This is a genomic window from Candidatus Thiodiazotropha sp. AKIB8 (genome assembly GCF_058244675.1).
Genome location: NZ_JBSYOO010000009.1, coordinates 1 through 44,194, shown reverse-complemented (window position 1 = coordinate 44,194; position 44,194 = coordinate 1). Strand labels below are relative to the sequence as shown.

Annotated in this window: 45 protein-coding genes and 1 tRNA gene; 16 read left to right on the top strand and 30 right to left on the bottom strand. The window is 49.2% G+C overall.

The window, feature by feature from the left end; translation table 11 throughout:
• Positions 1–231 precede the first annotated feature (231 nt).
• Positions 232–1,080 (bottom strand): NmrA family NAD(P)-binding protein, encoded by an 849-nt coding sequence (locus AC4IFB_RS01515; RefSeq protein ID WP_490779161.1) that lies wholly within the window; start codon positions 1,078–1,080, stop codon positions 232–234.
• A 189-nt stretch (positions 1,081–1,269) separates the two neighbouring features.
• Between AC4IFB_RS01515 and AC4IFB_RS01510 the strand changes: the two genes are divergently transcribed.
• Positions 1,270–2,244: an AraC family transcriptional regulator gene (locus tag AC4IFB_RS01510; RefSeq protein WP_490775722.1), complete on the top strand. Its 975-nt coding sequence runs from the start codon at positions 1,270–1,272 to the stop codon at positions 2,242–2,244.
• Between the two features lie 44 nt (positions 2,245–2,288).
• On the opposite strand, the gene AC4IFB_RS01505 is transcribed toward AC4IFB_RS01510, so the two are convergent.
• Positions 2,289–3,215, bottom strand: coding sequence for a histone deacetylase family protein (locus AC4IFB_RS01505; protein WP_490775721.1), 927 nt, complete (start codon positions 3,213–3,215; stop codon positions 2,289–2,291).
• Between the two features lie 288 nt (positions 3,216–3,503).
• Between AC4IFB_RS01505 and AC4IFB_RS01500 the strand changes: the two genes are divergently transcribed.
• Complete coding sequence (locus AC4IFB_RS01500; RefSeq protein ID WP_490775720.1) at positions 3,504–6,185, top strand: bifunctional acetate--CoA ligase family protein/GNAT family N-acetyltransferase; 2,682 nt, start codon at positions 3,504–3,506, stop codon at positions 6,183–6,185.
• Positions 6,186–6,392: 207 nt separating this feature from the next.
• On the opposite strand, the gene rplS is transcribed toward AC4IFB_RS01500, so the two are convergent.
• The 5 genes from rplS to ffh form a co-directional block, all read right to left on the bottom strand.
• Positions 6,393–6,737, bottom strand: coding sequence for a 50S ribosomal protein L19 (gene rplS, locus AC4IFB_RS01495; RefSeq protein WP_068988031.1), 345 nt, complete (start codon positions 6,735–6,737; stop codon positions 6,393–6,395).
• Positions 6,738–6,740: 3 nt separating this feature from the next.
• A complete protein-coding gene (trmD, locus tag AC4IFB_RS01490; protein WP_490775719.1) occupies positions 6,741–7,502 on the bottom strand; it encodes a tRNA (guanosine(37)-N1)-methyltransferase TrmD in 762 nt (253 codons plus the stop codon).
• Positions 7,503–7,506: 4 nt separating this feature from the next.
• Positions 7,507–8,013: a ribosome maturation factor RimM gene (rimM, locus tag AC4IFB_RS01485; RefSeq protein WP_490779160.1), complete on the bottom strand. Its 507-nt coding sequence runs from the start codon at positions 8,011–8,013 to the stop codon at positions 7,507–7,509.
• A gap of 49 nt (positions 8,014–8,062) precedes the next feature.
• On the bottom strand, positions 8,063–8,317 hold the full coding sequence (rpsP, locus tag AC4IFB_RS01480) for a 30S ribosomal protein S16 (RefSeq protein ID WP_490775717.1): 255 nt from the start codon (positions 8,315–8,317) through the stop codon (positions 8,063–8,065).
• Between the two features lie 233 nt (positions 8,318–8,550).
• A complete protein-coding gene (ffh, locus tag AC4IFB_RS01475; protein ID WP_490775716.1) occupies positions 8,551–9,927 on the bottom strand; it encodes a signal recognition particle protein in 1,377 nt (458 codons plus the stop codon).
• 180 nt (positions 9,928–10,107) lie between these two features.
• Here ffh and AC4IFB_RS01470 point away from each other — a divergent pair, with 180 nt between their 5' ends.
• Positions 10,108–10,926: a cytochrome C assembly family protein gene (locus AC4IFB_RS01470; protein WP_490775715.1), complete on the top strand. Its 819-nt coding sequence runs from the start codon at positions 10,108–10,110 to the stop codon at positions 10,924–10,926.
• 119 nt (positions 10,927–11,045) lie between these two features.
• Here AC4IFB_RS01470 and AC4IFB_RS01465 read toward each other — a convergent pair whose 3' ends face one another.
• The 5 genes from AC4IFB_RS01465 to AC4IFB_RS01445 all read right to left on the bottom strand — a co-directional run bounded on the left by AC4IFB_RS01465 (position 11,046) and on the right by AC4IFB_RS01445 (position 14,494).
• The gene (locus tag AC4IFB_RS01465) at positions 11,046–11,366 is read right to left on the bottom strand and encodes a flagellar protein FliT (RefSeq protein ID WP_490775714.1); all 321 of its coding nucleotides are present in this window, start codon (positions 11,364–11,366) and stop codon (positions 11,046–11,048) included.
• 41 nt (positions 11,367–11,407) lie between these two features.
• Positions 11,408–11,833 (bottom strand): flagellar export chaperone FliS, encoded by a 426-nt coding sequence (fliS, locus tag AC4IFB_RS01460; protein WP_490775713.1) that lies wholly within the window; start codon positions 11,831–11,833, stop codon positions 11,408–11,410.
• Between the two features lie 51 nt (positions 11,834–11,884).
• On the bottom strand, positions 11,885–13,240 hold the full coding sequence (gene fliD, locus AC4IFB_RS01455) for a flagellar filament capping protein FliD (protein ID WP_490775712.1): 1,356 nt from the start codon (positions 13,238–13,240) through the stop codon (positions 11,885–11,887).
• Between the two features lie 40 nt (positions 13,241–13,280).
• Positions 13,281–13,652, bottom strand: coding sequence for a flagellar protein FlaG (locus tag AC4IFB_RS01450; protein WP_490775711.1), 372 nt, complete (start codon positions 13,650–13,652; stop codon positions 13,281–13,283).
• Positions 13,653–13,720: 68 nt separating this feature from the next.
• Positions 13,721–14,494, bottom strand: coding sequence for a flagellin N-terminal helical domain-containing protein (locus AC4IFB_RS01445; protein WP_490775710.1), 774 nt, complete (start codon positions 14,492–14,494; stop codon positions 13,721–13,723).
• A gap of 908 nt (positions 14,495–15,402) precedes the next feature.
• On the opposite strand from AC4IFB_RS01445, the gene AC4IFB_RS01440 reads away from it, so the two are divergent.
• Positions 15,403–15,663: a hypothetical protein gene (locus AC4IFB_RS01440; protein WP_490774739.1), complete on the top strand. Its 261-nt coding sequence runs from the start codon at positions 15,403–15,405 to the stop codon at positions 15,661–15,663.
• On the opposite strand, the gene flgL is transcribed toward AC4IFB_RS01440, so the two are convergent.
• The 7 genes from flgL to AC4IFB_RS01405 form a co-directional block, all read right to left on the bottom strand.
• Positions 15,654–16,559, bottom strand: coding sequence for a flagellar hook-associated protein FlgL (gene flgL / locus AC4IFB_RS01435; RefSeq protein WP_490779159.1), 906 nt, complete (start codon positions 16,557–16,559; stop codon positions 15,654–15,656). The genes AC4IFB_RS01440 and flgL overlap by 10 nt on opposite strands.
• A 3-nt stretch (positions 16,560–16,562) precedes the next feature.
• A complete protein-coding gene (flgK, locus tag AC4IFB_RS01430) occupies positions 16,563–18,524 on the bottom strand; it encodes a flagellar hook-associated protein FlgK (protein WP_490779158.1) in 1,962 nt (653 codons plus the stop codon).
• Positions 18,525–18,544: 20 nt separating this feature from the next.
• Positions 18,545–19,474 carry a flagellar assembly peptidoglycan hydrolase FlgJ gene (flgJ, locus tag AC4IFB_RS01425; RefSeq protein WP_490774742.1) on the bottom strand — a complete coding sequence of 310 codons (930 nt, stop codon included), beginning with the start codon at positions 19,472–19,474 and terminating at the stop codon, positions 18,545–18,547.
• Positions 19,474–20,592: a flagellar basal body P-ring protein FlgI gene (locus AC4IFB_RS01420; protein WP_490774743.1), complete on the bottom strand. Its 1,119-nt coding sequence runs from the start codon at positions 20,590–20,592 to the stop codon at positions 19,474–19,476. Before AC4IFB_RS01420 ends, flgJ begins: the two co-directional genes overlap by 1 nt.
• Positions 20,593–20,602: 10 nt before the next feature.
• Positions 20,603–21,313 (bottom strand): flagellar basal body L-ring protein FlgH, encoded by a 711-nt coding sequence (gene flgH / locus AC4IFB_RS01415; protein WP_490774744.1) that lies wholly within the window; start codon positions 21,311–21,313, stop codon positions 20,603–20,605.
• A 15-nt stretch (positions 21,314–21,328) separates the two neighbouring features.
• Complete coding sequence (gene flgG / locus AC4IFB_RS01410; protein WP_490774745.1) at positions 21,329–22,114, bottom strand: flagellar basal-body rod protein FlgG; 786 nt, start codon at positions 22,112–22,114, stop codon at positions 21,329–21,331.
• 64 nt (positions 22,115–22,178) lie between these two features.
• Positions 22,179–22,919, bottom strand: a complete 741-nt coding sequence (locus AC4IFB_RS01405) for a flagellar basal body rod protein FlgF (protein ID WP_490779157.1) — start codon at positions 22,917–22,919, stop codon at positions 22,179–22,181.
• A 108-nt stretch (positions 22,920–23,027) separates the two neighbouring features.
• Here AC4IFB_RS01405 and AC4IFB_RS01400 point away from each other — a divergent pair, with 108 nt between their 5' ends.
• Complete coding sequence (locus tag AC4IFB_RS01400) at positions 23,028–23,375, top strand: DUF2956 domain-containing protein (protein WP_490779156.1); 348 nt, start codon at positions 23,028–23,030, stop codon at positions 23,373–23,375.
• Positions 23,376–23,770: 395 nt separating this feature from the next.
• Here AC4IFB_RS01400 and AC4IFB_RS01395 read toward each other — a convergent pair whose 3' ends face one another.
• From AC4IFB_RS01395 to AC4IFB_RS01365, 7 genes are all read right to left on the bottom strand, one after another.
• Positions 23,771–24,724: an acetoin utilization protein AcuC gene (locus tag AC4IFB_RS01395; protein ID WP_490779162.1), complete on the bottom strand. Its 954-nt coding sequence runs from the start codon at positions 24,722–24,724 to the stop codon at positions 23,771–23,773.
• 689 nt (positions 24,725–25,413) lie between these two features.
• Positions 25,414–26,688, bottom strand: coding sequence for a flagellar hook protein FlgE (gene flgE / locus AC4IFB_RS01390; protein ID WP_490774748.1), 1,275 nt, complete (start codon positions 26,686–26,688; stop codon positions 25,414–25,416).
• A gap of 58 nt (positions 26,689–26,746) precedes the next feature.
• A complete protein-coding gene (locus AC4IFB_RS01385; protein WP_490774749.1) occupies positions 26,747–27,427 on the bottom strand; it encodes a flagellar hook assembly protein FlgD in 681 nt (226 codons plus the stop codon).
• Between the two features lie 10 nt (positions 27,428–27,437).
• Positions 27,438–27,851: a flagellar basal body rod protein FlgC gene (flgC, locus tag AC4IFB_RS01380; RefSeq protein ID WP_490774750.1), complete on the bottom strand. Its 414-nt coding sequence runs from the start codon at positions 27,849–27,851 to the stop codon at positions 27,438–27,440.
• Positions 27,852–27,853: 2 nt separating this feature from the next.
• Positions 27,854–28,243, bottom strand: coding sequence for a flagellar basal body rod protein FlgB (gene flgB / locus AC4IFB_RS01375; protein ID WP_490774751.1), 390 nt, complete (start codon positions 28,241–28,243; stop codon positions 27,854–27,856).
• A 515-nt stretch (positions 28,244–28,758) separates the two neighbouring features.
• Positions 28,759–29,592 carry a CheR family methyltransferase gene (locus tag AC4IFB_RS01370; RefSeq protein ID WP_490774974.1) on the bottom strand — a complete coding sequence of 278 codons (834 nt, stop codon included), beginning with the start codon at positions 29,590–29,592 and terminating at the stop codon, positions 28,759–28,761.
• A gap of 41 nt (positions 29,593–29,633) precedes the next feature.
• Positions 29,634–30,551, bottom strand: coding sequence for a chemotaxis protein CheV (locus tag AC4IFB_RS01365; protein WP_490774975.1), 918 nt, complete (start codon positions 30,549–30,551; stop codon positions 29,634–29,636).
• Between the two features lie 158 nt (positions 30,552–30,709).
• On the opposite strand from AC4IFB_RS01365, the gene flgA reads away from it, so the two are divergent.
• The 4 genes from flgA to AC4IFB_RS01345 all read left to right on the top strand — a co-directional run bounded on the left by flgA (position 30,710) and on the right by AC4IFB_RS01345 (position 33,181).
• The gene (gene flgA, locus AC4IFB_RS01360; protein ID WP_490779155.1) at positions 30,710–31,423 is read left to right on the top strand and encodes a flagellar basal body P-ring formation chaperone FlgA; all 714 of its coding nucleotides are present in this window, start codon (positions 30,710–30,712) and stop codon (positions 31,421–31,423) included.
• A gap of 89 nt (positions 31,424–31,512) precedes the next feature.
• Entirely contained in the window at positions 31,513–31,836 is a 324-nt protein-coding gene (gene flgM / locus AC4IFB_RS01355) for a flagellar biosynthesis anti-sigma factor FlgM (protein WP_490779154.1), read from the top strand.
• A 5-nt stretch (positions 31,837–31,841) separates the two neighbouring features.
• Positions 31,842–32,327, top strand: coding sequence for a flagella synthesis protein FlgN (locus tag AC4IFB_RS01350; protein ID WP_490779153.1), 486 nt, complete (start codon positions 31,842–31,844; stop codon positions 32,325–32,327).
• Positions 32,328–32,638: 311 nt separating this feature from the next.
• On the top strand, positions 32,639–33,181 hold the full coding sequence (locus AC4IFB_RS01345) for a hypothetical protein (protein ID WP_490779152.1): 543 nt from the start codon (positions 32,639–32,641) through the stop codon (positions 33,179–33,181).
• On the opposite strand, the gene AC4IFB_RS01340 is transcribed toward AC4IFB_RS01345, so the two are convergent.
• The 3 genes from AC4IFB_RS01340 to arsS are packed head-to-tail and all read right to left on the bottom strand — an operon-like array spanning position 33,160 to position 35,513.
• Positions 33,160–33,822 (bottom strand): TIGR04282 family arsenosugar biosynthesis glycosyltransferase, encoded by a 663-nt coding sequence (locus AC4IFB_RS01340; RefSeq protein ID WP_490779151.1) that lies wholly within the window; start codon positions 33,820–33,822, stop codon positions 33,160–33,162. The genes AC4IFB_RS01345 and AC4IFB_RS01340 overlap by 22 nt on opposite strands.
• Complete coding sequence (locus AC4IFB_RS01335) at positions 33,812–34,501, bottom strand: TIGR04283 family arsenosugar biosynthesis glycosyltransferase (RefSeq protein WP_490779150.1); 690 nt, start codon at positions 34,499–34,501, stop codon at positions 33,812–33,814. Before AC4IFB_RS01335 ends, AC4IFB_RS01340 begins: the two co-directional genes overlap by 11 nt.
• A 46-nt stretch (positions 34,502–34,547) precedes the next feature.
• A complete protein-coding gene (gene arsS, locus AC4IFB_RS01330; RefSeq protein ID WP_490774982.1) occupies positions 34,548–35,513 on the bottom strand; it encodes an arsenosugar biosynthesis radical SAM (seleno)protein ArsS in 966 nt (321 codons plus the stop codon).
• Positions 35,514–35,829: 316 nt separating this feature from the next.
• Between arsS and AC4IFB_RS01325 the strand changes: the two genes are divergently transcribed.
• The 3 genes from AC4IFB_RS01325 to AC4IFB_RS01315 all read left to right on the top strand — a co-directional run bounded on the left by AC4IFB_RS01325 (position 35,830) and on the right by AC4IFB_RS01315 (position 36,806).
• A tRNA-Arg gene (locus tag AC4IFB_RS01325) sits at positions 35,830–35,906 on the top strand.
• 125 nt (positions 35,907–36,031) lie between these two features.
• Positions 36,032–36,496 carry a thermonuclease family protein gene (locus AC4IFB_RS01320; protein WP_490774983.1) on the top strand — a complete coding sequence of 155 codons (465 nt, stop codon included), beginning with the start codon at positions 36,032–36,034 and terminating at the stop codon, positions 36,494–36,496.
• A gap of 34 nt (positions 36,497–36,530) precedes the next feature.
• Positions 36,531–36,806, top strand: a complete 276-nt coding sequence (locus AC4IFB_RS01315) for a DUF2934 domain-containing protein (RefSeq protein ID WP_490774984.1) — start codon at positions 36,531–36,533, stop codon at positions 36,804–36,806.
• A gap of 60 nt (positions 36,807–36,866) precedes the next feature.
• Here the strand turns inward: AC4IFB_RS01315 and AC4IFB_RS01310 are convergent, their stop codons facing one another.
• Positions 36,867–37,118, bottom strand: coding sequence for a fumarate hydratase (locus tag AC4IFB_RS01310; RefSeq protein WP_490774985.1), 252 nt, complete (start codon positions 37,116–37,118; stop codon positions 36,867–36,869).
• A 229-nt stretch (positions 37,119–37,347) separates the two neighbouring features.
• Here AC4IFB_RS01310 and AC4IFB_RS01305 point away from each other — a divergent pair, with 229 nt between their 5' ends.
• Genes AC4IFB_RS01305 through AC4IFB_RS01290 form a run of 4 tightly spaced genes read left to right on the top strand, consistent with a single transcriptional unit; the run spans position 37,348 to position 43,972 of the window.
• On the top strand, positions 37,348–40,209 hold the full coding sequence (locus AC4IFB_RS01305; protein WP_490774986.1) for a 2-oxoglutarate dehydrogenase E1 component: 2,862 nt from the start codon (positions 37,348–37,350) through the stop codon (positions 40,207–40,209).
• Complete coding sequence (gene odhB, locus AC4IFB_RS01300) at positions 40,206–41,399, top strand: 2-oxoglutarate dehydrogenase complex dihydrolipoyllysine-residue succinyltransferase (protein WP_490774987.1); 1,194 nt, start codon at positions 40,206–40,208, stop codon at positions 41,397–41,399. Before AC4IFB_RS01305 ends, odhB begins: the two co-directional genes overlap by 4 nt.
• Positions 41,400–41,449: 50 nt before the next feature.
• Positions 41,450–42,973, top strand: coding sequence for a fumarate hydratase (locus AC4IFB_RS01295; protein ID WP_490774988.1), 1,524 nt, complete (start codon positions 41,450–41,452; stop codon positions 42,971–42,973).
• 6 nt (positions 42,974–42,979) lie between these two features.
• Complete coding sequence (locus tag AC4IFB_RS01290) at positions 42,980–43,972, top strand: oxidoreductase (RefSeq protein ID WP_490774989.1); 993 nt, start codon at positions 42,980–42,982, stop codon at positions 43,970–43,972.
• Positions 43,973–44,194 lie beyond the last annotated feature (222 nt).

The following is a 44,194-nucleotide window of genomic DNA, read 5'->3' as shown; positions in this document are numbered from 1 at the left end:
CCCACCCTACGCAAACTGTTTTTGATTCACAGGAAAAAATCGTAGGGTGGGGCCATGCCCCACCAAAATGGGTTAAATAACTCGCTACCATATAGATTAATACTCTATATCTTGAACAAGAAAATTGGTTACATTGTACTATTTTCCAGCTTAATATGGTGGGGCATGGTCCCACCCTACGACTTATTCCGCATCCTTTACAGAAAGAGTTGGAGGGGCTTGGATTAATGGTCAGAGGTTGACTAATTTCTGCTCATCCACTCTCCAATAACCTGAATCAACCGTTCTCTTAAGATAGACCTTGAAGTCTGTCGCCTGCCTACCCAGTACCTCTTCTACACCACTCTGCAGCTGACTGTTTCGACCATCAAGAACTTCTGTAAAAAGCTCTCGCAATAACCATTGCATCTGTTTTGAAACGCCCTCTTCCTCGAGTGCGTTGATGTAGGCATCAACAGGAACCTGGGTATATTTCACCTCTCTTTGCAGAACAGTTGAGAGCTCTTTCATGGATTCGGAAAAACTCATCGCACGCGGCCCTGTAAGTTCATAGACCCGATTGCGATATTGCTTTTGAGTCAAAGTGGTAACAACAACTTCTGCAATATCTTCTGCATCAATAAAAGGCTCGAGCGTATCGCCAGCAGGCAGCACAAGCTCTCCTGCTAGAATACCTTCGATCATAAAACTCTCACTGAAGTTTTGAAAAAACCAACTTGCCCGAACAATATTCCACTCCAGACCACTCGACCGCACAATCTCTTCCGCTTTTTCAGCGCCTGTTTCACCTCGTCCGGAAAGCAGCACAATATGCTCCAACCCTGATTGCCTGGCCAATGTTACAAATGCTTCAATATCTGATGCGGCTTGAGGTATAGCCAAATCGGGCTGATAAGTAACATATACAGAACCTACACCTTTAAGCGCAGCAGGCCAGCTCTTACGATCCTCCCAATCAAAAGGCAGATCTGTTGATCTTGAAACTGCTCGCGTATTCAGCCCCATCTTCAATAAGCGCTGATTGACACGATGTCCGGTCTTGCCGCTCTGACCAATAATGAGTATCGGTTTGTTAGCCATAGTAGGGTTTCCTTTAAAGATTGTCGTCTATAAGAAATCAGTGTTTCTGATTTATGCATTAATCCTAGGCAAAAGAAAAAAGACCAACAATCACAGTTTATCTATATTTATATACAGTTCGTCCAGAACAGTGGATATTATCCCGACGACCAAACAGTTTGACTCCAGGGGCTATGGAAAACAGACATCATGACCACGCAACCAAAACCGACCATTGCCGACATTTCAGATCCGATCGGGGAAGCGCTGCATCTTCTCAAGTTGAATGGAACCTACTACTGCCGCTCTGAACTTCAGGCGCCATGGGGTATTGAGTTACCACCATTTGAGGGTCACATGATGTTTCATGTTGTGACCAGAGGTGAATGCTGGCTTGAGGTCTCAGGTGAGGAGCCCCACCTGCTTAAACAGGGTAGTCTGGCATTGGTACCTCACGGTTCAGGCCACACAGTTCGCAGCCAGCTGAATGGTGAGACACAACCACTATTTGATATTCCCGTAGACTCTGTAAGTGAACGCTATGAAATTATGCGTCACGGTGGCGATGGTGAACTCACCCAATTAACCTGCGGCCTGGTTCGTTTTGATCATGTCGCTGGACAACAGATTGTTACCCTGCTTCCTCAGGTACTACAGATTGATACCTGGAAGGAGGAGGAAGGCAGTTGGATACAGAGCACCCTTGAATTGATTACCCGTGAAGCCAGAGAGCTGCGTCCTGGTGGCGAGACGGTAATAACCCGCCTGGCAGATGTTCTCGTTATCCAGGCAATCCGTTCCTGGCTCTCCTCATTGGATGAACCAGACCAGAACTGGCTATCCGCACTTCGCGACAAGCATATTGGTAGAGCACTTGCTGCCATTCATCGTTACCCTGAACAAGAGTGGACCCTTGCTGCCTTGGCTACAGAGGCAAGAATGTCCCGTTCCGGCTTCTCGGCAAGGTTTACAGAGCTTGTTGGCTATACAGCAATGCACTATGTGACGCGTTGGCGCATGCTGATCGCCCGCTCACAGCTCGCCGAGTCATCTGAACCGCTTGTGAGATTCGCTGAACGCTGTGGTTATCGATCAGAAGCCGCTTTTTGCAGAGCCTTCAAACGGGAATTCGGTGTTTCACCCGGCAGTGTTCGACAAAAAAATCACCTGACCAATTACTATTAACCCGGCGACTAAGTATGTCGTCTTCAGGGTTAATAATCATTGAGTCAGTGCAAATCCATTAGCACCCGAATATGCGCTTCCACACTTCGTGCAAGCGCATGAGGTTCATAGCCGCCTTCCAAGACTGAAACAACCCTGCCCTCTGCATACTTATCGGCAATATCCACTATCTGCTCAGTAACCCAACGATAGTCGGCTTCGGTCAGACTTACACCTGACATCTCATCCTCAATATGGGCATCAAAACCGGCAGAGACAAAGATCATTTGCGGTTGGAAGTGATTCAGAGCTGGAAGCCAGTGAGCAGTCACTGCCTCTTTGAAATCCGCACTTTTCGCAGTTGCCTGCAAAGGTGCGCAAATAATATGATCCGGACTCTCCTCAATATCAGTGTAGGGATAAAAGGGATGTTGAAAAGTAGAACAGACAATCACCCGTTTATCGTCGCGAAAAATATCTTCACTGCCATTCCCATGATGTACGTCGAAATCAAGAATCGCCACACGTTCCAGTCCATATTCCGCCATCGCATGTGCAGCACCAACAGAAGCGTTGCCGTAGACACAGAAGCCCATTGTTCTCATACGCTCTGCATGATGGCCGGGGGGACGTACGGCACAAAATGCATTCCGTAATCCCTCCTGCATAATAAGATCCACTGCTTTTATCGCAGCCCCGGCAGCACGCCTGGCAGCTTTTAAACTTTGTGGACTGACCACTGTGTCCGGATCCAGGTGTGCATGACCACTCTCAGGCATCAATTTTTCAACCTGATTCAAATAGGCTTCATCGTGACAACGTAACAGTTGCTCACGGGATACTTCAGGCGCATCGTAGTGGCGCAGAAAATCGTACAGCTGGGCTGCCATTAAACGATCATCAATTGCTTGCAGTCTTGATGCATTTTCAGGATGCCCCACACCAGTATCATGCCCCAGGCAGTCTGGGTGGGTAATATAGGCCGTTCTCACAAAAAAACTCCCAATTTTCAGCTGCATTCATTAAGCAGCATAATACTTATTATGAATCTTCAGAAACGGTTACTTAGGTAAAGAATTTGTAATTTTTTAGATGTAAACTTCCAACCACACATGCCGATAAACTAAGTGCTCATCGACGTCACCATGTAAACGTTTTCATTCAGACTATCACACCGTGCTTCCGTGAGTATAAGCGGATATTCTCTCTCACTATTATCACCAGTGTGGTGTAACGTATGAATAGTACACCACACTAGAAGTTCATACAGGCTGGAACTCATGCAATCACACTATTTAACCCCTCTATTCTCACCTAAAAGCGTCGCTATGTTCGGCGCCAGCGAAAGGGAAAACTCGGTTGGTGAAGTGGTTTTTAGAAACCTCATCTCCTCCGGATACAAAGGCGCAATCTACCCGATCAATCCAAAGCATGAGGAGATTCAGGGAATAAAGGCTTATAAATCGATTCAAGAGATCGATGAATCGGTTGAATTGGTTGTCGTTGCGACACCGGCAAAAACCATCCCAGCCATAGTTGAAGCCTGTGGATTACACGGCGTAAAAACCATGATTATCCTCTCCGCCGGTTTCCGTGAATCGGGCCCAGCCGGACTTCGAATAGAAGAGCGTGTGGTCGAGGTTGCCAAAGAGTTCGGTATTCGCTTCATCGGCCCAAACTGTCTTGGTCTTATTCGGCCTGACCAGGGTATCAACATCACCTTCGGCAACAACAACGCCAAGCCCGGCAACCTGGCGCTGGTCTCACAATCAGGCGCAATCTGTACCGCTATTCTTGACTGGGCAGAGGTTAACGATATCGGTTTCTCGACAGTCATCTCCACCGGTATCTCAGCTGATTTGGATTTTGGTGATTATCTCGATTATCTGGTCTCCGATCCTAAGACTGACAGTATCCTGCTCTATATAGAAGGGATTAAAAATGCCCGTCGCTTTATGAGTGGTCTACGTGCAGCTGCGCGCATCAAGCCTGTAATTGTTCTCAAGGTTGGGCGTCACGCAGCAGGGGCAGAAGCGTCAATGTCCCATACCGGCGCACTGGTCGGTAGTGATGAAACATTTTCTGCCGCCCTCTCCCGTTCGGGTGTTTTAAGAGTCGAGACAATCTCGCAGCTCTTCTCAGCGGCGAAGGCCCTATCCTCCCGCTACCAGGTATATGGTGACAAGCTGGCGATCATTACCAACGGTGGTGGCCCAGGTGTTATGGCTGCTGACCGAGCCTCGGATCTGAATATTGAACTTGCTAAATTCAGTGATGAGACAATTACAGCCCTGAATCAGGCCCTTCCGGATGTCTGGTCACACAGCAATCCAGTGGACATCATTGGTGAAGCCCCACCTGAACGATATCGCGCTGCTGTGGATATCTGCCTCAATGACCCTGGCGTCGACGGCACCATTGTCATTCTCACCCCACAGGCAATGACAAAACCGGATGAGGTTGCCCAGGAGCTTATCGAGCTGGCAGACAAACATAAAAAACCTATCCTCACCAGTTGGATGGGTGGCAAGCAGGTCGAGAATGCACGCAAACTGTTTAATAATGCCAGGCTGCCTTCATTTCGTACCCTTGAAAATGCAGTTGATGCCTTCTATTACCTATCATCCCATCAGAAGAATCAGCGCTTATTGTTACAGACACCAGCCAAGAGTTCCCGTCGTCATGTGCAACCTGATGCAGACGGTGCCCGTCTGATTATTGAGAGCGCATTATCAGAACAGCGTAAAGTGCTATCTGAGCCTGAATCATTCGCAATCCTCGGCGCTTTCCGTATCAATGCTGTACGCAATGGTGTAGCGAGATCTGCCAATGAAGCGCTGATTCTTGCTGAATCCATCGGCTTTCCGATAGCGATGAAAATATTCTCACCAGATATCTCGCACAAATCTGATGCTGGAGGCATCCGCTTGAATATCAATAATGCCCAGGCAGTGCGCACCAACTACCGGGACTTGGTCGAGCAGGTCAAAGAGACCCGCCCTGACGCCACCATTCAAGGTGTGACCGTAGAGCAGATGTATCAAAGCCCGAATGGTCGCGAGTTACTGATCGGCATCGTGCGGGATCCAGTATTTGGCCCCGTAGTCAGCTTTGGCAGTGGTGGTACCACTGTGGAAGTAATGGGAGACTCTGCCATTGCGCTTCCTCCATTGAACCGTCGCCTGGCCAGTGATCTGATCGATCGTACCAAGGCCGCCAAGATGTTGGATCAGTTCAGGCACATGCCCGCTGCCAACCGTGAGGCACTGGTTGATGTGCTGCTTCGTGTTTCGAGTATGGCGTGTGAGTTACCCTGGATTCAGGAGATGGACATCAATCCATTGATTCTCGATGATCAGGGAGCAGTCGCAGTCGATGCCCGTATCCGGGTCGATTATCCCCGCCCATCCACCGACCCCTACCATCACCTGGCTATCCACCCATATCCGGTGAATCTTGTGACTCACGGCCAACTTCCTAACGGCATCAATATTGTTGTACGCCCGATTCGACCTGAAGATGCCGATCTGGAGCAGAACTTCACGAGACAACTCTCAAACGAGGCAAAATATTTCCGCTTCATGAGCTCGATCCAGGAGTTGACCCCGGAGATGCTCACACGTTTCACACAGATCGATTATCACAATGAGATGGCACTTATTGCCGTGACAGAAGATGAGCACCATGAAGTCGAGCTGGGTGTCGCCCGATATGTAATCAATCCGGACAAACGGAGTTGTGAGTTTGCCTTGGTCGTTGCGGATAAGTGGCAAGGCCAGGGCATTGGCCATAAATTGATGAATCACCTAATGGAGATAGCCAGAGACAGAGGACTGGTGAGGATGGAGGGTGAGGTATTGAGCAATAACTTTAAGATGCTTGATCTGATGAGGTCACTCTACTTCCAGGTCTTACCCTATCCAGAAGATAACAGCATAAAACAGGTCATTGTTGAGTTGTAGTGGGAGAAGCTCCCAACAACTCATGAAAGATTGGAAAAAAACCAGCGTATGTCGTGTCTCGACATACGCATCTCTGGAAAAATACCGATCCTATTGACCCACCCCTCCTAAAAAGAAAAACCCCGGCAATATGCCAGGGTTTTTCATATTCATATCCACCCTGCTTGATAACAGGCCGGAAATCTAAATTCGCAATCGTGCGAAGTGTTAGATTTTCTCTTTGATACGAGCCGCTTTACCGGTACGACCGCGCAGGTAGTAGAGTTTGGCACGACGAACATCACCGCGACGAGTCACTTTGACTGAAGCGACAGTCGGGCTGTAGGTTTGAAATACACGTTCCACACCTTCGCCATGAGAAATCTTGCGTACGGTAAAGGCTGAATTAAGGCCGCGATTGCGCTTGGCAATTACGATACCTTCAAATGCCTGTAAACGCTCACGCTCACCCTCTCTGACCCTAACCTGAACAACAACGGTATCACCTGGGCCAAAATCGGGAACTTCACGACTCATCTGCTCGGCGTCGAGTTCTGCGATGATATTGCTCATGGTCTATTGCTCCTCTGTTTGCTTTGCGTCTCCCGACGCTGCGCTAATTTCTGCTAAAAAAGTTTTCTCTTCCGCCGTTAACTGGCGATCTTTCAACAGCTCAGGACGACGTATTTGGGTACGCCCCAAAGCCTGTTGCAATCGCCAACGACGAATGGCTTCATGGTTACCGCTCTGTAGAACAGGCGGAACCGGCATCGAATCAATCTCCTCAGGACGGGTATAGTGGGGACAATCCAATAACCCATCCATGAAAGAGTCTTGTTCAGCGGAATCCGCATCACCCAGGACATTGGGTAAAAGACGTATCACCGCATCTAAAACAACCATAGCGGCCAATTCACCGCCACTCAGTACGTAGTCACCAATGGACCACTCTTCATCGACATAACGCTCGATGATGCGTTCATCTATCCCTTCGTAGCGGCCAGCTATCAAAAGTTGAGGCTTTCGATGCTCAACCAGTCGCTTGGCACACTGCTGATCGAAACGCTTACCCTGTGGGCTCATATAGACCACATTGGCATCGCCCGATTCAGCCAGGGCAGCTTCGATGGCATGCTGTATCGGTTGATACTTCATCACCATGCCTGGCCCACCGCCATAGGGACGATCATCCACAGTCCGATGTACGTCTGTGGTGTAGTCCCGGGGGTTCCAGAGTTCAACCTGAGCAATGCCACGATTGATCGCCCTGGCTACCACACCCTCGCCCTTGAGGGCATCGAACATACCAGGCATCAGGGTTACCACATCAAAGCGCATAGCTTTAAAAATCCGGGTCCCAGTCAACTGTCATCCGTCCGGCTTGCAGATCTATTTCCTGTACCGCCTGTCCAACGGTATAGGGAATCAGCCTTTCGCGATCACCCTTGACCACCAACACATCGTTTGCCCCTGTCTCAAACAGATGGGAGACCCTGCCCAGCTCAACCCCATCCAGGGTAGAGACAAGCAAACCAACGAGGTCGGTCCAGTAATATTCACCTGCAGGCAGTGCAGGCAATTGCGTTCTACGTATCGCGATCTCACTTTCGACCAGCTCAACGGAACGATCCCGATCGTCATAACCTTCGATCTGGGCGACTATCCCTTTACCTTGGGGATGTCCTGCGGCAACCTTGAACTCTTGCCACTCACCCTGGCGTTTAAGGTACCAGACCTTATAGCCGAGTATGCCCTCTTTCGGTGAAGTGAAGGAGTAGATCTTTACCCATCCCCTTACACCAAACAGGCCAGAAACCCGGCCCATTATGATCATATCTTTATCTGACATCGTCTCTGCCCTATGAGCTTATAACTCAGGACGAGAACAGCAGATCCTATCAGGCAGCCTGCTGCTTCGCTGCCTGTTTCAACAGGGTCGCAACTCGATCGCTGGGCTGAGCACCCTTGGAGATCCAGTGTTGTATCCGATCCTGATCAACCCGCAAACCCTCTTCAGAGCCAACGGCGACGGGATTAAAAAAGCCCAGGCGCTCAATATAGCGGCCGTCACGGGCATTTCGGCTGTCTGTGACCACGATGTGGTAGAACGGACGCTTTTTAGCGCCGGTTCGAGATAGGCGTATGGTTACCATGATGTATCCTTGAGAAAATCGTTAACACACCGGAACCTGCCGGCGGGAAACGGCGTATTATAGCTAAGATTTAACCAATGTGAAGAGCTAAATTTGCATTAATTTAGGGTTCTGCATCCTGAAATCGGTTTATTTACTGTTTTTTTGCTGGATGGGGCCTGTCTAACCACTCAGTCAGCCATTAAACGAGCTAGTGTGGTGCGTCATACTAGTGGGTCGCATCTCAAATAAGTTCAGAAGGGGAAACCACCGCCAGGCATACCACCGCCCGGAAATTTACCTCCAAGCCCTCTCATCATCTTCTTCATTCCGCCGCCTTTCATCTTTTTCATCATCTTCTGCATCTGTGTGAACTGTTTCAGCAGTTTATTCACATCCTGAACCTGGGTTCCAGAACCAGTGGCAATACGCCTTTTACGTGAACCTTTGATGACTGCCGGAAACGCACGTTCCTGGGGGGTCATCGAGTTGATGATAGCGATCAGACGACCAACCTGTTTGTCATCCACTTGATTTTTAACATGATCCGGAATTTGGCCCATGCCGGGCATTTTGTCGAGCAAGCCACTCATGCCACCCATTTTCGACATCTGCTGCATCTGCTCTCTGAAATCATCCAGATCGAAGCCTTTACCCTTCTGCAGTTTTTTCGCCAGCTTGGCAGCTTTGTCCTGATCAACTTTGCGGCTGACCTCCTCCACCAGCGTCAGCACATCTCCCATACCGAGTATGCGAGAGGCAATACGATCCGGGTGGAAGGGTTCCAGTGCATCGATCTTTTCACCCACACCGATGAATTTGATCGGCTTGCCGGTGATCTGGCGTATCGAAAGTGCCGCACCGCCTCGGGCATCACCATCCGCTTTGGTCAGGATGACACCGGTCAGTGGCAGAGCTTCATTGAACGCCTTGGCGGTATTCGCTGCATCCTGACCAGTCATGCTATCGACCACGAACAGGGTCTCAACTGGACCAAGCGTTTGATGGAGCTGCTTGATCTCCTCCATCATTTCGCCGTCAACATGCAGACGACCAGCCGTATCCACGATCAAAACATCCGCAAAATCCCGTTTTGCTCGATCCAGTGCGCGCTTGGCGATCGCAACCGGCTTTTCATCACTCTTGCTGGGGATAAACTGGGCATCGACCTCTTTAGATAGGGTCTCCAGCTGATCGATCGCAGCCGGACGATAGACGTCACAACTGACTACACTGATCTTTTTCTTACCCTCCTGTTGCAACCAGCGTGATAATTTCGCAACACTGGTTGTCTTACCAGAGCCCTGCAGACCTGCCATCAGGATCACTGCCGGCGGCTGAGCGCTCAGATCCAGGGACTCATTGGCTTCCCCCATAACCTGAACCAACTCATCATTGACGATTTTGATCAGGGTCTGTCCGGGAGTCAGGCTTTTCATCACCTCTTCACCGGAGGCCTTCTGTTTTACCTGCTCAACGAAGTCACGCACCACAGGCAGAGCAACATCGGCCTCAAGCAGGGCCATGCGAACCTCTCGCATCGTATCCTTGATATTGTCATCAGTCAGGCGAGCCTGACCTCTCAAATTGGTGAGGACTTTTCCCAGTCTCTGGGTAAGATTGTCAAACATGAATCTCTCAATCAGTTACTTAGTTATCAGCTCTAGGACCTGTTCAGACCGGTTAATCATTTCAGGTCTGAGTGAGTCGAATCGGTGATTATATACCAGTAGAGCGTTTGTGCTCTCAGGAAATGGCATTCTCCCTTTCACAGAAGCCGTTAAATGTGCGAATATCCGAGCATAAGCCTATTGTTCTATAAGGATGTTTTGTCTTTGATCGCCACACTTGCCATCATCGCATATCTTGCTGCGGGAGCTGTCATTGCCCTGCGTCTGTTCAACAGCCGGGAAACCTCTGGTTTACCCCGGGCAATCGCACTGGGCCTGGGATTCCTGGGCGTTCTGCTGCATGCGATCCCCCACTATCAAAACTTTGTTGCTGCAGCTGGCTTAAATATGGGCATTTTCAACGCCCTTTCACTGATCGCCTGGACTATCTCACTGTTACTTCTGATCTCAAGCCTGACCAAACCGGTGGAAAATCTTGGAATCGTCATCATGCCGATTGCTGCTTTGGCGATCTATCTGGAAAACCGCTATCAGACCGTGCACTTTATCAGCGGCCAGCTCTCTTCCGGGTTAACCATCCATATTCTGGTATCCATGCTGGCCTACAGTCTGTTTACCCTGGCCAGTGTACAGGCGGTGTTACTGGCGATACAGGATCACCACTTGCGTAGACGCCATCCAGGGGGATTTATTCGCGCACTGCCACCGCTACAGACCATGGAGAGTCTGTTATTCGAAATGATCGCAGTTGGTTTTGTGCTGTTGAGTCTGGCTCTGCTCTCCGGTTTTGCTTTTCTTGAAAACATGTTTCAACAGCACCTGGCACACAAAACAATACTCTCCATCATCGCCTGGCTGGTGTTTGGAACCCTACTGTGGGGTCGCTACCGCTTCGGCTGGCGTGGGCAGAAAGCCCTGATCTGGACCTTAAGCGGCTTTGTTGTGCTGATGCTGGCCTACTTTGGTACTAAAGTGGTTATAGAATTAATTTTGGGATAAGCACTGATTCGATCTATTGCCCGTCAGCTGACATGTATCGGTATCTGATCAATACTCAACAGCTAAGGCAATTGACTCAATCATAAAAACACAGGGGAGTTAATAACCAGGCTACTGGATCATTCATCAAATGAGTTCTTTTGGTAGGCGGAGATTGCATTTTTGCCTAACTTAAGGGTATGGCTTTTTTGTTTTAGCTCTCCCTTGGCATCAGCACAAAGGGTTAAAGCCTGCTCATTGAGTGCAACAATCTTCTGCATCTGCAGTTGATAGTTATCTGGATTGATCTTGAATTCGGCATCTCTGAAGAGAGATTCCAGAACAGGCTTACGCTGACGATCCACCTCTTCCATTTCAGCCCAGGCCGACTCCTGAGCCAGATCAACAATCCGTTGGCTTAACTCAAGTGCCTGGGTAAGGTTCTGCTGGAGCTTAGACACAATATGATCACAATGGTATCGTTTGAGATATAAACAATCGATTACAGCTGCTTGACAGTGTCTTTTATACTGGGTGAGTTCTGAATCACTTCCGGCATGGCATCCCAAGCGGTCTTGACCTCTTTTAAAAGTGAAGTCACTTCATCCAGAGCCTCAACATCCTGCTCTACATTCGCCGTAAAAAGCCTTCTTATCATATAGTCGTAGAGCATATCCAGATTGGTGGCGATCTCTCCACCCTGTTCGAAATCCAAAGCACCGCGCAAGGCATCAATAACTGAAATAACCCAGTTGATCTCATTATTACGAGCTTCGTGCTCCTTCCGAATTATCGACCCCCTGGCATTCGACATTCCGTCGAGTGCGCCGTTCATGAGCATCTGTACAAGCCGGAACGGTGTTGCATACATTGCCTCAGAGGAGGCGGCCTGACGATAACTGTTAATAGCCGAATTTTTTACCATCATTCTACCTTTTGGCAGCTCATTTATGTTCAACAATTACAACTGAGGTCATTGTTAGGATTTATTTAAAGCCGAAAGCTGATTAGTCAGATAATCACTGGTACTGGTTAATACCGCCATAGTCTGATCCAGAGAAGCAAACTGTTGGATCAACATGGCCTCGTAGGTCTCTAAATGTAACTCCTGACGATCAATCTGAGTCTGAAGTGCAGTTTTCTGATTATTCAGGGTCTCATCTTTGATATCAAGGACACCACCGACATCATTCAACTGATCAGCATAAGCAAAGAAACGGCTGGCATAGCCAGTTGTCTCTTCCGAGAGTATTTGGGTCACTCTATTAAAGTCATCGGCCAAGGCGGTAGATAATTCAGCACTATCAACAGAAAGAGTGCCATATCTGTCCCTGGTGATACCGATCTCAAATAGATAGGCATTTGCACCGTTAAGATCCACTACCTGATTGATGACATCGACAAAGCCCTGACGGACCCTTCGCAGGGTGCTGTCGTTCGCCAGTGCCCCCTCTTCCAGATCGTCAATCTGAGACAGCAGCGTATTGTATGCATCCACAAATCCGCCAATCTTCTCCTCTATCTGGGTGTTATCCCTAGCTATATTAATAGAGGAAGATCCTTCCGCTGCGAGATTGAGCGTTACCCCAGAGATGGCACCCGTGACGTTATTTGAAGCACTCTCGATAGTAAATCCATCAATGGTCAGCAACGCATCATCAGCCGTATCCACTTGCTCTGCCAATCCGTCGCCACCTACCCCGATATGAAATAGTCTTGATAACCCATTGGCATCTGTATTATTCCCATCATCGCCATCCGCTACACTAACTGTGATGGCATTGGCCAGACCCGACTCCTCACTGGTGAGGATCAATCGGCTGCCACCCTCCTCATTAAGAATCGACGCCGTCACACCTGGATTGTCATTTGCACTGTTGATGGCATTACGCAAGTCAGTGAGGGTGTTGTTGGTTCCATCCAGGGTGATATCCATGGTGTTGCCATCAACTGTTATAGACAAGGTACCAGTACCGACAGCGGTGAGAGCATCTGTATAAGCGGATGAAGCAAGTTTGTCACGACTCGCCAACCGACTGACCACAATGTCATAGCTCGACGGGACTGCTGCAGTATCTGTCGATACCGTAACCACAGCCTCATCAGTCGAGGTGGAAGTAAAGGCGGCAAAACCACTGGAACTCGTCAACTCTTCCACAGTGGTGCGGAAGGTATCTATAGCACTTTTGACAAGACCGAAATCACTGATCTTCTCATCGAGATCCCGATCTCTAGATTGAAGCGTAGTCAGGGGCTGACTCTCGACAACCAACAATTGATTGATGATCGAATTCCAGTCAGACCCTGTGCTTATGCCAGAAAAACCTATTGTCATGTCGTTCTTGCCCCTCTATGCAGGAGAGCAATACCTCTAGTTAAACACTGTCATCCAATAACACACCTTGAAGCATCCCTTCCTCTACCTTTTGCACCTGAGATATTACATGCAAGATCTGGTCCGGTGGTATCTGTCGAACCACCTCTCCTGTATCGGAGTCGATGACTCGTAGTACCTGTTGCCCGGTTTCATCGTCAACACTGAATTCCAAATTCCGATTTACGAGTTGGTTTAAATTCTCAACCTTGCTGACTAACTCGGTAGTATCAATCGATTGTGGCTCTTTTACAGATTGTTGAGCCTGCTCTGGATTTGGTGCCGATTTTGTATCACTGACCTTGCTCTCAGTACTGGAAACTTCACGTTTATAGGCGTATTGATTGGCCAAATCTGCGATTACGTTTGGCATATTCATTACCCTAAGCTAGTTATTTCAAGTTTAGCACCCAGGGGCGGATCCCGCCCCTGGAAACTACCTTACTGCAGCAGGCTCAATGCAAGCTGTGGAAGCGAGTTAGCCTGTGCCAAGGCGGCAACACCTGCCTGCTGAATGACCTGAGAGCTGGTGAATTTTGCTGTTTCACGAGCAAAGTCAGCGTCCATGATACGTCCAGCGGCAGCATATTGTGCCTCTTCCATACTGGCGGCAACTCGGCCGGCCTGTTCAAGACGACTCTGCAGACCACCGATATTAGCTAAAGCTGTAGCAACTGTGTTCAGGTCAGCGTCCGCTGTAGCAGTATTAGAGATTGTTGCGGTACGTGCGGCCAATGCGGCAACAGAGATGTCGATGGTCTCAGTGGTATTCGCGCCGACAACGATAGTGCCGCCACCGCCGAAGACTGCTGAGCCGTTAAAAGTTGCACGGCCCAGTGATGCAGTGATCTCAGCGGTCAGAGCATCGAATTCAACAGACATCAAAGCCTGCTGTGCAGCGGTATAGAGACCACTGCCGTTTTGCACGGAGAGTTCACGTTGACGCTGAATCATGTCACTCACACTCTGCAGGGTTGCATCGGCTACGTTCAGGAAGGATGTACCGTCAGCGATGTTACGCTGAGCGACGGTTAAGCCACGTGCCTGAGCATTCTGCAACTGTGCGATAGCGAGGCCGGCGGCATCGTCTTTCGCCATATTGATACGAAGACCGGATGAGAGACGTTGAACGGAAGTTTCAAGAGTGGATTGTGTTCTTCCCAGATTCTTTTGAGCGGCAAGGGAGAATACATTAGTGTTGACTGTGATTGCCATGATCTAATTCCTCTATCTAAACCGATAATGGCGTCTGTGGTTAAGCGCTCTATCATCGGTCGTTTGCATTTGGCGGATATACCATTCAATTTTGGTATTTACCGCCTCCGCTATTTGTAACGGCCTTGAGGGTAAAACCTTTAACCTGAGTTCTCTTTTACGAATTAGGCAGCGCTCAGACACACCAACCCTATCTAGTTGTAATTATTATACTTTTTGATAATAGCCAAAACATTAAGCAAGGAAATAACATCCTATGCTTTAGCTTCCTTGGATATCAGCCGGCAAAATCTGCCGGCTACTGGCAAAATCAGGCCTGTAGAGTGGCACCATGTCCCCCCATATAGGTTGAAAATAGTACAAAGTTACCGCCACTTTCATCCTAAATTAGCCCTAATCACCTACTTTGCTCTACCACTCAGCCATTGTGACGGGACCTAACCCCAGCCCACCAACCTCGACAGTATGCCTCTTGCTATGTCGTTTCGACACGAGTGAGAAGCGCAGGCAAATCCGATCAGCTGGCCTGCTTGTTACTCCATGCATCGCGTGAGTGGCCTCGTTCCCACGATGGAGCATGTGAACCAGCAAAGTGACTTGCACATGAGGGCGAAACTGTATGTAGCCTGATGACAATAAAGAGAGGGGGCAAGCTTTAATGACATGATATTTGAATGGATAGCGTCTGAGATGGCATTTTTAATGGTGCGGCTGGGCCAGCACCCTACGCTCCGTTCTGGCTTTTGGTGGGGCATGGCCCCACCCTACCAATCCTTGTACAGTGTGCCTCTTATTCAACGAGGGAATATAAGTCGCCAGGTTAATGGAATTGTGATCTGTAGGGTGCTGGCCCTGCCGCACCACTCTGCCCGTCCACATTCGAAACAGCTTCATCATCACTACAGGATATGGGGCCAGCGACACAGCAATCCCTCTCCAGACTCTTCGAATCGGAGCAGCAGGCTCGAATATCGACTCAGACAGAACCGGATGAACTGGCCAGCTACCTGTTGTCACTACTGTATGATATTGCTGTTCTGGTCAGGCAGGGTAGATCTAAACAGGAGCTGAATGGGACAGTAGAGGTTGTCATCAAGGGCTTGCCTCTGATACAGCCCCCCCCTAGACCAGTGCAATCTCTTTTAAACAATCGAGAGAATCAGAGGTAGTTGAAGAGCGACAGACCCTGCACTTTGTTAAAGGTCTGTTGAGCCGCCTGCAGTGCCAGAAGGTCTTGTTCGAAACGACTGATTGCTTCAGCCAGATCGATATCCTCTATCTCTGACAGAGAGCTCTTCATGGTGAACATAAAATCTTCATTGACTCTTGATTGATCTTCAATACTGTTCAGACGCGCGCCACCGCGTGCACGAACTGAGACAATCTGCTCCTGGGCGGCAGTCAGGTCTTCAACAAATACCCCATTGGGGGCATCCGCTTCCAGACCGGCGATGATGCCATGCACAGTCTCAAACAAGTTCCGTCGAGTACCGGTACTGGTGGTGACATTCATGAAGACATCGTAACCGTTTTCACGATCCTGAATCTGCCGGGTTGCTGAAATCTGTAAGCTACGACTACCCATATCCCCTGAATAGGCAAACACACCATCCGCTGGATTGCTGAACGGAATCGAATCTGCACTATATCCGGCAAATATATATTCACCATCACTGTCCCTGGTATTTGCCAGGGCCATCATCTCATCATTGAGTTGCCTTAACTCCTGTGCAATCGCCTGCCTGGCCGCCAGGTTGTAGGTGTCACTCTGACCTTGTAATGCCAACTCACGTATTCTGGGTAAAATTTCATCCACGCCGCTCAGGGCCGCTTCCTGCAGATCCAGCCTGGCACGAGCCCGGTCAGAATTGGATTGATACTGCTCCACCTGGGTGATGGCGGTGCGGAGATTAAGTGCCTGAGCAGCAGCTGGCGGATCATCACGCGGGGTCAGGATACGTTTGCCAGATGAGATCTGCAGCTGCGCACGACTTAGTGCAGACTGCCGCTCCAGCATACTGGAGACACCCCGATCAAATAGCATTGATGTTGAAACTCTATCCATCCCTTATCTCCTGACTGCGCTAAGCAGCGTATCAAACAGGGTGCTGGCCACTGAAATAACCTGTGCTGATGCCTGATAGGACTGCTGGAACTGAATCAGCTTGGCCGCCTCTTCATCCAGGTTTACCCCGGAGACCTCGGCCATGGCCTCTTTAGTGCGCTCAAGAAGGCTCTCCTGAGCTGATAGGTTCAATTCCGCATGACGGGTTTTCGAGCCCACATTGGAGACCATCTGCACATAGGATTCATCAATAGTCGATGTGCCGCCTAGCAGCACATTCTGGTTTTGTATATTTTCCAGTCTCAGAGCGTTGCGGTTGTCGCTCATACCATTGGTGTTGTTGCCAATAATAAAAGTGTCACCATCATCAGGCACACCGGCAAGAGTGAAACTGATACCACCCAGAGTCGCGAAGGTTGCGCCTGGCACCTGAGTACCAGCTACCGTCGCTGCATTCAGGTTGTCATAGGTAATGAAATCATCAAACGGATCAACACCAGGAACCGAACCAGGATAGTAGACTTCATATCCACTGGTCGCTGCGCCCTGATCATCATAGACCAGCTGGATGGTGCCACCAGCCAGTGGCAATCCGGCCATCGAACTGTTGGTCGGCTGGGTCATACTGGCTGTGCCTGTATTCAGCGGATTACCATTTGCATCAACAGCTGGTGCAACCCGTACAGGTCCAGCTGCCGCAAGACGCTGTACATCATTAAACAGTAGGTTGAAACTCAAAGCGGCGTTGCGGGTTGGCTGAATAATGAAGGTATCACCAGCAAGCGCGCCAGCTGCATTAATGGTGATATCGACACCATCAACGGTATTGAGTCCCGCCGCCAGAACCTGAGTCGCACCACTGTTCATATTAAGCAGCGTGAAGTCTGCGCCATCGTAACTGATTTCATAGGTATCACCGGTGAGATTACCGATGTCGTTGAAACTGGCGGTAATGGAGCTGCCATTTCCCGGTCTGGGATAGACATCAACCGACCCCAGGTTAAACATCGAGCTTCCAACTATGCCTTGCAGGTCTAGACCCAGTTGATTTTGAGCATTGATCTGATCGGCTATGCCTAATGCCACCAGACCTACACGGTCATGGGTGGGATCGAGTATCTCGTCGCGGAATCTGAGCATTCCACCAATTTCACCGCCACTCATCTGGTCAGTCACAACCTGGCTGCCGAAGGTATAGTTGAATGTAATCTCCAGATGGCTTGGATCCATGGTGGAAGGCTGCGTACCTAAGGTGGCTGCATCGGTATCCATGACCAGTGGCTGCCCTTTCCCTATAAAGATGTTGAAGGCGCCGTCGCTCTGCTGCAATACCTGAATATCGACCAACTCAGAAAGCTCGTTGACCAACTGATCGCGCTTATCCATCAGATCGTTGGGAGTACTGCCGTAAGCGATCTTAATATCCTCGTTGATCTCGGCAATACCCTGGGCAATTCGATTGATCTCACCAATATTGAATCCGATCTGGTTATTCATCTGGTTGCGCATACTTTCGAACTGTTGATCGAAATAGTGGAAGCGATCGGCCATTGTCTCCGCCTCGCTCAACACCAGCTGGCGTGCAGAGATAGAGCTAGGATCGTCAGCCATACCCTGCATGGCATCGAAAAAATTCTGGATCACAGGCTGCAGACCTGAATCTGCATTGGCGACGATGTCATCCAGCTGTTTTGCGCCGTTGAAATAGGCCTGCAACTCAGAGGCCACAGAGGCGCTGGCACGCATCTGGCCAGCGATGAAAGAGTCATACTGACGTTGGACTTCAGTGGCCTGGACACCGCTGCCGATATAACCCACAGCGCTCTGAAAAGGTAACCGAGTGGCAAAATCAATCCGCTGACGGCTGTAACCATCAGTATTAACGTTGGCAATATTATGGCCAGTGGTATCCAAGGCAAGCCGAGTGGCGACCAACCCGGAGACACCGATGGATTGTAAGCTCATCTTAGTCGCCTCCTAATTCGCTATATCGGCTGTTGTGCCGAACTCTTGAAATGGTCGAGTGCTGCCTGCATTTCAGGCCCCTGCATCACCCGGAGTATTTTGTTCGCATATTCCGGATCGGTAGCGTAACCGGCATCCTGCAGAGCCCTGAAATAGGATTCGCTGTCCTGAGTATTACTCAAGGCCTCTGAGTATCGGGGATTCTGTTTAAGGAAGGCCACATAGTCCTGAAAGCTCTCATCGAAAGAGCTATAACTGCGGAAGTTCTCACGTCTGCGGACTGCTATATCCTCTTGATACTCCAATGTCTCCTTTCGTACCTGATCACCATCCCAGCGTTGATCCGCCTTGATACCAAAAAGGTTATGGCTGTTGTTGCCATTCGCTGACTGCATCACATGACCACCCCACCCTGTCTCCAGGGCAGCCTGGGCCAGCAGTGCCTCAGGGGGCAGACCCAGCTCTTCTGCTGCCTGTTCGGCGCAAGACCAGAGTCTGGTAACAAAATCTTCCGGGGAGTCGATCTTTTGAGTCGTCTGTTCAACGTCTTCAGATGGTTTGACTGGCGCTACATTTGTACCATGACGACGGGCCAGAGTGGCTGGATTTTGCCAGTAGCTTTCCAAGCCTGAGAGTTCCTGCTGTTGCACCTGAGGCGCCGCACCCAGCTGACTCCGCAACATAGGGAGCATCCCCAGACCCCGCTGCTCAGAGAGGTGAACTGCCAGCTGCTGGTCATACATATCCTGGGCAAATTTAGTCTGCTGACTGTCGAGCAGACCACCACCAAAACTGGCCTGGCGCATCTGCTTGACCATCATCTGAACAAATACGGATTCAAACTGACGTGCAACCTTTTCAGCACTTGCACCCTGATCATCCCTGGCCTGGCGTTTCAGATCCGCCAGACCGGAGAAATCGTGATACATGGAGGGTGCAACACTGTTCATCAGATCACCAGCAACTCAGCACGCAGTGCCCCCGCCTCTTTCAGTGCTTCAAGAATTGCCACCAGATCACTCGGTGCAGCTCCGACCTGATTGACAGCCCGAACCACCTCATCCAGAGAAGCACCGGGATTGAAGAGAAACATGTGGTTTGAGCCCTCTTCGGTAATGGTAACCTGACTTTGAGGAACGACTTCGGTATTGCCGCCACGAGAAAATGGCGCAGGTTGAGAAACTGCGGGATCTTCGCTGATGCTTACCACCAGGTTGCCATGGGAGACGGCAGCAGGATAGACCCGAACCTGATTATTGATGACTACCGTACCGGTGCGGGAGTTGATAATCACCTTCGCGGAGGCAACCCCAGGTTTGACTTCCAACTCTTCGAGCATGGAGATAAAGGTTACTTTCTGACCTGGATCGAGCGGCGCATTTACGCGGATAGAAGTTGAATCGACCGCCTTTGCTGTGCCTGGCCCGATGGTCAGATTGATCGACTCAGCAACACGCATTGCTGTAGTGAAATCACCATCATTAAGATTCAGGGTTAACATCGGCGCCTTATTGAAGGCATTTGGCACTTCCCGCTCGACAGTTGCACCATTCGGAATACGACCGGCACTGGGTATGTTTACGGTTAGTTTTGAACCGTCCTGTCCCTCTGCGCTCAATCCACCCACCACCAGGTTACCCTGAGCCAAGGCATAGTTGTTTCCATCTGCACCTTTCAATGGTGTCATTAACAGAGTGCCACCACGCAGACTCTTCGCATTACCCAGAGAAGAGACGGTAATATCAAGCTTCTGTCCAACCTTACTAAAGGGGGGAAGATCACCATGAACAATTACTGCTGCGACGTTTTTAGGCTTGATATTGACCCCATCAGGTATCTGCACACCCAATTGAGAAAGCAGATTCTTCAGGCTGTTGATGGTATAGGGAGAGTCGGTATCTTTATCACCGGTTCCATTCAGCCCTACCACCAGACCATAACCAATAAGCTGGTTGTTACGCACACCCTGGATAGAGGCCAGATCCTTGATTCGCTCTGCCAACAGCGGCTGAACTGTAATCAGCATGATGGTTATAACCAGCAGGGATTGTTTCAAGAGCGTTTTCATCTCAGATACCTCAGAAGGGAGAGAGCACACTGTTAAAGAAGCGTGATAACCAGCCCATGGAGTTTGCGTCAGCCAGTGCGCCTTCGCCTTTATAGGTGATTGTCGGATCGGCAATACGGGTTGAGTTAACGGTATTGCTTGGGGTTATGTCGCTTGGGCGAACAATGCCGGAGAGCCTGACATACTCTGTACCCTGATTGATACCGATACGCTTTTCACCACGAACATAGAGATTGCGGTTAGGCAACACCTCGATAACCGATACGGTGATACTGCCACTCAAAGCATTACTTTGAGATGCGCTGCCGTCACCAGAGAAATCATTGGCTGCGGAGAGGTCGAATCCCAGATTGACATCCTTATTATTGGCAATAGGCATAAAACCGGGAACATTGAACTGCATCGCCTGACCAAACAGCACAGGATTGGTCATACTGGTGCTGGAACTTTTGGCGGTTGTTGTTGAAGCGGACTTGTTTGCCTGAGTGCTCTCAACCAGTTGTACGGTAAGCAGATCCCCTACCCGGCGAGCACGCCTGTCTTCGAACCAGGCCTGTTCATAGCCTGACTGGTAGATCGCCCCGTTACCGGTGGGTGCCTGTGGCGGTACAACAGGTCGGATCGGTGCATAAGCGGCATCTCTGACCGGGTTGCTGTTCTGGCAACCGACCATAACCAACATCAGTAGAACCAGCCAAGATATTTTATGCAGTCTGCCCATCAGCCTGGTATCCCGTTAAAGTTGCTGATTGACGTAGGAGAGCATTTCGTCAGTGGTGGAGATAGCCTTGGAGTTCATCTCGTAGGCCCGCTGTGTCTCGATCATATTCACCAGCTCTTCCACAACATTCACATTCGAGCTCTCTAACGCCCCCTGAATCAAAGTACCGGTACTGTCACTACCAGGTATCGCAGTGTTAACCCCACCACTGGCATTGGTCTCTCGAAAGAGGTTATCGCCAATAGGCTCAAGTCCCTGGGGATTAACAAAGTAACCCAACTCGATCTGTCCAATCTGGGTCGGTGTGCTGTTACCGGAAACCAGAGCCGAGACCACACCATCTGAACCAACAGTCAAACTGGTGGCATTGCTCGGTACAGTCATTGCGGGCTGAAGCTCATAGCCGTTGGGGGTAACGATATTTCCGTCTGCTGTCAGACTGAATGTACCATCCCGGCTATAGACCACATTCCCGTCCGGATGCAGCACCTGAAAATAGCCTTTACCTTGAATCGCCACATCCAAAGAGTTACCGGTCTGAACGATGTTGCCCTGACTGTGCTCTTTTTGTGATGCGACAACTCGTACCCCGGTACCTACCATCAGACCGGATGGCAACTCAGTATTCTCGGATGATTGAGCACCCACCTGTCTCAGGTTCTGATAAATCAGATCGTTGAAGACAGCCCGGTCACGTTTGAAGCCGGTAGTGTTGACGTTAGCGAGGTTGTTGGAGATAACAGACATATTGGTCTGTTGTGCATCCAATCCGGTTTTAGCGATCCAGAGTGCCGGGTACATAGTCTCTTCCTCGTAGCAATATAATCATCTATTCAATAGTTAAGCTGCAATTTACCTGCCAACATCAACTCATGTTCATCAGACTGGCAGAAGCGTTATCCATCTCTTCCGCCGTCTTCATCATCTTCACCTGCATTTCGAATTTTCGCGAAAGCTCAATCATATTCACCAGGGCATCTGCGACGATCACATTACTGCTCTCAATGTGCCCAGAGACCAGCTGTGTCGCGGCATCAGCGTCTGCCTCACCACCCTCTTGCAGATGCAGCAGACCATCTTCACCCTTATAAAGCGCATCCCCCGGAGGATTGACCATCTTGATACGATCAACTATGGCCAATGCCTCGGGAGTTGAGCCTTCGGGAAGAATGGTGATAGTACCGTCCGGCGCAATCTCCAGACGCTCAAAAGGCGGCAAGGCAAGCGGTCCACTGTTGCCGATCACCGGCAAACCCTGGCCGTTGGTGACCAGGCCGTTGGCATCGACTTTCAGATCACCCCGGCGGCTATAGGCCTCAGAGCCATCCGCTGCCTGAACTGCGAAATAACCCTTGCCATTAACGGCCACATCCAGCGGATTACCCGTTGAGTGCAGACTGCCCTTGTCAAAATTGATGTCCGGACGCTCGTCCAGGGCATAGACCCGAGTGGGATAACCGGCGCCAAACACAGGCATACTGCGGAATTGGTTGAGATCTTCCATAAATCCTGGCGTGTTCACATTGGCCAGGTTATTGGAGTTACTCGCCTGGGCCATCAATGTCTCTTTTGCTCCGCTCATGGCGACGTATAGCATGCGATCCATGGGTTGGCTCCTCTCTTAAAATCGTCACTTACTTGTCTATGACAGTAACAATGCAATAAGCGAACCAATCAGTGATAATGGAGACATTATCGATTAAGCGGCAAAACAATGGCTAAAAGTACAAATAACCAGAAACCCTCTGAAGAGACCAAGAACGAGGCCATGCAGATCGCCCGAGCCACCCAGCGTCCCGGTCAAACCAAGGAGCAGACCAAGCTGATTGCCAGCGGCATACAAAAAGGTATTGATCAGTATAAAAAGCAGCACAAAGCCAAGCTGCGGGAGATGGATAAGCGAAAGAAAAAAGAGCAGAAAAGCAATCAGGCTCCAGAGAATCAATCAGAACAGCCAGTGACACCAATAACAGAGCAGAAACCGGTCAACTGGCTCCCTTGGATATTACTGATACTCTCCTGGATTGGTTTTGGCATCTATCTCACCCTTTTTTCGAAATAACAAAGCTACCCTCATGTTACCAACCAGACCAAAATATCACCCACAGGTAGGGTGGGGCCATGCCCCACCAAAAAAGGTTAATTAATCTGGATCCCGAATGAAACAGAGACAATTTCATACCACTGCTATAAAGATGCAACCTCACCACCGTTAAAAGTATTAACGCCTCCAACTATGGTGAATAGCAGATCAACCTGCGACCGCCCTACAGATTCATTCTGAGTATAGTCAACAGCACTATTGCCTAGCTGCTCATCAACTGGTTTCGATCAAGTTGGGCATGGTGCGGCAGGGCCGCACCCTACATCGCTTGTGTGGTGTAACGTATAAACTGTACCAATCAGAGGATTTCAGCCTGCCGGTTGCTTCAGCTTCCACTCGGCAGACCGTTCCATTTACCCCGCTTGAACCATCGCATTGATCACATCATTCCAGGCCAAAGCAAGATTGGTACGGTTATAGCCACCCCCACCCAATGCAATAAAACGGCCTTCACATAGTTCGTTGGCAACTTCGCATAATCTTTTCGCAGCATAAGCATGAGCCGCTGGTGTAAAAGCCATATGGGTGATGGGATCACCCTCAATACTGTCTGCACCTGCCTGGAGGATGATCAACTCAGGTCTACCCTTACGCACAAAATCCTCAACTGCAGGCCAGACTTTGTAGAACAGGTCGTCATCGGCAAATGGTGGCATCGGGATATTGAGTTTGCTACCTTTTGCCTTGCCCTTCCCCGTCTCTTCAACTGCACCAGTGCCTGGATAAAGAAAGCGACCATCTTCATGGATATCGGCATAGATCAGATCCGGGTCTGATTCAAAGGCATAGAAGACGCCATCACCATGATGGGCGTCGATATCGACATAGGCTATTCGCTTGATTCCCTGGTTCAATCTAAGATTCTCAATCAATACACCGGCATCATTGAAGACGCAGAATCCGGCAGCTTCGTCCCGTCTGGCATGGTGCAGACCTGCAATGGGGACAAATACCTTGGGATGCTCACCGGATAGCATTCCTTGTATACCTTCCAACACTGAACCAACCACTGTACATGCCGCCTCGTAAACCCCTTCGAAGGCAGGTGTATCGCCCTGGTCCAGATAACCGCTGCCAGTGACTGACTGTTTTTTCACCCGGTCTATATAAGACTCGGTATGAAATGCCAGCAGCGGTCTATCACTGCACTGTTGTGGGGTAGCAATGGTTACCTCTTTATCCAGCCCCCGTTTTACTGTCTCTTTCCAAAACGCATGGATACGATCCGGGCCAAAGGGGTGCCCATCACCAAAACCATATCGACCGAGTGAGTCGCCGAAATAGAGGGTTACCGGTTTTTCGACCATGAGTTCCAATTCACACTCTTATCAGGAAAATAGTTAATGATAGTGTGGTGTAGAAACTGAGTATCAGCAAGAGTGATCGACACACAAAAAGGATGTTAGGCTTAGCCTATATCTTGCATCCAATATAAGGCCAGATTCTGAACTAATCATATATGAGTTCATCTGCGGTCCCATTAACTTTCAATCTTCTCAGAACAACTCTGAAAGCCCCTCTCCCTTTACGGGAGAGGGGTTGGGGAGAGGGTGTACGCGAAGCGTTACATGTGGTTGAAAAAAAACCGCACTGATCGTTCATATTTATCTTGCTGATTGTTGGGGAAAATAGGGTATTCATTCTCCCCCGGCCCCTCTCTCCACCTATTTAAGATACTGATGACTTGTAATTTTTTTCTAGCCGTCCCCCTCTGCTTTATGATGCTTTTTCATGTCTCTACTCTCAATCAACAATAGAAACCAACAGCAATGAATCAGTTACAACCGTAATAGTTAAAGTAATAGGACAGCTGTGATACGAGTTATGAATAATTTTGTGGTTATAAATCGCTACTTGAAGCGGATAAAATTGAAAGGGAGATGTTATTGCTGCGTATTCAATAGCCTGATCAAGTCAGTAGAATTTTAATTGGTTCTCTCGAAGGTGCGGCTGGGTCGCACCCTGAGAGTTTTAGGGCCTGTTAACTAATCGAAGACTATCTTATATTGATTACAGTCTGAGTCACTGCATCAGCGGTGGTGATGACCTGAGCATTCGCCTGAAAGTTACGTTGTGCAGTTATCAGATTAACCAGCTGCTTGGCCAGATCTACATTTGAATTTTCCAGCGCACCTGATTGGATTAACCCGAAACTACCAGTACCAGGCTCACCAATCTGAACATCACCCGAGGCAAAGGATTCAGACCAGCTGGTATCACCAATCTGACGAAGACCCTGGTTATTGGTAAACCGCGCCAAAGCAATCTTTCCCAGTGGTTCCGATTGGCCATTGGTAAAACGCGCAAAGACGACGCCGCTATCATCCACCTCCACACCACTCAGACGACCTGAGGTATAACCATCCTGGGATAGTTCATTCACTGAAAACCCCGAACCGAATTGGGATGTAGAGCTGTAGTCAAAGGTCAGGCCACTGATGTCTGCTGCACCGCCACCAGGGTTAAAATCATCGATGGTGATATTACCAGAAGCATCAACATCCCCTGTTGCTGTCGCCAAGGCACCGGTAGTTGTAAACTGAACATCAGCAAACGCATTACCACCAACGGTCACATTGTTACCGTCAACGAATGAGAAGGCGTTCCACTGATTATCTGCCACTTTGACGTAAAACATTGTCGCTGTGTGTGCCGTACCAAGTGAATCATAAATTGTGGTAGCAGTAGAGTGGTTGTAACTCAATGGATCTGGTGGAAAAGTAAAACCTGCAGCAGTAGGATCCAAAACCGCAGTAGGCGGTTGTTCTGATGCGCTTAAATTCAGGGTCGTTTCAATATTAGTGGTAGGTTGCGGTGTACCTGAGACCACAGGCAGATTCAAATCAACTGTTGAGCCAGTATTATACAAGCTACCGGTTGTGCCAATGCGGGGGAAGACCTGCAATCTTGACCCAGTATGATCAACTACATTACCGTCACGATCTACCGTAAATGCACCAGCTCTCGTATAAGCTCGATCACCGGCAGAATCTTCCATTACATAGAAGCCTTCGCCGTTGATCGCCATATCCAGATTATTTGAGGTAAACTCTGTGCTACCCTGAGAAAACTGTTGTGCAACCCGGGTAACCCGAACACCTCGACCAGGTACAGAACTGCTGACATCACTGATTGAGTTAGCATAGATATCTGCAAACTCTGCTCGGGACTGTTTAAAGCCAACAGTACTTGCATTAGCCACATTGTGACCGGTTACTTCCAAGTCGGTGGAAGCTGCATCCAGACCACTTAGTGCAATACGAAATGCCATCTTATTTCTCCTGTCAAATCACTGAATGGCCATAACCCTTCAGTCTGAAACTGATTACCTATTGAATCTGAACAACATCATTCATAGAGACTTGCCCCAACCCATCCAGGTTGAGTTGAATACCGCCCTGTCCACTAAGATTGACACTCTCCACATTCGCTGACACCAATACAGCAGGCGCCATCTCTGCATCATCAACACTGGCTGCTGCACTAACCTGATAGAGTCCATCACCCGCATATTCACCCGAGTCGTCATATCCGTCCCAGCTGAATGCAACCTGTCCCGACTCGTGGGTTCCCAAAGGAAGCTCTCTCACCAACTCACCGGTACTGTTAGTGATCCTTATCCGTACATCACTTGCTGAAGAGGGAAGAACGACACTGCCTTGCAGAGGCTCGCCTTCTGCCAGCACACCAATATCACTTTCAACCAACACATCTCTACCAACCAGTGTGGCTGCTTGCAGTGCCTGATTGGAGGTCAGCGCCCCGCGCAGTTCGTTGAATGAGCTGTTGAGATCACCGATCCCGGATACTGTGGCAAACTGAGAGACCTGGGTTGCCATCTCGGAATTTTCCATCGGCTTGAATGGATCCTGATGAGTCAACTCAGTGACCAGCAGATTCATAAAATCTTCCAGCCCCAGCTCACTCTGATTCTGCTCAGTTGTATCTGTATTGTTAACTAGGCCAATATCTTCATATTGGTTATATGCGGACACGATGCCGGTTGTCATAGTGGTCTCCTTATTGACCCATACGCAGTGTGGCAAGAAGCAACTGCTTCGCTGAATTCGCCACTTCTACATTACTCTGGTATGAACGGGAGGCTGAGAGCATATTGGCCATCTCTTCAACCATGTTGACATTGGAGCGAAAGATATAACCCTCTTCGTTAGCCATCGGATGGTCTGGCGCATGTTCCTGTATCAGTGGTGCCTGACTCTCAACCACACCTGCCATTCGCACACCATGTGAAACTGCATCGGGATTAGTCTGATCAAGCACGGTTTGAAACACAGGCTGCCTGGCCCGATAGGTCTCTTCGATGCTGCTGCTGATCGCATCGGCATTGGCCATATTGCTGGCTACCAGATTCAGACGCAGCGTCTGAGCGCTCATGCCGGAAGAGGCTGTATCAAAGATTTTAAAAATTGACATCGTTATTCACCCGTCAATGCTTTGCGAAGACCGCTGATCTTACTGTTAACAAAACTCAGACTGGTCTGATATTCGATTGCGTTGGCACCAAAGGCAGCATGCTCACGTTCTGTATCCACGGTATTACCATCCAATGAGGGCTGGGCTGGCACTCGATAGAGGAGTTGAGCCGGCGAAACTGCACCTGTCTCGGTCTGGATATGGCGGGTATTGGTGGTTTTCATTCGATCACCACTATCCATCTCCCGACTAAGCATTACTTTGAAATCAAAATCCCGCGCCTTGTAACCCGGTGTATCAGCATTGGCTATATTGGCCGAGAGTACTTCTGCTCTTTGGGAGCGCAGTACCAGGGCTCTTTCATGTACGCCGAAAAGGTTGTCAAAATTCATCAGATGCTCCAAACCTGAGTTCTCACACTGAGCATGATGCAGGGAGTATGCCAAAAGCCATAATCCCTCTGTATCCCGCAACTGAACGCTAGTGTGGCGCGTCATACTAGTCGGCCACTTACAACCTCTGACTGCAAACGGCAACCGGGTGCCGGATAGCGGCAAGCTTTGCCGTGGTGATTGAGGTCAGGATGAGCATTGAGTCTCTCTATTTACGTTCCAACTGAAACAGAGAACAAGCAGTGTTTGTCCTGAAAGGGGAATCAGTCGTTGCTTGGAGAGATTTGGATTACTGGCTGTTAACCACTAGTGTGGTGCGTCATATAAACCCTGTATTTAGAAAGCCGCTCAAGCCGTGAGTGCAAGGCGCAGCCCGCAGGTAATGGTCGTTCCCTTACCAAGGGGAGCAACGCCGCAATCGCGGCTTGAGTGGCTTCCCGCAGGGCGAGGCAGGTGATTAAAACGCAAACTGAGATTGGCCTTGTCTAAATATAGGGTTTATATGACGCACCACACTAGGACTTAAGCCTGTATGAGATGCCCCCATGACCTACCTTCATCTCAAACCGATTGGTTAATTGATTGATAGATTCTGTGGAGCCGAGAAAAAGATATCCCCCAGGATTGAGAATATCAGCCATGCGATTAACGATATCTTTTTTCAGTTCATTGGAAAAATAGATCAGAACATTGCGACAGAAAATCACATCGAAACGCCCCATCACCTGATAGTTGTCAGCCAGATTCATTGGCCTGAAACTGACCCGGCGTTTGATCTCCGGTTTGACCTCAATACAATCACCTTGAGGGGTGAAAAAGCGACTTTTCTGTTCGGCAGTCAAGCCGCGCTCAACAGACAGACCACAGTAGACACCCGCTCTGGCCTCATCTAAAACTTTGCTGGAGATATCAGTGGCCTGAATTTGAACCTGTCGAGCCTGCCCCTTCATTGCCTGATATTCATCTGCAATCATACTGATGTTATAGGGTTCCTGACCACTGGAACAGGCAGCTGACCAGATGCGTATCGCACCACCCCGTTGCTGATTCAGATCGGGAAGGATTGTCTCCTTCATCAGAATATAGTGTCCGATATCCCGAAACCAAAAGGTTTCATTGGTTGTCATGGCATCGATGACTTTAACCTTCAATCGGGAATGAATGGGAGATTTGATCTGCTTCAGCAGTTCACCGAGAGAGGCAACTCCTGCCTCCTTCATAACGCCACCCAAACGGCTCGAAACAAGGTACTCTTTGCCATTTCCCAGCAGGATTCCGCACGCCTGCTGCAGAAAATTCTTAAACGCCTCATAATCTGCCGGCGAAATAGCCGCTGTTCGGTTGTACATAGTAGTATCTTGTTATTCAGCTGTATGAATAAGGCTAGCGTTTAAGAAATATCTTTCAGACGCTTAGTTACTGTTGAAACCAACTCGTCCGGCATAAACTTAGCGAGAAAATGGTTGGCTCCAACCTTTTTAACCATACTCTCATTGAATACACCACTTAATGAAGAGTGAAGAATAACATACAGGTCAGTCAGCTTCGGATTTTCTCGAATTGCGCTCACCAGGGAGTAACCATCCATCTTTGGCATCTCAATATCCGAAATCACCATCGCAAGCCAGTCACTCACCTTACCCTCTTCAGACCAGCTTTCAAGGTGCTTCAAAGCCTCTTTGCCATCCTTTGCAAGGATCGCCTCCAGCCCGATCTCTTCAAGCACCTTCTTGATCTGATTACGAGCTACCATCGAGTCATCCACAACCAAGACTTTAAAGGCTGTAACATCCGCACCTTCTACGTCTATCGGCTTGGTGATCTCTTCATCAATCCCCAAAACTTCACTCAACACCTTTTCAACATCGATTATCTCTATCAAATCACCTTCAATTTCGGTGACTGCAGTCATATAACTGTTCCGACCCACCCCTTGTGGTGGAGGGAGTATATCCTCCCAATGGGTATTGACAATTCGCTCCACGTTACCGACAAGGAAGGCCAGCAACCGCCGGTTGTATTCGGTGATGATAATAAAATAGTCTTTGGCATTGCCCATCTTCGGTCCGCCAATGGCATGACAAAGATCCATGACCGGGATGTTGTTGCCACGTATTGAGGCGACTCCCCTTATATTCTCATGGGAACCAGGCAGTGCAGTTAGAGGTGGACACTGAACCACCTCCTTCACCTTGAAGACGTTAATGCCAAAAATCTGACGCCCTGATAGACGAAACAGCAGTAATTCAAGACGATTCTGTCCAGCCAGCTTGGTTCTTTGGTCAACACTGTCTAACATTGACGCCATTCTCTGACACCTCAATCTAGTGATATATATTGAATTTCATCAATAGGTATGGCGGCTTGCAGGCCTCGACCTTTAGGCTTAATAAATTCAACAGCCATATCCATTTATCCACGGCACATTGCTTGCATAGTTTATTGGCAAATAGGTGGAGATACAGAATGATCAATCCGAAAGCACTAGGACTCAGAATACTGCTGGGACTGCTCCTGGCAGGATCTGCCTCTGCCCAGCCCACGGATAATGAACATCAGTCCCATCAATCCATTGCTGATACAGCCAGAGACTACTTGCAATCGACTCTGACCCAGGATGTGGCGGGAGCAACCATAAAAATCTCCTCATTGGATCATCGACTCAAATTAAAGCAATGTGAAACTCCTCTGGAGGCTTTCAGCCCCCCTGGTGGCGTCAAGCTGGGACGCACCTCTGTAGGCGTCAGATGCGCCTCCCCTGCCCCCTGGTCACTCTATATATCTGCCAATGTCGGCATTCAGGCCCCGGTCGTCTTTGCCGTCAGAGACCTGCCAAGAGGAGAGGCGATCGACAGTAAAGATCTTAAAATAAAAATATCCGATACCAGCCACCTGCTCCGCGGATATTTTGAGTCTGTTGACGAAGTGGTGGGACAGACCCTGAAGCGAACTCTGCGCAGAGGCCAGGTTGTCACCCCATCGATGCTGGTGGTAAGAAAAACTATAAAACGGGGAGACCAGGTAACCATTCTGGCAGGCTCTGGTGGTATCCAGGTGCGAATGCAAGGCAAAGCCATTAAACAAGGCAACCCTGGAGATCTGATTACGGTAGTGAACAGCAAGTCAAAGAAGAAGATTGAGGCACGAGTTGTATCGAAGGGATTGGTGATGGTCGACTGAAGTCTGTTACACAGAAATTCGATCTATGATTTAAGTTGCATTAACATAAGACGATATTAGCTTTGTATACATCTCATTGAGGTAGCACGATGCCCATTCAAATCAATAGTCTTTCAAGCCGGAATCTGAAAGGAACGGGCAAGAGCAGCAAAAGTGGCAAGACACAAAGCACAGGGAAGGCCGGCGGAAGCAAAGCCCCGTCAGCAGCTGCAGCAACTTCAGGCGGCGATCGCCTCGATCTTACCGGTGATGCCGGAAAACTACAGGAACTTGAGGGAAGAATCGCCAATATGCCGATTGTTGATGCACAGAAGGTCGAAGCCGTACAACAAGCCCTTGCGAATGGAAGTTTTACTATCGACCCTAAAACAGCAGCCGATAAAATGCTGGCTATGGAACTCTCTCTTCCTTAACCGATATGCCAAACAATACTCAAAATCAAACTACTTTTAGCAAGCTCCTGAATAGCGAAATTGAGCAGACTAATAGCCTGCTTGAGTTACTGAAGCGGGAATTTGAACTTTTAAAAGCCCCACCTTCAATAGCACTGGAAGAGTTGACCGAACAAAAAAAGCAGTTGCTCTTAGAAGTAGAAAAGAGCGTCTCACAGCACAATCAGCTGCTGCTTTCCCAAGGATATAGTTCTGACCGAAAGGGAAATAAAGCGTTTATTCAGCAGTGCCAGAACAGTGATCAGTTGGATCAACTCTGGCGTCAATTCTCATCACTGCTGGAAGCGTGTCAGAAACAGAATGAGATCAATGGGGGGGCAGTGCAACTGAATCAACATCAGGTCGCACAAGCTCTGGATATTCTGCGAGGTTTTGCAAATAGTGACAAGACCTATGGCCCGGCTGGAGAGTCCCGCCCAACCACCAGCTCAAAATCACTCGGAAAGGCCTAGCGGCCCACTAGCAGACTTTCGCACCCCCGCTCGATATAAGGTGCCCTTAATCGCAGAAATCGTCTATTTTAGAAGCAAGATACCAACGAAACACTAATTCTGAGCTTCATCATCGACTGTTTCAGCTATTTTCTAATTAAATTTAGTCATTTGGAGGAATCCAACGTGACCTCGCACAGCCAAAAGCACTATACTTGACGTGGTAAGGGATAGAGACCGTCACATGATGTGATTTTTAGGCGCTAAGTGCCCAAATGGAATTTAGAAAGGAAGCCTACTAAAACACAGATCCTCAGCCTAAATCTGGAGAAATGATGACAAGAGTTACCCTGTTCCGCCTGTTACCCGCCTTACTGTTTCTGCTTGCCTGTGCGAATGTAAATGCTGTGGAGATGAGGCACAATTTCACCCTGACAGGGACCAACGGCGAGACTGGTAGCGGTTTTTTCACCTGGGATGATGCTGTTATCCTCGACGGCAACAATCTACCATTTCTTAACGTAATGACTGGTTCTGTCACCGTCAATGGAGGTACCACCCCTGGTGGCACTCAAACATTCGCACTAGGTGACTGGACAAACGCTGTTCTAGATGTAACACCTGACTTCGTGGCCGATATAAACATCCTGGCCAACAATGGGGCAGAAACACTTACACCTTTATTTCCGAACGTAAACAACACTTCCTGGGGATCCACACTGACGTTTGCCCCTGGCGCTACTGTATTGGCAAATCCACCAGCTAACCCTCGGGCTATCCCATTACTGGACTTCCCCGGTTTAATCATCATTTCACTGCTACTGGCTTTGACCGGCCTCTGGCAAGTAAAGCGTCAATCGAGCAAGAGGTCTTGACCGTCCACCTCGATACCCAGAGCTTTAAGTTTTTTCAACTCTTCGGGGCGATCCAGATCCCACAGTAGCGGCAGTTCACGCCAGCGCCACTCCAGACCACGTAGTGCACTCCTGGTGGTTTCAGCAACGTCTTCTGTTCCCCAATTGTGGCCTCTGAATAGCTCGGCTGCTGCTGCTTTCAAACCCAACAGCACATAACCTCCATCCTGGGCTGGCCCCAATACAGCATCCTCAGTCTCCAACCAGCTAAAGGTCTGTTGTATATGATCAACTGTTAGTGGAGGAGAGTCGACACCAATCAGCACTACCTTTCGGTAGTGACGCAGGGCTCTGTTTGCCGCATGAAACATACGCTCACCAAGATCACTTCCCTGCTGATAGTGAATTGTAAAATCGTAATCTTCAGCCAGTGTTTGTATCAACGGATGAGCTTTATTCGAGCTGAGCCAAAGCTGGATTTGATAGTTTTTCTCTTTCGCCAGCCAATGGATCTCTCTTTGCAGTAAGCGGCTATAGAGTTCTGCCGCACCCTCTGCACCAAGTGCAGGAATCAATCGGGTTTTCACCTTCCCAACTTCAGGGATCTTGCTAAATACAAGCACGGCATTTGAGGGCGATGCAGTTTCATATTCAATGGCCATAGCTTCGATAAAATCCAGCTAAACGGGTGGGACTGACGCCCAGCCAGTAGGCAAATCGTAAACCCCACATCAAAAGAATGGTCGACACTATCCCAGCAGATTCCCAGCGACGACTGGATGTGGTCAATCGTTCACGCAAACAGTTAGGCGCTGCAATACGCTTCAGACGACGACTGATTTCGATATCCTCCATTAATGGCTGCTGAGGAAACCCCCCGACGCTTTCGAACAGCTGTTTTTGTACAAACAGCCCCTGATCGCCGGTGACGATAGCTGTCATCCTCGAGCGCCAGTTCATCATCCACGCCACCACTCGTAACAAGGGATGAGTGCCGTTAAAACGAACATCAAACCGCCCCCATAGAGCGTCGGAATCTGCAATAGTCAGTATCGCATGCTCGATACCCGGCTTGATCTGACTATCGGCATGCAGGAACCAGAGCAGATCACCATCGGCCATGGCTGCACCTGAATTCATCTGAATTGCCCGTCCAGGAGGTGAAACCTGAAACCGATCCACATAAGATTGAAGCGACGTTGAGAGTGGCGGCTCACTACCCCCATCGACCAGAATCAACTGGTGCCCCTGGTGGCGCAGATACTGCAGATCCTGCAGCAACTTCAGCAATCCTTCTCCCTCATTCAGGCAGGGTATCACCACGCTCAACTTAGTCGACATGGATGAATAGTATCCTCAAAGTCAAAACCAATCGGTGCGGCATCGTTTACTCAACAAACGCACCGCCACAACTGCTTCCTTGTCCAGCGGTACACCCATAGCAGTGCTCTGCCACCTGGATATCCAACCCTTTCAGATCCACATCGTAGAGATCCCTCAAATGGGGTTGATAGTTCTCAGCGGATTTAAGATGGATTTTCAACATTTGATTGAAGTCGCAATCATAGAGATAACCCTGCCAATCAACACTCAACAGGCTACGGCACATGACAGCCGCTAAATTTTCAGGCTTGTAGGCTCCTCGCAACAGATTCAGGTAGCTATTAAACTCTCCCTTGGACTGAAGCATACTGCCAAATCTTTGAATGGGCATATTGGTAATGGTGAACAGCTGATTAAACTGAATACCGAACCGCTGTTTAAGCTGAAGACGATAATCTGCTTCCAGGGGCTCCTGGGGAGGTGGAAGTGTCGGGCCAAGAGGATTGAAGACAAGATTCAGTATCAGGCCGCTATCTTTTACACCGTAACCCAACCTATTGAGTTTGAGCAGCGCCTCGATACTTTGAGAATAACTGCCTTTACCCCGTTGCTGATCTACATTTTCCTCCAGGTAACAGGGCATAGATGCGACCACCTCAACCCCATGCCCAGCCAGAAACTCAGCCAGATCTTCCTGACCCGCCTCCTGCATGATCACCAAATTACTTCGATCGATCACTTTAACACCCATCTTTCGCGCCTCTTCCACCAAGTAGCGAAAATCGGGATTCATCTCTGGGGCACCACCAGTCAAATCAAGCTGTTTGAGTTGTTGCTTCTCAAGAAACAGCAGTACATTATCGATAGTCTCACGACTCATCATCTCAGTACGTTTGGGGCCTGCGTTTACATGACAGTGAACACAAGACAGGTTGCAGAGAAATCCCAGATTTACCTGCAGGGTTTCCAGCCTCTCCCGCTGAATAGCGGGAAAGGATGTAGGGCTTAGTAGATGTACCGTATCAAGCATATTTAAATCCCGAATTGTTACTAACCACGCCCCGTCAACTGCGCATGCCGGGCTTTCAGGTAGTGGTGTTCCTTTTGAGCATAGCCACACCCTCTATTTTTAGGGCATCTGATCAGGGATACGGATACGCTTCCATATTGGATGCAATTTTACTGGAATCCTGACTAATCCCATCCTTAGTCTTCCTATGGATGAACATCTCGAGCCTGATGATTCAATATCAATCATACAACCAAAAAACTCGACTTTATCCGTTCAGAAAATAGAAAACATCGTAGCATTTTATATCTAATACAGGGACAATAGCCTGGCGTCCGCCCTCGTAGCTCAGTAGGATAGAGCGATCGCCTCCTAAGCGATAGGTCACAGGTTCGACTCCTGTCGAGGGCACCAACTCGGCACCCAGGAAAACCTTTTAAGCTGCTGAGCCACCATCTCCGATAGTGTCTAAATCGCTTATGTGTTTAATCAATATCAGCACTGAGTCCAACAGCCTCTGTAACAAGAGACCCTATCAGATGAACCTCGTTCGAAATATCACAAACTCTCTGACTCTCCTGCTACTACTATTCAGCCTGGGCCCTGACTGTGTGGCGGCTGCCAGCCTGCAAGGAAGAGTCATTAATGTTTTCAGTGGTGAACAGCTCCAAGCCACCATCTCTGATGGGCGACTACGCCAGATAAAGCTGCTTGGTATCAGAGCGCCGGTAAATTCCAGACGTATCAGTGCCGATGCAAAACAGTATCTACACATGCTTACCGCCGGCCGCGCTATATCTATCGAATACCGGGTCGTTATGGCAAACGGTGTTATACTTGGAACAGTGAAACATGGTGGCGCAGACATCGCACTGCGTATGCTTAAAGCGGGTATGGCACGCGTAGCTGACGAAGCCCATCTTGATCCCGAAACCCGACGGGGTTACCTGGCCGCAGAAAGATTGGCAAGGGGTAGAAAAGTGGGCCTCTGGCAGCAACACTAATTTATGAAAGTCTGCGTTGAGAGGAGACTATCAGATGGGTAAAAAATCAAAAAAAACCAAGCAAGAGCTTGAGGATAAGAGCAAAAAAGAGAGCTCGAAAAAAAACAAGATCAAGAAACCCAAAATGCATAAATCAAAGACACCAATGAACCCGCCGACCATAGATCCTACTCTAAGGTATCAGATGATCGAAACAGCGGCTTACTATATTGCCGAAAGACATGGATTTGATCCTAGAAAATCTATCGAGGATTGGGCACAGGCTGAGCAGGAGATCGACAAGCGTCTGAAAGAAGAGAGTCAAAGCTGATTCAGCTCTATAATGCCAGGATAGGCACAGTGTCTGAAAGGTTAATCTAATTCAGTGATATCAGGCCTTGTCAGATTTTTTTGGCGCTCTCTTTTTACTCTTACCTGATGTTTTGGACTCACTCTTGCGCAGTCGCTTGAGATTTTCACACAGTGCACTCTCCAATGCTTTGTATACTTTTAGCTGAGCTGCCTGATAGCTCGTTTCCGGCTCTCCTACCAACTCCAGGCGCGCACCAAAATAGGCCAGATCCGCCTCCAAAGAGATCGGATTCAGATTGACCCTTAGTTTATTGTGATTTTGGCCCGACAATCTCTCAGTCCTTGCTCATTGACAGATTAATTCTGTACGCTCTAATCTTAACGACTCCAGTCATTCCAAACACCTTGTCTGGTCATCTATTTACAATTTATTCTATTCTGACACAGGATGAACGAATTTTTTACAATATCTACTGCCAAATACCCAGCCTGTGCTAACATTTACTGATAGCTGCACAAAAATAAGTTATATTTACTAGCCAATTGGTTCCAAATAGACGATGACCACAAATCTGGATTCCCTCAGATCCACTTCCGCCTTTTCTGGTGGCAATGCCTCTTTCGTAGAAGACCTTTACGAATCTTACCTCAAAGATCCTGAGAGCGTACCTCCAGATTGGCGACACCAATTTGACCAACTCCCCCATCAGGAGAGACTCGATACCGCCCATGAGCCCATTAGGCAACGCTTCCTCCATCTGGTAAAAGAGAAGCGTTCTGCTACAGCATCACCACAGGAAAACCTCTCTCCTGCAGCTGCTGAGCAACAGGCCTCTGTGCTTCGCTTTATCAACGGTTATCGCATGCGGGGTCACCAGAATGCCAACCTTGATCCGCTAAAGCTACGTGAGATGGTGACCGTCGATGATCTCGATCTGGCTTACCACAAGCTCGACAACATTGACCAAAACACTATATATAACACAGGTTCCCTGTTCGCCCCTGAGCGCATGGCGCTAAAGGATATAATCGAACTGGTGAAAAAGAGCTATTGTGGCAGTGTCGGTACGGAATATGGACACATTACCGATACCAAGCAGAAGCGATGGATACAGGAGCGCATCGAACAGCGACACCTGCTTCAACAATTCAGCGTCAAGGAAAAGAGCTGGCTGTTAACCCTGTTGACTGCGGCAGAAGGCATCGAAAAATATCTGCACACACGCTATGTTGGGCAGAAGCGATTCTCCCTGGAGGGTGGTGAAACACTGATCCCTCTACTTGATGATTTGATCCAACATGCAGGCAAAAATGATATCAATGAAGTCGTCATCGGCATGGCCCACCGTGGGCGTATCAATGTCCTGACCAACATTCTAGGTAAACCGCCACATGAGATCTTTGATGAATTTGAAGGCCGGGTCACTGTTGATCCTCAACGCCTCTCCGGTGACGTTAAATACCATATGGGTTTCTCAACAGATATCGATACTCCCGGTGGTATCGTGCACACGATATTGGGCTTCAACCCGTCTCATCTGGAGATCATCAATCCGGTTATAGAGGGTTCTGTCCGTGCCCGACAACGGCGTCGTGGTGATCATGATGGCTCGCGGGTACTACCAATTCTAATCCATGGTGACTCTGCCTTCGCTGGCCAGGGTGTGGTCATGGAGACACTGAATCTTTCCCAGACACGAGGCTACGCCACCGGTGGAACCGTTCACATCATCACCAACAACCAGATCGGTTTTACCACCAGTAACCCACTGGACACCCGCTCAACCCTTTACTGTACTGACGTTGCAAAGATGGTTCAGGCACCCATTTTTCATGTTAATGGCGATGATCCGGAAGCTGTCATTTTCGTTACCAGGTTGGCACTCGATTTCCGTATGCGCTTCCGCAAAGACGTTGTCATCGATGTCATCTGCTATCGCCGTCTAGGACACAATGAGGCGGATGAGCCGTCAGTGACTCAACCCGAGATGTATCGTAAAATCCGCAACCACCCCACCGTAAGAACCCTGTATGGTGAAAAGCTCGTTCAAGATTCAGTCATTACACCACAACAGGCCAGAGACCTGGTGGATAACTATCGAGAATCGCTGGAGGCAGGTATTGTAGAGGCCAGACCAGTCACCTGCGCACTGCGCCACCCCTATGCTGTACGCTGGAATGGTTTTAAAGGTATCGAATGGGACCATCCCTGCGATACCACTTTATCAATCGACACCTTTAACCAGTTGTCAGATCAGTTGCTTCATGTACCTGGTGGATTCGAGCTCCATCCCAGGGTGGAGAAAATCTGGACCGAACGTCGTCGCATGGCCAACGGAGACCAATTGATCGATTGGGGTTTTGCAGAAAACCTGGCCTACGCCTCAATGTTGACCGAGGGTATTCCAATTCGTCTCTCAGGTCAGGATTCTGGACGGGGAACCTTCTTTCATAGACATGCAGTGCTACACAATCAGAGCGATGGGGAATCCCTGGTGCCGCTGCAGCACCTCAGTCAAAATCAGGCTGATTTTGTGGTTATCGATTCCCTGCTCTCGGAAGAGGCTGTATTGGGATACGAGTATGGCTATGCCACAGCAGATCCAAATTCATTGACCATCTGGGAAGCCCAATTTGGTGACTTTGCCAATGGCGCCCAGGTGGTAATTGACCAGTTCATCACCTCTGGCGGTGAAAAGTGGGGACTATTATGTGGCCTCGTGATGCTGCTTCCTCACGGATATGAAGGACAAGGTGCAGAACACTCATCCGCCCGACCCGAACGTTTTCTACGCCTCTGCGCCAATCACAATATTCAGGTCTGTTGCCCTACCAATGCCTCACAGATATTTCATCTGCTTCGGCGTCAGATCCTGCGTCCATATCGTCATCCGCTGGTTGTCATGACACCAAAGAGTCTGCTGAGACATCGCCTCGCCACCTCATCCAAACAGTCACTCATAGAGGGCAAGTTTGAGAATGTAATCGATGAGATCGATGAGATCGATCACAAGAAGGTAAAACGTGTTGTCCTCTGCACCGGAAAAGTCTACTACGAGTTACTTGAAACACGTCGCTCCAGAGGCTTGGAGGACGTTGCGATCATTCGCATTGAGCAGCTCTACCCCTTCCCGCAAAAAGAGTTCGACAATGTGATACGGCAATATAAAAATGCCAAAATGATTATCTGGTGTCAGGAGGAACCACAGAACCAGGGGGCCTGGGATCAGATAAAACATCGCTTCTACCCATTAACTTCAAAAAGCAGACAGCTACACTACGTCGGGCGCTCTACCGCCGCTGCTCCAGCAGTAGGTTATCGCTCAGTTCACATCGCCCAGCAAGAGACCTTGATAGATGAGGCGCTCAGTGGACGCATCAACCCTAGAATGAATTACAGGAATCAGGCATACCAACAATGAGCATTGAACTACGTGTCCCCCAACTACCGGAGTCTGTCTCAGACGCAACAATATTGAGTTGGCACAAACAACCGGGTGAATCGGTAAAACAGGACGAGACTTTGGTGGATCTCGAAACCGATAAAGTGGTACTCGAAGTACCAGCCCCACAAGATGGACAACTGAAAGAGATACGTTTTAAAGAGGGTGAAACTGTCCAGGCTGAGGATATTCTGGCACTAATGGAGGCAGGCTCTGTTGCAGAAGAAACCCCTTCCAGCCAGCCTGAAACCGGTGCTGAAGAGAGTGAAGATTCCCCGGTCTTGTCACCAGCAGTCAGACGCTTGGTCAATGAAAGTGGCATTGATCCCAATACGATCAAGGGCAGTGGCAAAAACGGCCGTATCGTAAAAGCTGATGTTGAAGCGGCCATTGCGGACAAACCTGCACAGCAAGCCAGCCAACCCAAAAAATCGACACCAACTCAGGCTGTTCCTGCTGATGCTGATGGCAGAGTTGAGCAACGGGTACCGATGACCCGTCTGCGTAAACGGGTTGCAGAGCGTCTGATCGAAGCGCAACAAACTGCCGCCATTCTGACTACCTTTAATGAGGTAAACCTGCAAGCAGTCTCCAATCTGCGAGCAACCCATCGTGACACATTCGAAAAGCGCCATGATGTGAAACTCGGTTTCATGTCATTTTTCGTCAAGGCTGCAGTTGAAGCACTGAAACAGTTTCCAATCATCAATGCCACCATGGATGGAGATGATATTCTCTATCACGGCTACTTTGACATTGGCATTGCAGTCTCATCCCCTCGTGGATTGGTAGTACCCATTCTACGTGATGCAGACCAACTCAGCTTTGCCGCTGTCGAACAACGCATCAAAGAGTATGGTGAAAAAGCCAAGCAGGGTTCATTGAGCTACGATGATCTGACTGGAGGAACCTTTTCCATCACCAATGGTGGTGTATTTGGCTCAATGCTCTCTACTCCGATCCTCAATCCTCCCCAGAGCGCAATCCTGGGTATGCACTCGATTCAGCAACGTCCGGTAGCTGAAAAGGGAGAGATCGTTATACGACCAATGATGTATCTGGCACTATCTTATGATCACAGGATTATTGACGGGAGAGATGCCGTACAATTCCTGGTAACCATAAAACAATTACTCGAAGATCCAAGCCGTTTACTGCTGGAGATCTAATTAATTAACATGGTACCCCTTATCTTCTGCAGATAAGAACAGGATAGGTTATGACACATATTCGCGAGGATGATTTCATCCAAAGCATTGCTGATGCCATACAGTTCATCTCCTACTATCACCCGGCCGATTTTCTCAAGGCCCTGGGTAAAGCCTACGAGAATGAACAGAGCCCTGCAGCAAAAGATGCAATGGCTCAGATTCTGGTTAACTCCCGCATGTGTGCTGAAGGAAGGCGCCCCGTCTGTCAGGATACTGGCATGGTGGTGGTGTTTCTGAAAATTGGTATGGAGATCACCTGGGACAACCAACTGACTATCAATGAGATGGTAAACCAGGGAGTACGGCATGGCTACGCCCACCCGGATAACCTGCTGCGCTTCTCCATGGTCAGCGATCCTCTGGGCTCACGCAAAAACACCGGTGACAATACCCCGGCCATCATCCATACCGAACTGGTAGCGGGTGATAAAGTTGAGGTCAAGATCGCCGCAAAGGGTGGCGGCTCTGAAAACAAATCCCGCTTCAAAGTACTTAACCCTTCTGGCTCCCTGGTGGAGTGGGTACTTGAGGAGATCCCCAAAATGGGTGCAGGGTGGTGCCCTCCGGGAATGCTTGGCATTGGTGTAGGTGGCAGCGCTGAAAAGGCGATGCTATTGGCCAAAGAGTCACTTATGGAACCCATCGATATTCAAGAACTGTTTACCCGGGGGCCTCATAATCGCAAAGAGGAGTTACGCCTGGAGATATATGAGAAGGTCAATGCCCTGGGTATCGGTGCACAGGGTCTTGGTGGGCTAACGACTGTTCTGGATGTCAAGATCAGTGACTTTCCCACCCATGCCGCCTCCTTGCCTGTAGGTATGATTCCCAACTGTGCGGCAACCCGACATGTAGAGTTCACACTGGATGGCAGCGGACCTGCCCTGCTTACTCCACCACAAGCCAGTGACTGGCCAGATGTCACCTGGGAGGCTTCACCCCAGGCACGCCGGGTTGATCTGGATAAGGTCAACAGAGAAGAGATCGCCAGTTGGAAGCCTGGTGAATTGATTCTTCTGAATGGCAAACTGCTGACCGGACGGGATGCTGCTCACAAACGAATTGCAGATCTCTTCGAAAAAGGTGAACCTCTACCCGATCAGGTCGACTTTCATAATAGATTCATCTATTACGTAGGCCCTGTAGATCCGGTACGGGATGAAGTCGTTGGACCTGCAGGCCCTACAACAGCGACACGTATGGATAAGTTCAGTGAATTGATGCTGGGCCAGGCAGGATTGCTTGGCATGGTGGGTAAAGCTGAGCGAGGACCCACTGCAATTGAAGCAATTAAAAAACATAAAGCTGTCTACCTGATGGCTGTGGGTGGCGCCGCCTACCTGGTCTCCAAAGCGATTCGTGGTTCCCGCGTGCTGGCTTTCGAGGATCTTGGTATGGAGGCGATAAGGGAATTTGATGTTGTTGATTTCCCTGTCACCGTCGCAGTCGACAGCCAGGGCGTTTCGGTTCATCAGACCGGTCCTGCAGAGTGGCAGAGCAAGATTGGAAAAATAGCTGTAGTTACGGAGTAGTCCACCATGACCTCTTTTAACGCATTTCGTATACACTTCGACAATTCACAACACTCTGCCGGCGTTGAAGAGCTGCTTCTCGCACCACCGGATAAAGGTGAAGTGTTGATCCGGGTGCAATACTCCAGCATCAACTACAAGGATGCCCTGGCCGGCACTGGCAAGGGAAAAATATTGAGACACTTTCCTCTCACTGGGGGTATCGATGCCGCAGGAGAGGTAGCAGAGAGCAATGACAGGCGCTTCAAGGAAGGCGACCCGGTGATTGTTACAGGCTATGAGCTCTCGGCAACCTCTGATGGTGGCTATGCTGAATATCTCAGAGTACCTGCTGACTGGGTTATTCCTCTACCCGAGGGGCTTACCCTGGCTCAATCAATGGGGCTTGGTACAGCAGGCTTTACCGCAGCTTTGGCGCTGCACCGGATGGAAATCAACGGCCAACGTCCGGATATGGGCCCTATTCTGGTAACAGGTGCAACGGGGGGTGTCGGCTGTCTCGCAGTCAATATATTCGACGGCGAAGGTTTCGATGTCCATGCCGTTACGGGAAAGCAGGAGCAACATGCATTTCTGCAACACCTCGGTGCTCAAGAGATACTTGGACGGGAACAGATCACATCCTCTCACCACGCTTTGGAACGCGCACTCTGGGGTGGAGCTGTGGATAGTGTGGGCGGTGAAATGCTCTCTAGCATCGCCTGCAAGATTAAACCCTGGGGTAACATCGCCTCCATTGGCCTGGCTGGTGGACATGTATTGAATACTACAGTGATGCCCTTCATTCTTAGAGGCGTCAGCCTGCTGGGTATCGATTCTGCCAGCGCTCCTTATGATATTCGCATGGAGATATGGCAGCGTCTTGCAACAGACCTAAAACCGAGACACTTGGATGATATCGTTCAACAGAGTGTCAGCCTGGAGCAACTACCTGATACCTTTGAGCGCATGCTGACAGGAGAGATACACGGTCGAACCCTGGTGGCAATTCAGGAGTAATCCAGTCAGAAGGGTGCGCCCCAACCGCACCATTCTCCTCATAAGCTATCGGCCTGTGGCTTGTCCAACTGTTTAAAAATCCACCTGACCACCCTTCAAAATCAGGAACCTGCTATTGAAATGGAGCGGCCAACTTATTTTTTTAGGATAATATGTAGCCTGGATGGAGCGCAGCGGAATCCGGGAAGAGATGTGTCGGATAACCCGGATTCCGCTGCGCTC

What these genes read in the sequence shown, in the direction of transcription:
- AC4IFB_RS01515 (WP_490779161.1), bottom strand. Translation starts at nt 1,080, where the DNA reads ATGGCTAACAAACCGATACTCATTATTGGTCAGAGCGGCAAGACCGGA.
- AC4IFB_RS01510 (WP_490775722.1), top strand. Translation starts at nt 1,270, where the DNA reads ATGACCACGCAACCAAAACCGACCATTGCCGACATTTCAGATCCGATC.
- AC4IFB_RS01500 (WP_490775720.1), top strand. Translation starts at nt 3,504, where the DNA reads ATGCAATCACACTATTTAACCCCTCTATTCTCACCTAAAAGCGTCGCT.
- rplS (WP_068988031.1), bottom strand. Translation starts at nt 6,737, where the DNA reads ATGAGCAATATCATCGCAGAACTCGACGCCGAGCAGATGAGTCGTGAA.
- trmD (WP_490775719.1), bottom strand. Translation starts at nt 7,502, where the DNA reads ATGCGCTTTGATGTGGTAACCCTGATGCCTGGTATGTTCGATGCCCTC.
- rimM (WP_490779160.1), bottom strand. Translation starts at nt 8,013, where the DNA reads ATGTCAGATAAAGATATGATCATAATGGGCCGGGTTTCTGGCCTGTTT.
- rpsP (WP_490775717.1), bottom strand. Translation starts at nt 8,317, where the DNA reads ATGGTAACCATACGCCTATCTCGAACCGGCGCTAAAAAGCGTCCGTTC.
- ffh (WP_490775716.1), bottom strand. Translation starts at nt 9,927, where the DNA reads ATGTTTGACAATCTTACCCAGAGACTGGGAAAAGTCCTCACCAATTTG.
- fliS (WP_490775713.1), bottom strand. Translation starts at nt 11,833, where the DNA reads ATGATGGTAAAAAATTCGGCTATTAACAGTTATCGTCAGGCCGCCTCC.
- fliD (WP_490775712.1), bottom strand. Translation starts at nt 13,240, where the DNA reads ATGACAATAGGTTTTTCTGGCATAAGCACAGGGTCTGACTGGAATTCG.
- AC4IFB_RS01450 (WP_490775711.1), bottom strand. Translation starts at nt 13,652, where the DNA reads ATGCCAAACGTAATCGCAGATTTGGCCAATCAATACGCCTATAAACGT.
- AC4IFB_RS01445 (WP_490775710.1), bottom strand. Translation starts at nt 14,494, where the DNA reads ATGGCAATCACAGTCAACACTAATGTATTCTCCCTTGCCGCTCAAAAG.
- AC4IFB_RS01440 (WP_490774739.1), top strand. Translation starts at nt 15,403, where the DNA reads ATGGGGCCAGCGACACAGCAATCCCTCTCCAGACTCTTCGAATCGGAG.
- flgL (WP_490779159.1), bottom strand. Translation starts at nt 16,559, where the DNA reads ATGGATAGAGTTTCAACATCAATGCTATTTGATCGGGGTGTCTCCAGT.
- flgK (WP_490779158.1), bottom strand. Translation starts at nt 18,524, where the DNA reads ATGAGCTTACAATCCATCGGTGTCTCCGGGTTGGTCGCCACTCGGCTT.
- flgJ (WP_490774742.1), bottom strand. Translation starts at nt 19,474, where the DNA reads ATGAACAGTGTTGCACCCTCCATGTATCACGATTTCTCCGGTCTGGCG.
- AC4IFB_RS01420 (WP_490774743.1), bottom strand. Translation starts at nt 20,592, where the DNA reads ATGAAAACGCTCTTGAAACAATCCCTGCTGGTTATAACCATCATGCTG.
- flgH (WP_490774744.1), bottom strand. Translation starts at nt 21,313, where the DNA reads ATGGGCAGACTGCATAAAATATCTTGGCTGGTTCTACTGATGTTGGTT.
- flgG (WP_490774745.1), bottom strand. Translation starts at nt 22,114, where the DNA reads ATGTACCCGGCACTCTGGATCGCTAAAACCGGATTGGATGCACAACAG.
- AC4IFB_RS01405 (WP_490779157.1), bottom strand. Translation starts at nt 22,919, where the DNA reads ATGGATCGCATGCTATACGTCGCCATGAGCGGAGCAAAAGAGACATTG.
- AC4IFB_RS01400 (WP_490779156.1), top strand. Translation starts at nt 23,028, where the DNA reads ATGGCTAAAAGTACAAATAACCAGAAACCCTCTGAAGAGACCAAGAAC.
- AC4IFB_RS01395 (WP_490779162.1), bottom strand. Translation starts at nt 24,724, where the DNA reads ATGGTCGAAAAACCGGTAACCCTCTATTTCGGCGACTCACTCGGTCGA.
- flgE (WP_490774748.1), bottom strand. Translation starts at nt 26,688, where the DNA reads ATGGCATTTCGTATTGCACTAAGTGGTCTGGATGCAGCTTCCACCGAC.
- AC4IFB_RS01385 (WP_490774749.1), bottom strand. Translation starts at nt 27,427, where the DNA reads ATGACAACCGGCATCGTGTCCGCATATAACCAATATGAAGATATTGGC.
- flgC (WP_490774750.1), bottom strand. Translation starts at nt 27,851, where the DNA reads ATGTCAATTTTTAAAATCTTTGATACAGCCTCTTCCGGCATGAGCGCT.
- flgB (WP_490774751.1), bottom strand. Translation starts at nt 28,243, where the DNA reads ATGAATTTTGACAACCTTTTCGGCGTACATGAAAGAGCCCTGGTACTG.
- AC4IFB_RS01370 (WP_490774974.1), bottom strand. Translation starts at nt 29,592, where the DNA reads ATGTACAACCGAACAGCGGCTATTTCGCCGGCAGATTATGAGGCGTTT.
- AC4IFB_RS01365 (WP_490774975.1), bottom strand. Translation starts at nt 30,551, where the DNA reads ATGGCGTCAATGTTAGACAGTGTTGACCAAAGAACCAAGCTGGCTGGA.
- flgA (WP_490779155.1), top strand. Translation starts at nt 30,710, where the DNA reads ATGATCAATCCGAAAGCACTAGGACTCAGAATACTGCTGGGACTGCTC.
- flgM (WP_490779154.1), top strand. Translation starts at nt 31,513, where the DNA reads ATGCCCATTCAAATCAATAGTCTTTCAAGCCGGAATCTGAAAGGAACG.
- AC4IFB_RS01350 (WP_490779153.1), top strand. Translation starts at nt 31,842, where the DNA reads ATGCCAAACAATACTCAAAATCAAACTACTTTTAGCAAGCTCCTGAAT.
- AC4IFB_RS01345 (WP_490779152.1), top strand. Translation starts at nt 32,639, where the DNA reads ATGATGACAAGAGTTACCCTGTTCCGCCTGTTACCCGCCTTACTGTTT.
- AC4IFB_RS01340 (WP_490779151.1), bottom strand. Translation starts at nt 33,822, where the DNA reads ATGGCCATTGAATATGAAACTGCATCGCCCTCAAATGCCGTGCTTGTA.
- AC4IFB_RS01335 (WP_490779150.1), bottom strand. Translation starts at nt 34,501, where the DNA reads ATGTCGACTAAGTTGAGCGTGGTGATACCCTGCCTGAATGAGGGAGAA.
- arsS (WP_490774982.1), bottom strand. Translation starts at nt 35,513, where the DNA reads ATGCTTGATACGGTACATCTACTAAGCCCTACATCCTTTCCCGCTATT.
- AC4IFB_RS01320 (WP_490774983.1), top strand. Translation starts at nt 36,032, where the DNA reads ATGAACCTCGTTCGAAATATCACAAACTCTCTGACTCTCCTGCTACTA.
- AC4IFB_RS01315 (WP_490774984.1), top strand. Translation starts at nt 36,531, where the DNA reads ATGGGTAAAAAATCAAAAAAAACCAAGCAAGAGCTTGAGGATAAGAGC.
- AC4IFB_RS01305 (WP_490774986.1), top strand. Translation starts at nt 37,348, where the DNA reads ATGACCACAAATCTGGATTCCCTCAGATCCACTTCCGCCTTTTCTGGT.
- odhB (WP_490774987.1), top strand. Translation starts at nt 40,206, where the DNA reads ATGAGCATTGAACTACGTGTCCCCCAACTACCGGAGTCTGTCTCAGAC.
- AC4IFB_RS01295 (WP_490774988.1), top strand. Translation starts at nt 41,450, where the DNA reads ATGACACATATTCGCGAGGATGATTTCATCCAAAGCATTGCTGATGCC.
- AC4IFB_RS01290 (WP_490774989.1), top strand. Translation starts at nt 42,980, where the DNA reads ATGACCTCTTTTAACGCATTTCGTATACACTTCGACAATTCACAACAC.